The organism is Micromonospora sp. NPDC049004, assembly GCF_040649315.1.
In the GTDB taxonomy this organism is placed as follows: Bacteria; Actinomycetota; Actinomycetes; order Mycobacteriales; family Micromonosporaceae; genus Micromonospora.
Genome location: NZ_JBEZFG010000008.1, coordinates 221,658 through 279,328, shown reverse-complemented (window position 1 = coordinate 279,328; position 57,671 = coordinate 221,658). Strand labels below are relative to the sequence as shown.

The following is a 57,671-nucleotide window of genomic DNA, read 5'->3' as shown; positions in this document are numbered from 1 at the left end:
ACCCACCGCCCGATCCCCGACCGGATCGAGGCCGCCAGCTGGGCCGCGGCCGCGCTGGCCACCCGTGGCCACGTCGAGGTGCTCGGCGCGCAGCAGGCCGACATGATGACCTTCCTGAACATCTTCCGGTCCGTCGGCGGCGAGTACGAGGTCACCGACACCCGGCCGCCGAAGCTGGGCGACCCGGGCCAGGAGGGCGGCATCCGCTTCTGGCACCCCGGCGGCGAGTTGAACGCGGTGGCGCTGGAGACCGACGTCCACCCCGGCTTCATGACCGACTGGCAGCAGCCGCTGGTCGTGGCGCTGACCCAGGCCCGCGGCCTGTCGATCGTGCACGAGACGGTCTACGAGCAGCGGCTGGGCTACACCGAGGCGCTGAACTCGATGGGCGCCAACATCCAGGTCTACCGGGACTGCCTCGGCGGCACCCCGTGCCGCTTCGGCCGGCGCAACTTCAAGCACTCGGCGGTGATCGCCGGGCCGAGCAAGCTGCACGCCGCCGACCTGGTCATCCCGGACCTGCGGGCCGGTTTCAGCCACCTGATCGCCGCGCTCGCCGCCGAGGGCACCTCCCGGGTGTACGGCGTCGACCTGATCAACCGCGGCTACGAGGACTTCGAGGCGAAGCTCGCCGACCTGGGCGCGCACGCCGAGCGTCCGTAACCTCTCGCACCAATCGTTCGGCCCCGACGGCTCCAGGTCGCGCTGCGACCTGGAGCCGTCCGCCGCCGTACCGCGATGTGCACCGGGCGCGGACCGTTGGCTACCCTTGCCGCGTGCCGTCGCTCTTTCGCCGCAAGTCCAACGACCTCGTCGACGAGGCCGTCTCCTCGGTGACCTCCGAGGAGACCGCCGAACGTCCCCGGGGTTACACCCCGGCCAAGGGTCGGGAGACGCCGAAGCGGCCGACCGTCGGCCGTCGCCCGGCCGGCCCCACCCGTCCCCTCACCAAGGAGGAGGAGCGGGAGCGGCGCCGCCAGCTGCGTACCGAGGCCGCGGCCGAGTTCCGCCGCGAGGGTGGCCCCCGCGACCGGGGCCCGGAGCGGCTGCTGGCACGCAACGTGGTCGACTCCCGGCGTACCGTCGGCACCTGGTTCTTCGGCGGCGCGCTGATCGTGCTGATCGGCTCGAACGCGGCGATGCCGCCGGTGGTGCGGCTGATCTCCAACGTGCTCTGGGGCGCGCTGGCCCTGGGTGTGGTCGTCGACTCGCTGCTGATCTGCCGCAAGATCGGCAAGCTGGTCCGGGAGCGCTTCCCGAAGAGCGACCAGCGGATGGGCTCGCTCTATCTCTACGCCGTGATGCGGTCGATCACCTTCCGGCGGATGCGCGCTCCGGCTCCTCAGGTCAACATCGGCGACAAGGTCTGATCCCGGCTCCGGCGGGCCCACGTCGTCCCGGCGGCGGCTCCGGCCGCGTTGGGGGCAAAGCACAGCGGGAAGCATCCGGGCCGCGGCTGTTCGTTGTACCGTGCGCGTAGTTCATCACGGTGAACAGGTCGCCCGTTGTTCGTCACCGCGAACGTTGATCCACTGGAGCGAACACGCATGCCTGGAGAACCGGCTGCCCCGTTGGCCACCATCGCTGCCGCGCTGCGCCGCGAACGGGAACGCGTCGGTGTCTCGCTGGCCGAGCTGGCTCGTCGGGCGGGGGTGGCGGAGTCGACGCTCGCCCACCTGGAGTCGGGGACCGGCAACCCGAGCGTCGAGACGCTCTGGGCGCTCGGCGCGGCGCTGGGCGTCCCGATCAGCCGGCTCGTGGAGCCGGCCCACGTCGACATCCGGGTGATCCGCGCCGGGGAGGGACCCCGGGTCGGTTCCGAACAGGCCGACTTCACCGGGACGCTGCTCAGCGCCGGCACGTCGCACCTGCGCCGGGACGTCTACCTGATCGAGTTGGAGCCGGGCGCGGTCCGGGAGGCGGACGGGCACACCCCGCGCAGCATCGAGCACGTGGTGGTGGCCGCCGGGCGGCTGCGCGTCGGCCCCGAGGCGGGCACCGTGGACCTCGGCCCGGGTGACTACGCGACGTTCCCCGGCGACACACCGCACCGGTACGAGGCGCTGGTCCCCGGCACCTTCGCCGTCCTCGTCATGGAGCATCCCTGACCCGATGCTCCGGTCCACCTGGCTGGCGGGTGGGGTATCGTCGAAGGTCAGATTGGGTTATCGACCTAAATGTCCGGAACCATCGGATAACGTTTGCGCTCGTGGACGGTGCCACAGTGGCGGTGAACGAGCCCACGCCGTTACCCTCCATCCGCAGCCACGCCCTGCCGGAACGGGCGACCCGACCGGCACGCGAGGCCCCAGCGCGACAATGTGCAACGAGGTGACAACGCCGTGAGCGAGCGGACGCGAGCCGGCCACCGGGGCGTGGCAGGCGGCGACCGGACGCCCATGGGTCAGCGGGGCCCGACCTCGGCCACCTCACCGTCGACGGGGAGCGGCCACGCGGCCGGGTGTGGCGACGGGCTCGACGGATGAACGGCCGCTACACCGACCGGTGGCGGGACCCGAACGAGCCGTCCTGGGTGGTCGAGCCGACCACCGAGTGGCACCCTCAGTTCCCCGGCCAGCGCTACCCCGGCGACATCGGCGTCACCCACCAGCCCGCACCGCCGCGCGGACGGGCGACAGTGGTCGGTCGTACCGAGGTGCCGCCGCTCGCGCCCACCCGACCGGACGGCACCTACCTCGGCCGCTCCTGGGCCGACGAGCCTCCGGGCGAGCCGGCCCCCAACGGCCGGTGGGGGCCGGACGACGAGCCGGGTGAGACTTCGTCCTACGGCTGGTCGCGCGGTGACGAGCGCCCCGCCGACACGGCGCACCACGGCCGATCCGAGACACCGCACTACGACCATGAGCCGTACCGTCGGCCGCTCCCCGAGCCGCCCCGACGCGAGGAGCGCCGCTCCCCCGAGTCGGACCGGCGGACCGCCTGGTCCGACCGGCGTCCCGGCGACGACCGGGGACCGGCCCGGGAGGCCGCCTGGCACCGCGAGCAGCCCACTTCCGAGCGGTACGACAGCCGTGCGCCCCGACCCGAGCCGATCGACCGGGACCGGGCGTACCCGACGGCGCCACCCGTCTCCCCCGGGCCCTACTCCCCCGCACCGCGCGGTGACTCCGGCTGGGTGCCCGAGCCGAACGAGGCGCCGCGCCGGCGCGGCACGTCGGAGCGACCGGCCGCGAGTCACGACCGGCACCCCGGCGACGGGTACGGCACCCGACCGGCCAGGGGCCACGACGGCCGCCCGACCGACGGTTGGGCCGCCGAGGGGGCCGGCCAGTGGGCACCCGTGGACAGCCGGTCCCGCTACCGCGCCGACGGCCACCCCGACCGCCTCCCCGATGACGCCCGCCGCTCGGAACGAAGCGTTGCCGACGAGGCCCGCCGCTCGGAACGCCTACCCGACGACGCCCGGCGCTCGGAACGCCGGCCCGACGACGCCCGCCGATCGGAGCGGGGCGCTGCCGACGAGGCCCGCCGCTCGGAACGCCTACCCGACGACGCCCGGCGCTCGGAGCGGGGCGTTGCCGACGGCCGGTCCCGCGTGGACGCTGGCCCCGGTGCCCACACCGACCGGCAGCGCCGGCCCGACGAGGCGTTCGGTCCGCCACAGACGTCCGACGGCGGGAGGCGGCGTCGCCCCGAACCGGAGACGCCGGAGCAGCCCCGCCACGACGGCGAGCGTCGCCGTCCCGATGTCGAGCCGCACCGGCAGCAACCCCGCGAGGCGGCAGCCCGCGCCGAGGCGTACCCAGACCGGCGTCCGCGCGAGAACGCCCGGCCGGAGCGGTACGGCGATGAGCCGTACCGCGAGGAGACCTACCGCGAGCCGCGGTCGCAGCCCGGCCCCCGCTCGGGTGGCGGCCTACCCTGGCCTGCGCCCGGTCCGGTGCACCCGGACCGGACACGGGAGCCGGGCTACCGGCCCGAGCCGCACTACGGCGCCGAGCCGGAGGTGTCGCCACGACCGGCGACGCGACCCGCACGGCCAGCGGCGGAGCCGCCCCGGTACGACGATCGGCCCGCGCGTCCCGCCGCGACGGCGCCACCCACCTCCGGCCGGGCCACCCCCGTCCCGCCCACACCCGTCTCCCCGGCCGCACCGGGCACCGGCCGGGCGACTCCGATCCCGCCCACACCCGTCTCCCCTGCCGCACCGGGCACCGGCCGAGCGACGCCGGTCCCACCCACACCCGTCTCCCCGGCCACGCCCGGCACCGGCCGGTCGACTCCGGTTCGTCCGGTGTCGCCGGCAGCGCCCGCCGCGCCCGGCCGGGACCGGCCGGTATCCGCGGCCCCCGTCTCTCCCGCTGCGGCGGACAACGGGTGGCAACCGTCCACGTCGTCCACGCGCGCCGAGCGCGACCGGCCGGTGTCGGCCACTCCGGTCTCCCCGGCGGACGTCCCCGTCTCCGGTCCACCGGCCGCCCGACTGCGGCTGGAGTTCCTGCCCGCCCCGGTGGATCCGCCGGCGGCGGACGAGCGGCCGGAGCCGCCGCAGCGGCCCGAGCACCGCACACCCACCGAACCGGCGTCGACTGCCGACCCGCGCGCCACCGCTCCACCGCGCTATCCCGGCCCGGACAACCGCGCGCACCCGACACCGCCGGTCCAGCAGGACCAGCAGACGCATCCCAGCCCCGGGCAGCGGCCCTCGCCGCCTGCGGATGACCGCCCGCCGGTCGCGCCCCCACCGGCCTGGCAGCGGCCGGAGCAACCCGCCAGCCCCACGACGCCGACGTCCTCGGAACCCGCGCCGGACGCCGAGCCGGCGCTCCCGATCGCCCCTGGCGTACCGCGTCGCTACGTGCCCCCGGCGCCCTCGGAAGCGCCCGTGCCGACTCCTGCGGAGCCAGCGGAGGCGTTGACCAGGGGACCGGAAGCCTGGTTCAGCCCCGGCACCCAGCCGGTCGAGCCCGACCAGGACGGGACAGCAGCGGACCAGCGACCGGCCGCGGAACCCGAGACAGCCACCGTCGCCGAGACGAGCGAGGACTGGAAGCCCGGCGACGGGTCGGCCGGCTCGCCGCCACACGCCGAGGACGAGCAGGACCCGTCGGCGACGTCCGCCCAACCGCTGGTCGGCGACCCCGCAACCGACCGACGACCCGACTCGACCGTCGAAGCCGCTGCGACACCGATCGCCGAACCGCTCTCCCCACCACCGAGCCGACCGGTGTCCGCACCGCCGGCCGATCCGATCGCCGCACGCCCCGCCCCACCCGACTCGGCACAGCCCGTCTCGGCACCACAGGACGTGGCACGGCCGGTCTCGGCACCGCCCGACTCGGCCTGGCCCGTCTCGGCACCGCCGACACCCGCGTCGCCGGATTCGACCCGGCCTGTCTCGGCACCGCCGGGCGCCGCGACGTCCGACTCGGCCTGGCCGGTCTCGGCACCGCCGGGCGCCGCGACGCCCGACTCCGCCTGGCCCGTCTCGGCACCGCCCGCTCCTGCGCCGGCCGACTCGACCCGGCCCGTCTCGGCACCGCCCGTCTCCACACCGCCGGACTCCGCCTGGCCCGTCTCGGCGCCGCCGGCCTCCGCCACGTCTGTGGAGGTGGCCGAGGGTGAGCGTCGCTCCTGGGTCGACGACCTCGCCACCCACGGGGAGCCCACCACCGAGCCGACGCCGACCGACGGACGGGAGCCGGTCTCCGGACCGCCGGCACACCCGGTCTCCGGTGCTCCACACACCTGGTCGGACGAGCTGGTCGACGATGCGGACGACACGACGGCAACCGTCGAGCCGACATCGGGCGATAGCCACCGTCCGCACAGCGGTGAGTCGTACGCCGAGACGCCGGGACACCACAACGACCTCGCCGCCGACGACGGCCACGACGCCGCCGGCCCGACGAGCACGCCGACCGCCGACGCGTCCACCGATGCGTCGCGGGACGGCCTGGTCGACGCCGAACCGTCGGACTGGCCGGCATCGCCCGCGTCGAGCAGCGCGTACCCGTCGACCGCCAGCCCGGACACGGTTACCGACCCGGCAGGGTCGGGTTCGACGACCGATGGGACGCGCACGCCGCCCGAGCCGGCGGCCGAACCGCCCATCGCGACGGCGCCCGTCTCCGCACCGCCGGCCACCGCACCGCCGGCCGCGCCCGTCTCCGCGCCACCTGCTGCGCAGGCACCCGTCTCCGCACCGCCCGCCTCGGCAGCACCGGCCGCGCAGGCACCCGTCTCCGCGCCACCAGCGACGCCTGTCTCCGCGCCACCCGTCTCCGCCCCGCCCGCCGCGCCCGTGTCTCCCGCTGCCGCCGTACCGCTCGCTGGCATTCCCGGGCCGCGCAGCGGGTCGTCCGACCAGGACGCGCAGGTGTCGGCGCCGCCCGCCACGGCGCCGGAGACGCCCCGCCGTTCGCTGGCCGATCAGGGCGACCCGGAGCAGGTTCTGGCCGCGTACCGCTGGCGGCTGGACCCGGTGACCCTGCGCGAGGAGCTGACCGAGCCGGACGCCATGCGGGCCATCCGACGGCGGTTGACCGAGAAGCTGGGCTCGGCCGTGGACAACAAGGCCCGTGCGCGGCTGCTCAGCCTGCGCGCGGTCGCCTCGCGGATCCTCGGCGACCTCGACGACGCGTTGGCCGACGGCCGGCTCGCCCTCACCTACGCGGAGGCCACCGGCGAGCTGCGCCGGACCGCGCTGGCCCAGGCCCGGCTGGCGCACGTCCTGCGCTGGCGGGGCGACTACGCCGAGGCCGACCAGCTCTTCGCCGAGGCCAACTCGATCGAACTGCCCGACCGGCTGCGAGCCGCCCTGCACGAGCACGCCGGGCGGTGCTCCTATGACCAGGGTCGGCTGATGGAGGCCTGCCACCACTTCGAGCGGGCGCTGGACCTGCGCGGGGCCGGCGACGCCGAGCTGCTGGACCGGATCCGGGTGGCCCTCGACGCGGTCACCGCGCGGGCTTCGGCCGACGGCTTCGGGCCGTACCCCCGGAGTCGCGACGAGGTGCTCGACCGGGACCGGCCCCCGCAGCCGGACCGCGACGGACCGCTGTGGGGTTACACCGACCACGCCGGCGACGTCGTCATCCCCGCCCGGTACGCCGAGGCGCAGCCCTTCCACGACGGGCTGGCCTGGGTCCGGCGACCGGACACCGACCGGTGGTCCCTGATCAACCTGCTGGGTACGACGGTGATCCCGCCCTCGTACCGGGCGGTGCGCCCGTTCAGCGACGGCCTGGCCTGGGTGGTCACCGACGGCGGATGGACGGCGATCGACCCGACCGGCGCGGTGCAGGTTCCGCCGAACTTCGCCGACGTACGGCCGTTCCGCCGAGGGCTGGCCGCGGTGAAGCGCGAGGGGTGGGGCGCGGTCGACCGGACCGGCCGGATCGTGGTGCCGACCCGCTACCACGGCTTCGTCACCGAGCTGACCGACGCGGGTCCGGTCGACGGCTTCACCGACGAGGGTCTCGTCGTCGTCGACGTGGCCGGTCGGCGCGGTGTGGTGGACCGGACCGGCGCGGTGCTGGTGCAGCCGTCGTACCCGATGGTGGTCATCCACCCGGTGGCGTTCCTGGTGGTCAGCGGCAGCGGCCGGTGGGGCGCGCTGGACCGGCGGGGTGGGCCGCTGATCGACCTGGTGCACCCCGATCGCGCGGCCGTGCTGGAGGAGATCGACCGGCTGTTGACCGACGCGAACCCGGTGCTGTGAGTCGCCGCACGGCGATCGTGATCCACCGGAGCTAGGGTCGGAGTATGGAATTCCGACACCTGGGCCGTTCCGGCCTGATGGTCAGCGAGATCTCGTACGGCAACTGGATCACCCACGGTTCCCAGGTCGAGGAGGACGCGGCGAACGCCTGCGTCCGGGCCGCCCTCGACGCGGGGATCACCACCTTCGACACCGCCGACGTGTACGCCGGCACCCGGGCCGAGGACGTGCTCGGCCGGGCGCTGCAGAACGAGCGTCGCGAGGGCCTGGAGATCTTCACCAAGGTCTACTGGCCCACCGGGCCGGGTCGCAACGACCGTGGCCTGTCCCGCAAGCACATCATGGAGTCGATCAACGGCTCCCTGCGCCGGCTGCGCACCGACTACGTGGACCTCTACCAGGCCCACCGGTACGACTACAGCACGCCGCTGGAGGAGACGATGGAGGCGTTCGCCGACGTCGTGCACTCCGGTAAGGCGCACTACATCGGCGTTTCCGAGTGGACCGCCGAGCAGCTGCGGGCGGCCCACTCCCTCGCCCGGGAGCTGCGCATCCCGCTGGTCTCCAACCAGCCGCAGTATTCGATGCTGTGGCGGGTCATCGAGGCCGAGGTCGTGCCGGCCAGCGAGGAGCTGGGCATCGGCCAGATCGTCTGGTCGCCGATGGCCCAGGGCGTGCTCTCCGGCAAGTACCTGCCGGGGCAGCCGCCGCCGGCCGGTTCCCGGGCCACCGACGAGAAGTCGGGCGCGAACTTCATCTCGCGGTTCATGAACGACGACGTCCTGACCCGGGTGCAGCAGCTCAAGCCGCTCGCCGAGCAGGCCGGGCTGAGCATGGCCCAGCTGGCCGTGGCGTGGGTCCTGCAGAACCCGAACGTGTCGTCGGCGATCATCGGCGCGTCCCGCCCCGAGCAGGTGCACGACAACGTGAAGGCGGCCGGGGTGAAGCTCGACGCCGGGCTGCTCAAGGCCATCGACGAGATCGTCGAGCCGGTCACCGAGCGGGACCCGGCGAAGACCGAGTCCCCCGCCGAGCGGCCCTGACGCGGGTCCGGTCCGGTCGGCGCACCCGCGCCGGCCGGACCGGACAGCTCGGCTCAGCCCTGCCAGAACCGGATCAGGTCCAGGCCCGCGGCGTAGAGCCAGGAGGGCAGACCGAGCAGGTCACCGACGGCGAAGACCGCGTCGAAGAACCAGCCGCCGATGCGCGGGTTCCACAACAGCGCGAACAGCAGAATGAAGCCGTACGGGGCGAACAGGTCGTACATCCTGCGCCACTGCGGATTGAGCCACGGCTGGATCATGTTGCCGCCGTCCAGGCCGGGCACCGGCAGCAGGTTGAGCACACTCGCGGTGAGCTGCAGGAACGCCAGCAGCGCCACCCCGGCCCAGAACTCCACCGGGCCACCCGAGGACGTGCCGAGTCGCACGGCCAGCACGAGCAGCAACGTGAACAGCACGTTGGTCGCCGGGCCGGCGAGGCTGACCAGGGTGTGCCGCAGCCGCCCCGGAATGGCGTGCCGGTCCACCCACACCGCACCGCCGGGCAGACCGATGCCGCCGAGCAGCACCACCACCACCGGCAGCACGATCGACAGCAGGGGGTGGGTGTACTTGAACGGGTTGAGCGTCAGGTAACCGCGGTGGGCGATGTCCCGGTCACCGGCGCGGTAGGCCACCACCGCGTGGGCGTACTCGTGCAGGCAGAGCGACACCAGCCAGCCGGACACCACGAACAGGAACACGTCGAGGCGGACGCTGCCGTACCCGTTCCAGGCCAGCACCCCGCTGACCGCGAAGAGCGCGACCAGGCCGAGGAACACCGGGCTGGGCCGGAACGCCGCCTTGGGCACGCCGAGCACCAGCCCGTCGGCCCCCGGCCGGTCGTAGGCCATCACTCGGCCGTGGGCAGCAGGCTCATCCGGTACTCCACCCGGTCGTCCTCGACGAGCGCGACCGAGGTGACGCCGGACGCCGCGAGCTCACGCCAGGTCTGACCGATCCAGGATTCGGCGTCGGCCTGGCTGCCGAACGATTCCGCCGGGCCCTCCACCGTCTGACCGTCCGTGCCCTCGTACCGCCAGCTCCACGCCATGCCGCGTCTCCCCTCGCCGCTGAAGTCCCCGTGGGACGAACCCCCGCAAGCGTAGTCGGCCCGGCGCGCAACGGCCGCTCGCTCGCCCCCGCGGCAGTCCACGGGGTGGATCAATCCGATCGACGCCGGCCGGTACGGTGGCTCGGTGCTGACTCGGGGGGTACTGCTCGGCGACCGCTACCGGCTGGGCGAGCGGGTGGCGACGGGCGGGATGGGCGCGGTCTGGCGCGGCACCGACGTGCTGTTGGAGCGCGAGGTGGCGGTGAAGGTGCTGCTGCCGTCGCTGGTCGCCGACGCCGAGTTCACCGCCCGCTTCCGCGCCGAGGCGCGGATGCTCGCGGCGTTGCGGCACCCCGGCGTGGTCGCGGTGCACGACGTCGGGCAGGCCGCGCTCGCCGACGGCAGCCGGGTCGACTACCTGGTGATGGAGTACGTCGAGGGCGAACCGTTGTCGGCCCGGGTACGCACGGCGGGGCGACTGGACGCGGCCACCACCATGTCGGTGCTGGCGCAGGCGGCCGACGCCCTGCACACCGCCCACCTCGCCGGCATCGTGCACCGGGACGTGAAGCCCGGCAACCTGCTGGTCAAGGCGGACGGTCGGGTGGTGCTCGTCGACTTTGGCATCGCCCGGTCCCGCAGCATGGCCGGGTTGACCGCCGCGAACATGGTGCTCGGCACCGCCGCGTACATGTCTCCCGAGCAGGCCACCGGCCAGCCGGTCGCCGCCGCCACGGACGTCTACGCCCTCGGGGCGGTGGCGTACTTCTGCCTGGCCGGGCGGCCACCGTTCGACGGCGACAACCCGCTCGCGGTGGCGTTGCGGCACGCCCAGGACGAGCCGGCCCCGCTGCCGCCGGACACGCCGCCCGCGGTGGCGGCGGTGATCGCGCGGGCGATGGCCAAGCGGCCGGCGGAACGGTACGCCAGCGCCGCTGAGTTGGCCGCTGCCGCCGCTGACGCCCGCGACGCGACCCTGGCCAGCATCCCGCCGTCCGCCCGCCCTCCGTGGGCGGTGGCCGCCCCGGCGACGCCCGTGGTGGGCGCCACCACCCCACCGGCCCTCGCGCCGCCGGTTCCGGGCACCACCCCGGCCCTGGCGCCGCCGGCCTCGCCCGTTCCGATTTCGACGCCGCCCGTGCCGACCGGCGTGCCGACGCCGCAGCCGGTCCCGCCCACGGACCCGGCCGGGCCACCGGCCTTCCGGGCCGGGCTGGCCCCGATCCGGCAGGCCGAGACCGGGCCGACCCGCGAGGATCCGTTGCCGACGTCGTCGAGCCGGCGACGCGGGCCGCTGCTGGTCGGGGTGGGCGCGATCGTTCTGATCGCGCTGGTCGGCGGGGCCGTGACGGCGCTGCGTCCGGACGCCGGGCCGGGCGCGACGACAGGCTCGGCGGCGCTGGCGGGTGAATCGACGTCGGGCGCCGTTGTCACGCCACCGACCACTGACACCACCACCCCGGCATCCCGGGCCGGTGGCACGCCGAGCGCCGCCCGGACCGCGACCGCCACACCGACCGGTGGCGACCGATCGGGTACGCCCGCCAGCGGCAGCCCGGCCACCCGCAGCGCGGCACCGGGGACCACGCCGACCGGGGCGGCCAGTGGCAGACCGACGTCCAGCGGCAGCCCGGCGGGCCGGCCCAACCCGTACACGGCGGCGCAGGCGTGCGGCAGCGGCTATCAGGTGATCGACTCGGCGACGCTGACCGACGGTGGCGGCCGCCGGCAGGGCCGCGTCTACCTGCTCTACCACTCGGGTAACGGCAACAACTGCGTGGTCACCCTCAAGGACACCGCGGTCGGGGCCAGGACGGCCGCGTCGGCGTACCTGGAGGTGCAGGGACGGGCCCGCAGCACCGACAGCGGGTCGTTCGACTACTACGCGGGGCCGGTGCGGGCCGCCGCCGCTGGCGCGTGCGTGAAGTGGGGCGGCGCCACCGGCGGGGTGAGCTACGGCAGCGGGTTCGAACACTGCGGCTGACCACCGACGAACGCCGGCGATCGCGGGTGCTTCGCACGACGCCGCCCGGTCCGGTCGTCACCTGGCGACAGGGAAGCGGACGCTTGCCTGCAATGGACGCGGAACGGACTGTCGACAGTCGGTAGGGCTGGGGCGACGTGCCCAGACCCGGGGCATGAGAACTAAGGTACGGACATGTCCGTTGACGGGTGGAACACGGTCCTGGTGCTCGGCGGTATCCGGTCCGGCAAGTCCGAGTTCGCCGAGTCCCTGGTCGCCGACGCGCCGGTGGTCCGCTACGTCGCCACCGCGCCGGAGGGCGACCCGGAGGACACCGAGTGGGCGACCCGGCTGGCGACGCATCGCGCCCGACGACCGGGCAGCTGGACCACCGAGGAGACCGCCGGAGAGCCGCGCCGGCTCGCGGACGTGCTCGAATCCGCCGAGCCCAACGAGACGCTCCTCGTGGACGACCTGGGCGGCTGGGTGACGGTGCTGCTCGACCCGGAGCACCAGCCCGCCGACGACGTGGCGACGATCGCCGAACTGGCCGAGGCGATCCGCACCTGCGCGGCGCGGGTGGTGCTGGTGAGCCCCGAGGTCGGGCTGTCGCTGGTGCCGACCACCCCGCTGGGCCGGGCGTTCACCGACGCGCTCGGCGCGGCCAACCGCGCGGTCGCCGACGCCTGCGACGCCGTGGTGCTGGTGGTGGCGGGCCAACCGGCCTGGCTGAAGCCGGCACCCACCACCGCTGCCGCCGCCGCGACCGTGAGCGCGTCGGCGAGCCCCGTCTCACCGGCCGCGAGCCAGACCGGCACGGGCCGGGCCGGCGCACACCAGGCCGGCACGAGCCTGCTCGACGCCGAGCCCACCCCCGAGGTCCAGCTGCCCGACGTGCTGACCCACACCCCGCCGGCCGCCCCCAACCAGGAGCCCGGCAACCCCTGGGCCGCGCCGACCATGGCGCTGCCGATGGTGGCCACCGGGCTGGTCATCCAGCCGGGCATGGAGCTGCCGATGCCCGACGACTACGCCGGCCCGCAGGCGGTGGACCGGCTGGCCACATTGGACGTGCCCGGTGCCGGGCTGGGCGTGCTGGACCGGGTGGTCGGCTTCGCCGCGGCCACCCAGGGCACGTCGACGCCGGCCGCCTGGGGCTCGGTGCGGGTGCTGCTGCTCAACGGCGACCACGCCGGCGGCGCGTCGGCCGGCACCGTCGCGGGCGAGTCGGCGCGTCGCGCCGCCCAGGCGCGCGCCGGACGGGGCGCGCTGGCCCGGCTGGCCGCCGAGAGCGGCGCGAGCCTGCAGGTGGTCGACACCCCCGCCTCCGCGCCGATGGAGACCCAGCCGGCCCTCACCGGCGAGCAGGTCGAGTCGGCGCTGCGCTACGGCTGGCGCCTGGCCGAGCAGGCCGCCGACGCAGGCGTACAACTGCTGGTCCTGGGAGCGTGCGGTGCCGGCACCGAGGCGGCAGCGGCGGCGGTGCTGGCGGCCACGGCCGGCGCGGAACCACCTGCGGTGCTGGGCCGGGTGATCACCGACTCCGGTGAGATCGACGACGCGGCCTGGATGGTCCGCTGCGCGGCGGTGCGCGACGCGCTGCACCGCACCCGTCGCTCGCCGCGCGGCGCGAAGGACGTGCTGTCCGAGCTGGGCGGCGGCGACGTGGCGGTGGCCACCGGCGTGCTGCTGGGCGCCACCGCCCGCCGGGTGCCGGTGCTGCTGGACGGGCCGGTCGGGCTGGCCGCCGGGATGGTCAGCCGGGACCTGGCCGGGCAGGCGCGGCACTGGTGCCTGCTGGCCGACCACGGCCAGCATCCCGCGGTGCGGCTGGCCGCCGACGTGCTCGGCCTCACGCCCCTGCTCGACCTGCGACTGGACCTCGGCGAGGGCGCCAACGCCCTGGTCGCGTTGCCGCTGCTGCGCTCGGTGCTGGCACTGGCCGCCGCGCTGCCGGTGCACCCGTCGCTGACCGGCGACACGGACCCGACCGACGAGCCGGAAGCCGACCCGGAGACCGACGACGCCGAGCCGGACTACGCCGAGCCGGCGTACACCGGGCCTGACTACACCGACCCGGAGTTCACCGAGCCTGAGCCGGCCGGGCCGGGGCCGACCCGCACGGCCACCGACGAGCAGCCGGCGTCGGGCTGGCGTGCCGGCTGAGCCGCGGCTCGTCGCGGGCGCCCGGCTGGCGATCACCACCTTCAGCACGTTGCCGGTACGCGCCGGGCGGATCGACCGCCCGGTGGCGGGTATCGCGATGGCGCTCGCCCCGGCCGTCGGCGCGCTGCTCGGCGTGCTGCTCGGCGGCGTCCTGCTGCTGATCGGCATGCTCGCTCCCCCGCTGGTGGCCGCCGGCGTGACGGTGGGCGCCGCCGCCCTGCTGACCCGCGGACTGCACCTGGACGGGCTGGCCGACACCGTGGACGCGCTCGGGTCGTACCGGCGGGGTGCCGCCGCGCTGGAGATCATGAAGAAGCCGGACGTCGGGCCGTTCGGCGTCGTCGCCCTGGTGGTCGTACTCCTGGTGCAGGCCGCTGCGCTCGCCGACCTGGCCGGCCGGTCCTGGCCGGCGTGTCTCGCGGCGGTGGTGGCGGCCACCGCGGCCGGGCGGCTGGGTGTGACGGTGGCGTGCCGGCGGGGCGTGCCCGCGGCCCGGCCGGACGGGCTGGGGGCCCTGGTGGCGGGAACCGTCGGCCCGGTGGCGCTCGCCGTCGGCGCGGTCGCCGTCGTGCTGCTGGCGGTGCCCGCGGTGCCGGGCCGCCCGTGGCAGGGGCCGGTCGCCGTCGTCGCCGCGCTCGCCGTCGCGGTGCCGCTGCTGGCCCACGTGGTACGCCGGCTCGGCGGCATCACCGGCGACGTGCTCGGCGCGACAGTCGAGGTGGTCACCACGCTGGTCTACCTGGGTGTGGTGCTGTCCGCCTGAAGCGGGCGCGGCCGGCCGGGTAGCGTTCGGCTCGACAGCACCGGCACGGCCACCGGGGGAACCCACATGCTCATCACTGACGACTTCCTGCCCGTACCGGTGCCGGAGTCGCTCAGCGCGACCTACCTGGTGCCGATGGCGGGGCTGCCGAAGGTCAGCGCGAAGACTGCGGTGGCGGCGCTGACCGGCCGGCTGGCCGAGCCGGTGCACGGGCTCGCCCGGCAGATGCTGGACAGCCCGCTGATGAGCGTCGACACCCGGCCGATCGCCGAGTTCCCCGCGCTCCCGCCGGATCTGCTCACCGCGTTCGGCGCCACCGAGGCGCAGTTGGCCCGGCTGGCCGCGGCGACACACCTGGTCGTGGTCCAGGCGGAGTACCGGCCGGGGTGGCCACCCGCGCACGAGTGGGCGGCCCGGGCGGTCGCGGCCGCCGTGGCGGAGTCCGTCGACGGCGACGTCGTGGACGTCTTCGGCCTCCAGTTCCTCGACCCGGCGACCGCGCTGCGCTCACTCCCCGACGAGAACGGCCGGATCCGGCTTGTCGACTGGGTGCTGGTGCCGTACTCCTCGGACACCGAGGGGCTGTGGTTCACCACGAAGGGGCTGCGGCGCTTCGGACTGCTGGAGTTGCAGACCCAGGGGGTGCCCGACCATCTGACCCGCGCCTGGGGCGCGGTGATGACCGGGGCGGCCCGACGGTTGCTGCGGGACTGGACCGACGGGCTCACCGGCGAGGAGGTGCCGGCGTTCGTGCAGCTGCCGGTGCTGGCCACGGTGACCGGGCACGACATCGCGGTGGCGTACGGCAACCCGGAGCAGCACGGCGCGACGGCCCCGGTGCTGCTGCGCCTGGAACTGGACCCGGCGACCGACCCGGAGGCCGACTCGTTCCTGAGCCTGCGGCCGCCGGCCGGGCATCCCGGCCCGGACGGGCGCTACTACGCCGCCGCCTGCGCGACGTTGTTCTCCGGCATCCAGCCGGACGTGCGCTACGCGCGTTCCGGTGACGCGATGAGCCGCGCGGTCGCCACCGCCCGCGCCGCGCTGGGCGACGCCCGGGCCCGCTTCGTCGCCGGCCAGCTACCGGCGGAGTCGCAGCTGGTCGTCAAGTACGGCCTGCCGGGCGACGACGGGCCCGAGTACGTCTGGGCGGGCGTCACCTCGTGGGAGACCCCGGAGCGGATCGTCGGCGTCAGCGCCAGCGACGCCAACACCGACGAGAGCGTACGCATCGGCGCCCCCGTGGTGGTGGAGGCGACAGACGTCGTCGACTGGGCGGTCCTGAACGCGACCGGAGTCATCGAGGGCGGCTGGACCCAGGCGGTCCTGGACTCCGGCGAACCCCCCACCACCCCAACCCCCTAACCCACCCCACCCCACCGCCCGCCGCCCCCACCCTCCCTCGCCCGGTGATCAAGAGATTTGGGTCAGAATCTCGCCCGGGAATGACGCAAAGCTCTTGATCACCAGGGCGAGGGCGGGCGGCGGACCCGTGGGAGTCGGGGGTGGGTGGGGTTAGTGGGTTGAGGGGGTTACGAAGGGGGGTTTCTGCAGGCGCAGGGGGGCTTGGCGGCCTCGGATGTTGACCTGCACCTCGTCGCCTTCGGCCAGGCTGGCGTCCGTGTCCAGCAGGGCCAGGGCGATGCCCTGCTTGCGGGTCGGGCTGAAGGTGCCGCTGGTCACCGTGCCGACCTGCTTGTCACCCACGTGCAGCGTCATACCGGGGCGCGGGATGGCGCGGTCGACCGCCACCAGGCCGCGCAGCGTACGTCGAGGGCCGGCGGCCTTCTCGGCGAGCAGCGCGTCGCGGCCCCAGAAGGCCGGCTTGTCCCACCCGACCGCCCAGCCCGAGCGGGCCTGCACCGGGGTGATGTCCAGCGAGAGGTCCTGCCCGTGCAGCGGGTAGCCCATCTCGGTGCGCAGCGTGTCCCGGGCGGCCAGCCCGCAGGCGCGCAGCTCGAACGCCTCGCCGGCGGCGAAGAGGGCGTCCCACACGGTCACCGCGTGCTCCGCCGGCACCACCAGCTCGTAGCCCAGCTCGCCGGTGTAGCCGGTGCGGCAGACGGTCAGCTCCACGGCGGCGAGGTTGGCGGCGTCGAAGCTCATGTAGCCGTGCTCGGTGGGCAGATCGAGGGCGGCGAGCAGGTCGCCCGAGCGGGGGCCCTGCACGGCCAGCACCGCGTACGCCTCGTGCTCGTCGGTGACGGTGATCCGCTCCGGGGCGGCGGCGCGCAGCCGGCGCACCACCTCGGCGGTGTTCGCGGCGTTCGGGATGAGGAAGACGTGGTCGTCGGCGTACAGGTAGGCGATGATGTCGTCCACCACGCCGCCGGTGGCGTCGTCGCAGCACAGCGTGTACTGCGCGCGGCCGGGCCCGATGCGGCGCAGGTCGTTGCTGAGGCAGGAGTTGACGAACTCGGCCGCGCCGGGGCCGGTCACCCGGGCCTTGCCCAGGTGCGACACGTCGAAGACCCCCACCGCCGTACGCACCGCGGCGTGCTCCTTGAGCACCCCGCCGCCGGCGTACTCCAGCGGCATCTCCCAGCCCCCGAAGGGGGCGAACTTGGCGCCGGCGGCGGTGTGCCGCTCGTGCAGCGGGGAACGACGCAGCCGGGTCGCGGCGGCGTCGGAGGTCACGTCGGTCATGGGTGGCAACTTACCGGGGGCAACGCCGCTGGTTAGCATCGGCGGGACCCCGTTGGCGTGATCGACGGGACAGCCCTGACGTCCGGCGGGTAGGTTCCGCCGGAGACCTTCACCGCTGGTACGCGACGTCGCGACCGGCCCGGCCCGCCCGGAGTAGCTTCAGTGACATCACCCCGCACCACCAACCTGAGCCTGGTCGACACCGACCCGGCCGAGCTCGCCGTCGACGCGATCGTGATCGGCGTGCACAGCCAGACCGGAGAGCAGGGCGCCACCAGCGGCCTCGCCGGCACCCTGCTGCTCGCCAGCGGCGCGGAGAGCATCGCCGTCGCCTTCGACGGCAAGCTGACCGAGACCCTCGCGCTGCTCGGTGCGACAGGTGGGCCGGGTGAGGTCATCAAGCTGGCCACGCTGGGCACCGTCACCGCTCCGCTGGTCGTCGCGGTCGGGCTCGGCCCGGAGCCGACGGGCGCCGCCCCGGCGCCGGAGACGCTGCGCCGGGCCGCCGGCGCGGCGGTCCGGGCCCTGGCGGGGGCGCCGAAGGTGGCGCTGAGCATGCCGCTGCCCGACGACTCGGACGCGCCGGCCGCGCTGCGCGCGGTCGCGGAGGGCGCGCTGCTCGGCGGGTACCGGTTCGCCGGCTACAAGACCCGTCCGCAGCCGACCCGGCGCGAGCCGGTGGCCGAGGTGCTGATCTCCGTTCCGGACGCCGCCGAGCCGGCCGCCCAGGCGGAGATCACCCGCGCGCAGGCGGTCGCCGGCGCGGTGCGGCTCAGCCGGGACTGGGTGAACACCGCCCCGAACGAGCTGCGGCCCCCGTCGTTCGCCGACGCCGTGGCCGCCGCCGCCCGTGACGCGGGCCTCGGCGTCGAGGTGCTGGACGAGGCGGCGCTGGCCGCGGGCGGGTACGGCGGCATCATCGCGGTCGGGCAGGGCTCGGAGGCCCCGCCGCGACTGGTGAAGCTCACCTACACCCCGCAGGACGGCGGCAACGGCAAGCGGGTCGCGCTGGTCGGCAAGGGGATCACCTTCGACACCGGTGGCATCTCGATCAAGCCGGCGCAGGGCATGTGGGAGATGAAGTCCGACATGGCGGGCGCCGCCGCGGTGGGCGCTGCCATGCTGGCGATCGCCGCGCTGAAGCCGGCCGTGGCGGTCAGCGCGTACCTGCCGATGGCCGAGAACATGCCGTCGGGCACCAGCTACCGGCCGGGCGACGTGATCAGCATGTTCAGCGGCAAGAAGGTGGAGGTGCTCAACACCGACGCCGAGGGCCGCATGGTCCTGGCCGACGCCATCGCCCGCGCGTGCGCCGACGGCACCGACTACCTGTTCGAGACCTCCACCCTCACCGGCGGTCAGGTGATCGCGCTGGGCAAGCGGGTGGCCGGCGTGATGGGCACGCCCGAGCTGTGCGAGCGGGTCCGGACGGTCGGCGACGCGGTCGGCGAGCCGGCCTGGCCGATGCCGCTGCCGGACGACGTGCGCAAGGGCATGGACTCCGACGTTGCGGACATCTCGCAGGTCAACGCCGGGATGGACCGGGCCGGGCACATGCTGCAGGGCGGCGTGTTCCTGCGCGAGTTCGTGGCCGACGACGTGGCGTGGGCGCACATCGACATCGCCGGGCCGGGCTACCACTCGGGCGAGCCGACCGGCTACTGGACCAAGGGCGGCACCGGCGTGCCGGTCCGCACGCTGGTGCAGCTGGTCGAGGACGTCGCCGCCAACGGCTGACGTGGTGCCGAGGGGCCCCGGGTGGGGCCCCTCGGCAGGTCAGTACTGCTCCGGGCGGCGCTTGCGGCGTTCGTTGAAGTCGCGCATCCGCTGCGGGTAGCCCATCAGCCGGACGTCGTACACCGGGATGCCCATCCGGTACGCGAAGCGCCGCGCGCCGTCCGGGCCGTCGATGCGGCGGCGTGTCCACTCCCCGTCGTCGGCGATCAGGATGACTGTGGTCTGGGTGACAGTCGTCCGGGGCTCGATGAACGCCTCGACGCCGCGCCGACTGCGGATGAAGTGCGCGAGATGGTCCAGATCCCCACTGTCGGCCGCGCGGTCGTGGCTCAGCACACGCGCCTGCTTCCGGCGCCGGAACAACCCCACCGAACCTCTCCCCCATGTCACGTCATCGACAACGGTGCCAAGGGTACGTGTCGATGACGTGTCGTTGGGCACCTCACTACGCACCCTGTGCCCGGTGGTGACAAGATGACCGAGGTGGGGTGTGTCCGTGTTACCCCTCCGTGACCCCCGATGCAGTGACGCGACCTGGGAGTTGGACGTGAGCGAGCCGAACGAAGCGACCTTCGACATTGTCATCCTCGGAGGTGGCAGCGGCGGCTACGCGGCGGCGCTGCGCGCCGCCCAGCTGGACCTGTCCGTCGCGCTTATCGAAAAGGGCAAGCTCGGCGGGACCTGCCTGCACAACGGCTGCATCCCGACCAAGGCGCTGCTGCACGCGGCGGAGATCGCCGACCAGACCCGCGAGTCGGAGCAGTTCGGTGTGAAGGCCGAGCTGGTCGGCGTCGACATGGCCGGCGTCAACTCGTACAAGGACGGCGTGATCTCCCGCCTGTACAAGGGTCTGCAGGGCCTGGTGGGTGGCTCGAAGAAGATCACCTTCGTGGCCGGCGCCGGCAAGCTGGTCGGCAAGAACGTGGTCGAGGTGGACGGCAAGCGCTACACCGGCCGCAACGTCGTGCTGGCCTCCGGCTCGTACGCCAAGAGCCTGCCCGGCCTGGAGGTCGACGGCGAGCGGATCATCACGAGCGACCACGCGCTGACCCTGGACCGGGTCCCCTCGTCGGTGATCGTCCTCGGCGGCGGTGTGATCGGCGTCGAGTTCGCCAGCGTGTGGAAGTCCTTCGGCGCTGACGTGACGATCGTCGAGGCGCTGCCCCGACTGGTCGCGGCCGAGGACGAGGAGTCGTCCAAGGCGCTGGAGCGGGCGTTCCGCAAGCGGAAGATCAACTTCAAGGTCGGCAAGCCGTTCGAGAAGGTCGAGAAGACCGAGAACGGCGTCAAGCTGACCATTCAGGGCGGCGAGACCGTCGAGGCCGAGCTGCTGCTGGTCGCCGTCGGTCGCGGCCCGAACACCGCCAACCTCGGGTACGAGGAGCAGGGCGTCAAGATGGACCGCGGCTACGTGCTGACCGACGAGCGGCTGCGCACCAGCGTGCCGAACGTCTACGCCGTCGGCGACATCGTGCCCGGCCTCCAGCTCGCGCACCGGGGCTTCCAGCAGGGCATCTTCGTCGCCGAGGAGATCGCCGGGCAGACCCCGGCCGTCATCGACGAGGTGGGCATCCCGCGGGTCACCTACTGCGACCCGGAGCTGGCGTCGGTGGGTCTGACCGAGACGAAGGCCAAGGAGCAGTACGGGGCCGACAAGGTCCAGACGTACAACTACCCGCTGGGCGGTAACGGCAAGAGCCAGATCCTCAAGACCACCGGCTTCGTGAAGCTGGTCCGGGTCGAGGACGGCCCCGTCGTCGGCGTCCACATGGTCGGCGCGCGGGTGGGTGAGCTGATCGGTGAGGCGCAGCTCATCTACAACTGGGAGGCCTACCCGGCCGAGGTCGCCCAGCTCGTGCACGCCCACCCCACCCAGAACGAGGCCCTGGGCGAGGCGCACCTGGCCCTCGCCGGCAAGCCGCTGCACGCGCACGCCTGATCACCCAAACCGCGGCGTCCGGCGACGGGCGAAGATCCCCCAAGGGGAATGAAGGAGTCTGGAGAACATGCCGGTATCGGTCACCATGCCCCGGCTCGGCGAGAGCGTCACCGAGGGCACCGTCACGCGCTGGCTCAAGCAGGAGGGCGACACGGTCGAGGTCGACGAGCCCCTGCTCGAGGTCTCGACCGACAAGGTCGACACCGAGATCCCGTCGCCCGCGGCGGGCGTGCTGAGCCGGATCGTGGTCGGCGAGGACGAGACCGCCGAGGTCGGCAGCGAGCTGGCCGTCATCGCCGGTGAGGGCGAGTCGACCGGTGGCGGCGAGGCCGCGCCGCAGGAGCAGGCCCCGGCCGAGGAGGTCGAGCCGGCCGCCGAGCCGACGGCCGCCGCCGAGGGCACCGCCGACGAGGTGGCCCAGGACGAGGCCCCGGCCGAGACGCCGGCTCCGGCCGCCGCGTCGTCGGGCGAGGGCACCGCGGTGAAGATGCCGGCCCTGGGTGAGAGCGTCACCGAGGGTACGGTCACGCGCTGGCTCAAGCAGGTCGGCGACACCATCGAGGTGGACGAGCCGCTGCTGGAGGTCTCCACCGACAAGGTGGACACGGAGATCCCGTCGCCGGTCGCCGGCACGGTGCTGGAGATCAAGGTCGCCGAGGACGAGACCGCCGACGTCGGCGCCGACCTGGCGATCATCGGCGTCGCCGGTGGTGCCCCCGCTCAGGCCAAGCCCGAGCCGAAGCCCGAGCCGAAGGCGGAGGCCGCGCCGGCGCCGAAGGCCGAGCCGAAGCCGGAGCCGAAGGTCGAGGAGCCCACGTCGGGCGTGTCGTACAACGAGCCGGCCGCTGAGGCGGAGACCTCGGCGCAGCCGGCGCAGGCCGAGCAGGCGGCTCAGCCGTCCGCGCCGACCGCCGCGCCGCAGCGCCCGTCCGCTCCGGCGCCGGGTGGCGGCGAGGAGGCCGCCGGGTACGTCACCCCGCTGGTCCGCAAGCTGGCCAGCGAGCACGGCGTCGACCTGGCCTCGCTCAACGGCACCGGTGTGGGTGGCCGCATCCGCAAGCAGGACGTCCTCGACGCGGCCGAGAAGGCCAAGGCCGCCAAGGCCGCGCCGGCTCCGGCCGCGCAGCCGGCCGCCGCGCCGTCGGCCCCTGCGGCCAAGCCGGCCGCCAAGGCGCAGCCGAGCGCCAAGCGGGGCACCACGGAGAAGCTGCCGAGGATCCGGGCGACAATCGCCAAGCGGATGCAGCAGTCGCTGCACGAGACGGCGCAGCTGACCACTGTCGTCGAGGTCGACGTCACCAAGGTCGCCAAGCTGCGGGCCCAGGCCAAGGACTCGTTCCTGGCCAAGCACGGCGTGAAGCTGTCCTTCCTGCCGTTCTTCGCCCTCGCCGCCATCGAGGCCCTGCAGACCCACCCGATCATCCAGGCGAGCATGGACCTGGACGGTGGCACGATCACCTACCCGGCCGCCGAGCACCTCGGTATCGCCGTGGACACCGAGCGCGGCCTGCTCGTGCCGGTCATCCACAACGCCGGTGACCTCAACATGGGCGGCATCGCCAAGCGGATCGCCGACCTGGCCGAGCGCACCCGGAACAACAAGATCACCCCGGACGAGATGGCCGGCGCGACCTTCACGCTCACCAACACGGGCAGCCGGGGCGCTCTCTTCGACACTCCGATCGTGCCGTCGCCGCAGTCGGCGATGCTCGGTACGGGTGCCGTGGTGAAGCGTCCGGTCGTGGTCAACGACCCGGAGCTGGGCGAGGTCATCGCGGTCCGGTCGATGGTCTACCTGGCCATGTCCTACGACCACCGCCTGATCGACGGTGCCGACGCGGCCCGCTTCCTGACCGCGGTCAAGGAGCGGCTGGAGGGCGGCAACTTCGAGTCGGAGCTGGGCCTGGCCTGATCCGCAGTAACGCCGAAAGGGGCGCCCCGGTCGTCGACCGGGGCGCCCCTTCGTCTCCGCCGCTCAGCCCTTGAGCAGATCAGTCGAGACCTTCCAGAGCCGTTCGGCGGCCTCCGGGTCCAGCGCGTAGTCGGCGACGCCGGTGCGGCCGCCGGGCCGGGCCGGGGCGGCCTGCTGACAGTCCTCGAAGTAGCGCCCGCCCACGCCGTCGAGCAGTGGCGAGGCGGCGACCAGCACCGAGGTGGCGGCGCCCTGTTCGACGGTCTTCCAGGCCGCCGCGTTACCGGCGCGCATCCGATTCAGCTCCTCCTCGCTCACGTAACGCTGGAGGTTGGTCTGGATCGCGCCGGGCATCAGCGAGTTGGCGAAGATGCCGTCGTCGGCCCAGCGGCGGGTCGCCTCCACGGCGAAGAGCACGTTTGCCGTCTTGGACTGCCCGTACGCCTGCCACGGCTCGTACTCGCGGCGGTCGTACTGGATGTCGTCGAAGACCACCGGCGAGCGCAGGTGGGCGGCGGAGCTGACCGAGGCGATCCGGGCCCCGTCGGCGGCGGCGAGCGCCGGACGCAGCCCGGTGGCGAGCGCGAAGTGCCCGAGGTGGTTGGTGGCGAACTGCATCTCCCAACCCTGTGGGGTGCGGCTCAGGGGGGCGGCCATGATGCCGGCGTTGTTGACCAGGATGTGCAGCGGGCCGTCCCAGTTGGCCACGAAGTCGGCGACCGAATCCTGGTCGGCGAGGTCGAGCGGGGCGATCAGCACACGGTCGTTGCCTGTGGTGCCGGTGATGTCGTCGGCGGCCTTCTGGCCGGCGTCGGGGTTGCGCACGGCCAGGGTGACCTCCGCGCCTGCGCTGGCCAGGGCACGGGCGGTCTCCACGCCGATGCCGGACGAGCCGCCGGTGACTATCGCCCGCCGGCCGACGAGGTCCACGCCCCGGATCACGTCCATGGCCGTGGAGTCATGGGCGAACGAAGTGGTGATCGGATTGCTCGTCGTCATGATCCATCCTTGTCCAGGGTGGGGCGGGCCGGTCGGTCCGCGCCCGTTGCGGGCGGACGCGCTGCACAACCGCGAACGGCTGCTTCCGGCCGCGGTCCAGGCGGTTTCCCGCCCCGGACCGGAGGTAACGTCCGGCACCCACCCGTACGCCCGGAGCCTGCACCGGCTGCTCGACCTGCTGGTGGGCGGCCTGCGGTCGCGCGACGCGGGCTGACCCGTTCCGTCCTCCGGGCAGGCCGGACGCTGCCAGAGTGGGACCGTGGGCGGCTTCCGGCGGGGTGGACAACTGGGACCAGCCGTCCCGATCGCCCCCGGCGCACGGGTGGACAAGTTCGAGGTCTTCTTCGACCTGGTCTTCGTCTTCTCGTTCTTCATCATCACTCGCGCCACGGCCGCGAACATCTCCGGTCGACAGCTGCTGCACGCCGCCCTGGTGCTGGCCGTGCTCTGGTGGTGCTGGGTGGTGCACAGCCTGGTCGCCACCCGGGTACGGCTCGGCGAGGGTTACGTCCCGGTGCTCATGGTGGTGGCGATGGCCGCCCTGTTCGCGTTCGCGCTGGCGCTGCCACAGGCGTTCAGCGACCCGAAGGGCAGCGCCGGTGGTCCGATGCTGGTGGCCGTCAGCTACGTGGTGGTCCGTGGCATCCACTGGATCCTCTACCAGCATGTGGTGCGGGACAGCCCGCAGGAGCGCCGGCAACTGCGCCGGTTCGCCCCCGAACTGGCCGCCAGCATCGTCCTGCTGCTGGCCGCCGCGCTGATCCCGCCGCAGATCGCCGACCCGAACCAGGCCGCGATGGTCCGGGACGGCCTGTGGATCGCCGTGGTGGTGGTCCAGTTCGCCACCGGCTTCATCGTCGGCACCTGGGGCTGGGGGGTGACCAGCGCCGAGCACTGGACCGAACGCTACGACCTCATCCTGATCATCGCGCTGGGCGAGTCCGTCATCTCCACCGGCGTGGGCGGCAACCTGCTCGGCAAGCCGGTGACCTGGCCGGCGGTGGCGGCCGCCACGCTCAGCATCGTGGTCACCGCCGCCCTCTGGTGGGCGCACTTCGACTTCATCGGCCCGGCCGCCCGGATCGCCCTGCACGCGGCGGAGGGCGCTCCCCGGGTGGCGATGGCCCGTGACGCGTACGCGTACCTCTACCTGCCGATGATCGCCGGGATCATCCTCTTCTCCATCGGCAACGAGGAGATCCTGCACAAGATCACCGACCCGGCCGGCGGCCTTGCCGAGAAGGCCGACGGGCCGGCCGTACCGATGCTCTTCGGCGGGCTGATCTGCTACTACGCCGTCAACATCCTGTTCCAGCTCCGGACCCTGCGTACGCTCAGCTGGAGCCGGGTGGGCGTCATCGTGGTGCTGACCGCGGCCCTGCCGGTCGGCCAGCATCTGCCCGCCTTGGGCGCGCTCACCCTCGCGACGGTGATCTGCGTGGCGCTGGTGGCCGTGGAGGTGATGGTGATGTCGACGTCCCGGCACGCGCTGCGCGCCGTCGTCTTCGAGGAGCGGACCAGCCACGAGGCGCACGAGGCCGCGTGGCGGGCCCGCTGGCACGACCTCCGGGAGCCGGACGAGCCCACCACGCCGTGACCGCCGGAGGGTAAGCTCCGGCACAGCGTCGCGGTGCACCCGGCACGAAGGCCGCCGTGGGCATGGAGGCGCGGGGACAGCATGGGACGAACGTGCACCCGAACAATTCACCCGCCGAGCGGCTCGCCGCCGTCGGCAACCAGATGATCGAGATCCACCTCTGGCTCGGCGCGGAGCTGGCCCGCCTGCGGGCCGACCTCGGTGACACCCCCAGCGGCGACGCCCGCCCGTCGCGCGACCTGCGGGCCCACTGTCTGACCTTCTGCGCCGCGCTCGGCCGCCACCACACAGGTGAGGACGCGGGCGCGTTCCGGGTCCTGGCCGACGAGGTGCCCGAGCTGCGCCCGGTCCTGGCCAACCTGCTCGTCGACCACGAGGTCGTGGCGGGGATTCTGGGCCGGGTCGAGGAGCTGCTGGGCGACGACCGCCCGCTGCCGACCACCCAGGTACGCGCTGAGCTGGACGGGTTGGCCGCCCTGCTGGAGTCGCACTTCCGCTACGAGGAGAAGCGGCTGGTCAGCGCCCTGAACGCGCTGACCGGTCGACCCGGGACCGCCGAGCAACTGCTCGGCCTGACGGCGCCGACCGGCTGAGCCGAGATCGACTCCCGGTCGCCGACGTGGCGGTGCCGCCAGCCACCTCGGCGTGCCGCGGCGCGTGGCCCCCGCCGGCCCCGCCCGGTTGCGCCGGCCGTCACCGGTCGTCGTCCGGCGGGGTCGGGCCGGGCAGGCGCTCGTAGAAGCGGATCTTCTCCCGGAGGTGGTCGTACTGGCGCTGGAGCAGGCGCATCTGCTCCTCGACCTGGGCCGCGTGTCGTTGCAGCAGCTCGCGCCGTTCGTCGACGGTGTGCTCGCCCTCGCGGGCGAGGGCCGCGTACCGGCACATCTGGGCGATCGGCATCCCGGTGTCGCGCAGGCAGCGGAACAGCACCAGCCAGCTCAGGTCGTCGTCGGTGAAGACGCGCTGGCCGCCCGCCGTGCGATTCACGTCGGCCAGCAGGCCGATCTTCTCGTAGTACCGCAGCGTGTCCAGGCTGAAGCCGCTGCGCCGGGCGGCCTCCGCGGGCGCGTAACCGGTCATGTCTCGGCATGGTAGCCACCCCTTGACCTGGAGCGCACTCCAGGTTGGAGGCTGGTCCGCATGACGACGACACGAACGCTGGGACGCAGCGGCATCGAGGTGAGCGCGATCGGGATGGGGTGCTGGGCGATCGGCGGCCCGCTCTGGGGTGACGACGGCCAGCCGTTCGGTTGGGGAGAGGTGGACGACGACGAGTCGATCCGGACCATCCACCGGGCCCTCGATCTCGGGGTGACCCTGTTCGACACGGCCAGCAACTACGGCGCCGGGCACAGCGAGCGCATCCTCGGTCGGGCCCTGGCGGGTCGCCGGGACGAGGCGGTGATCGCCACCAAGTTCGGCAACGTCAGCGACGAGGCCACCCGGCGGGCGCTCGGCACCGACGCCAGCCCGGCGTTCGCCGTGCGCAGCCTGGAGGATTCACTGCGGCGGCTCGGCACCGACCACGTGGACCTCTACCAGCTGCACATCAACGAACTGCCGACGCCCGCCGCGCTCGACCTGGTCGGCACCCTGGAGGAGCTGGTCGACCAGGGCAAGATCCGGGCGTACGGCTGGAGCACCGACAACCCGGCCTCGGCGGACGCGTTCGCGGCGGCTGGCAAGAACTGTGCCGCCATCCAGCACGACGAGTCGGTGCTGAGCGACAACGCGGCGGTGCTCGCCGTCTGCGACCGCCACGACCTGGCCAGCCTCAACCGGGGACCGCTGGCGATGGGCCTGCTCACCGGGTCGAGCCGCACGCTCGGCGCGGACGACGTGCGCGGTCGGGCGCCCGAGTGGTTGCAGTGGTTCACCGACGGCCGGCCCACGCCGCAGTGGGCGGCACGGGTCGAGCAGGTCCGCGCGGCGCTCACCGCGGACGGTCGGACCCTCGCGCAGGGCGCGCTGGGCTGGCTGCTGGCCCGCAGCCCGCGCACGGTGCCGATTCCCGGCCTCCGTACGGTGGCCCAGGCCGACGAGAACCTGGCGACCCTGACCCTGGGCCCGCTCCCGCAGGAGCAATACGCCGAGGTGGAAAACCTCCTGGCCGACCTACGCCAAGCCTGACCCCCACCCCGTTCTTCGCCGATCTTGCACTTGCTGTCCCGGCAGAACGGACCTTGCCGGGCAGAACGACGACACAAAGTGCAAGATCGGCGGGGAGTGGGGCCGGGGCGCGTCCGAGGGTGACGTTTTCGACGAAGATAAGGGCATGCGGATCCTTCTGGCCGGCGCGTCCGGCTTTCTCGGCAGCCGGCTGGGCGACCGGCTCGCCGCCGACGGGCACGAGGTCACCCGGTTGGTGCGCCGACCGGCGCGCGACCCGCGAGAGCGGCAGTGGGACCCGGCGGCCGGCCATCTCGACCCGGCGGCGGTCGCCGGCGCGGACGCCGTCATCAATTTGGCCGGCGCAGGCGTCGGCGACAAGCGCTGGAACGACGACTACCGGCGGCTGATCCGCACCAGCCGGGTGGACAGCAGCACGACGCTGGCGACGACGATCGCCGGGTTGCCGGCCGCCGACCGACCGAAGGCGCTGCTCAACTCGTCGGCAGTCGGTTGGTACGGCAACACGGGCGACCGGGTCGTGGAGGAGGACGCGCCCGCCGGCGAGGGTTTCCTGGCCGACGTCTGCCGGGTGTGGGAGGCCGCGACCCGTCCGGCCGAGGACGCCGGCGTACGCGTGGTGCGACTGCGCACCGGCCTGCCCCTGCACCGCGACGGTGGGCTGCTCAAGCCGCAGTTGCTGCCGTTCCGGCTGGGCATCGCCGGACGGCTGGGCAGTGGCCGGCAGTGGCTGCCGTGGATCTCGATGGCCGACTGGCTGGACGCGACCCTCTTCCTGCTGGCCCACGACGAGATCGCCGGCCCGGTCAACGTGGTGGGGCCGCATCCGGTGACCAATGCCGAGTTCACCCGGGAGCTGGCCCGCCAGCTGCACCGGCCGGCGATCATCCCGATTCCCGCCCTGGCCCTGAAGGTGGCGCTGGGCGGCTTCGCCCACGAGGCCCTGACCAGCACGAGAGTCCACCCCGGAGTCCTGACCAAGGCCAACTACCCCTACCACCACCGAACCCTCCCCCAGGCCCTCCAGGCGGCCCTGACCGCCTGACCCTCATCCAGTTGATCAAGAGGTTTGCGTCATCCGGGGGGCGGATCCTGACGCAAACCTCTTGATCACCGGGGGTGGGGGTGGGGTTGGGGGTCAGCAGCCGATCACCCAGTAGTTGGGGGCGGTCTGCTTGAGGGTGCTCGTGTAGAAGGTGTTGTAGAGGCCCATGCGCTGGTTGGAGCCGTTCGCGTAGGCGTAGCCGCCGGACTGGTACGCCCGACCGGCCGTGACGTGGGCGTAGTTGCTCGCCGTCACGCAGGTCGCCGGCGTGGTCGGGGTCGGGCTCGGCGTCGGGCTGGCCGTGGGGCTCGGCGTGCTGGTGGGGGTGGCCGTGGGGGTCGGGGTGGGGGTGCTGCCGCCGCCGTTGAGGCCGAAGAAGAGCGCGTCGCGGTACGTCGAGCAGATGGTGTCCAGGAAGTACGCGCCGGCGGTGCCACACTGGTCAGCGGCGGAGCCCGGGTCGACCGGGGTGCCGTGGCCCATGCCGGAGACCCGGTAGAGGCGTACCTCGTCGTTGCCGTACACCTCCAGGCTGGTGTTGGCGGGCAGCGACGACGTGCTGGTCGGCGTCTGCGAGATCCCCCGCACGTTGGTCCACTGGTCGCGGGACTCGGTGCCGTTGAGCGGGGTGACAGTGGTGTCCGACGTGCCGTGCCAGATGGCCACCCGGGGGCGCGGGCCGGTGTAGCCGGAGTAGGCGCCACGGACCAGGTCGCCCCAGGCGGCCGGGCTCTTGTCGGTGCCCGGGTTCATGCAGCTGAACGCGTTGACCATGCTGGTGGCGCAGCGGTACGGGATGCCGGCGATGATCGAGCCGGCGGCGAAGACGTCCGGGTACGTCGCGAGCATGACCGCGCTCATCGCCCCGCCCGCCGAGAGGCCGCTGACGAAGACCCGGGAGCCGTCGACCGCGTAGTTCGCCTTGGCGTGGTCGACCATCTGCTTGATCGACAGCGCCTCGCCCTGCCCCCGGGTGGTGTCGCCGCTCTCGAAGAAGTTGAAGCAGGAGTTGGCGTTGTTGCCGGACGGCTGCTGGGCGACGATGAGCGTGAACTTCCACAGGTCGGCGTACTTCTGCCAGCCGGAACCGCTGAAGTAGCCGGAGGCGTTCTGCGTGCACCCGTGCAGCAGCACCACGGCCGGGGAGTTGGCCGGCAGGTTGTCCGGCCGGTAGGCGTACATGGCGAGGTTGCCCGGGTTGGAGCCGAACCCGGTGACCTGGGTGAGGCTGGCGGCCTGGGCGGGCGTGGCGAGGGTGATCGCCCCCGCCACGGCGAGGACGAGCCCGGTGGCCGCACCGAGCAGCCGGTTGAGGGTGGATGTGGAGCGGCGCACGGCGGCCTCCTGAGAGGGGCAGACTGTGAACTGGGTCACGGTCGAGTTGCCGAGACGTTACGACGATGTGTCGCCGCTATGACATGGCGCACACTCACACATTCACGGCAGCCGTTGTGTACGACGAACCATGGCCACCGCGCAGGCAGCGGAGTCGACAACAACCGCCGGTCTGACCGGCTCGTCCAGGTCCGGTTGGTAACGTCCGCTGCGTGCCGTCCTCCCCGTCGCTGGCCACCGGGCCCGCACCCGCGTCGCCGCCGCGCGCCCTCCGGGACCGCCGGGCCGACCTGATCGTCGTGCTGGTGGCGCTCGCGCTCGCCGTCTGGGTGACCAGCGGCCTGTGGCGGGACCCGAACGTTCGCGCGATCACCGTCAACTCCAGCGACCAGGCGCTGTTCGAGTGGCTGCTGGCCTTCGGCGGGCACGCGGTCACCCACGGGGAGAACCCCTTCTTCACGTACCTGATCAATGTCCCGGACGGCGTGAACCTCGCGGTCAACACCTCGATCACGGTGTACGCGGTGGTCTTCGCCCCGCTCACGTACCTCATCGGGCCACCGGCGACGTTCCTGGTGATCCTCACGCTGAACCTGCTCGCCACCGCGCTGGCCTGGTACTGGCTGCTCTCACGGCACGTGGTGCGCAGCCGCCTCGCCGCCGGGGTCGGCGGCCTGTTCATCGCGTACTCCCCCGGCATGGTCTCGCACGCCAACGCCCACCTGAACTGGACCGCCGGCTGGCTGGTGCCGCTGCTGATCTGGCGGCTGTTCGCGCTGCGCCGCCCCGGGCACTGGCTGCGCGACGGGGTGATCCTCGGCGCTCTGGTCGCGGTGGCCTTCTCGATCGCCGCCGAGGGCCTGTTCTTCGCAGCCCTCGCGCTCGGCGTGTTCGTGGCCGTCTGGGCGCTGCACCCGGCCCACCGGGCCGAGGCCCGCGCCGCGCTGCCCAATTTCCTGCGCGGGCTCGGCGTGACCGCTGTGGTCGCCGGGGTGCTGCTGTCGTACCCGCTGTGGCTGCACTTCGCCGGGCCGCAGCGGTTCCACGGCACCGGCTTCGACCCGGTGATCCACTCCGAGGACATCGCCGCGTTCGTCGCCTTCCCGCGCCGGTCCCTGGCCGGGGAGGTCGGGCTGGGCACCTCGCTGGCGCCGAACCCCACCGAGGAGAACTCGTTCTTCGGTATCCCGCTGCTGGTGCTCACCGTGGTCTGCTTCGTCGTGCTCTGGCGACGCGCCGACCCCGGCCGTCGGGCCGTCCTCTGGGCGCTGGGCGTCGTCGCGGTGATCTTCACGGTGCTGTCCTTCGGGCCGGTGGCGAAAATCGACGGACGCCGTACCGACCTGCCCATGCCGTTCGACGTGCTCGGGCAGCTGCCGGTCGTGAACGCCGCGCTGCCCGCCCGGCTGGCCCTGGTGGTGGCACCGGTGATCGGGGTGCTGCTGGCGTACACCCTCGACCAGCTGCGAGCCGCGCCGCCCCGGCACCGGTCGACGGAGCTGGCCTGGTCGCTGGGGTTCGCGGTGGCCCTGCTGCCGCTGCTGCCCACCCCGCTGCTGACCCGGGAGCGCGAGCCCATCCCGCACTTCATCACGTCCGGCGCCTGGCGACAGTACGTCTCCGACGGCAACACGTTGACCCCGGTGCCGCTGGCCGTGGACATCTACCCCGACGGGCAACGCTGGCAGGCGTACGCCCTGTCGCACCGGCAGGGCGAGTTCGCGATCCCCGGCGGCTTCTTCCTCGGCCCCGGCGGCCCGGACGGGCGGGGCCGGATCGGGCCGGTGCCGCGCACCCTGAGCGCACTCATGGACCAGGCCGGCCGCACCGGGCTGGTGCCGATCATCACCGACGGCACGAAGCGGGAGGTCACCTCCGACCTGCGGCACTGGCGGATCGAGACGGTGGTCCTCGCCGACGAGGTGCACGGCGCGAAGTTCGAGGTCGACGAGGCCGCGGTCCGGCGGACGGCCACCGCGCTGTTCGGCGAGCCGCAGCGGGTCGACGACGTGTGGATCTGGCGCATCCCGCCGGCCGACCGGTAGACCCGCCCCTTGTTCCGACCCTGGTGAGGCGGCTCACGACGGATCCGAGCCCGCGGCGGGACTAGGCTGGACGCCGTGACGACGACGACCTCCGGCCTGACGGCCGTCCGCGCCGGCCTGCTCGACTACCAGGCCGCCTGGGACGAGCAGCGGCGCCTGCACGAGTCGGTGGTGGCAGGCGAGCGCGGCGACACCGTGTTGCTGCTGGAGCACCCGAGCGTCTACACCGCGGGCAAGCGCACCGAGCCGTGGGACCGGCCCATGGACGGCACCCCGGTCGTCGACGTGGACCGGGGCGGCAAGATCACCTGGCACGGCCCGGGTCAGCTCGTCGGCTACCCGATCCTGCGACTGCCCGACCCGGTGGACGTGGTCGCCTACGTCCGCCGCACCGAGGAGCTGCTCATCGACGTGTGCGCCGAGTTCGGCCTGGCCGCCGGCCGGGTCGAGGGCCGCAGCGGCGTCTGGGTGCCCGAGGACGACCGGGGGCCGGCCCGCAAGGTGGCCGCCATCGGCATCCGGGTGGCCCGGGGCGTCACCCTGCACGGCTTCTCGATCAACTGCGACTGCGACCTGACGTACTTCGACAGGATCGTCCCGTGCGGCATCCGCGACGCCGGCGTCACCTCGCTCACCGCCGAACTGGGCCGCCCGATCAGCGTCGCGGACGTGCTCCCGGTGGTCGAACGCCGGCTGTCCACCCTGACCGAGGTCTGAGCGCACAGCCGGCACCCGGCCCTACGGCGTCAGCCGGTGCAGGTCACGCGGGAACGCGGTGACCTCCCGGACGTTGGCGGCCCCGACCAGGCGGGCCACGAACCGTTCCAGCCCGATGGCGAACCCGCCGTGCGGCGGCATGCCGTGCCGGAACGCGTCCAGATAACCGGTGTACGGCTCGACCGGCTCACTCCGGGCCGCCAACGCCGCCAGGTAGTCGGCGTGCCGGTGCAGCCGCTGCCCGCCGGTGACCAGCTCCAGGCCACGAAAGAGCAGGTCAAACCCGTTCGAGTACGCGGGCCGCACCGGGTCCGGGTGGGTGTAGAACGGTCGCTTCGCCATCGGGTAGCCGGTGACGAAGAGAAAGTCGGACCCGTGTTCGCGGCGGGCCCACTCGCCCAGCGCCCGTTCGTGGGCCGGCGCGAGGTCCGGCTCGTCGGCGGGAGCCCCGGCGATCGCCAACGCCTCGGTGAAGTGCACCGCCGGGATCTGCACCGGCACGGCCGGCACCTCGACGCCCAGCGTCGCCAGGGCGCCACCGGCCCGCTCAGCCACCGCGCCCAGCATGCCGGCGACGACCTCGCGCAGCACCCGCATCACGTCGGTATGGTCGGCGACGAAGCCCAGCTCCGCGTCGAGCGACGTGTACTGCGCGAGGTGCCGGACGGTGTCGTGCGGTTCGGCCCGGAAGACCGGCCCCACCTCGTAGACACGTTCGAAGACGCCGACCATCAACTGCTTGTAGAACTGCGGCGACTGGGCCAGGTACGCGGGCCGGCCGAACCAGTCCAGCGCGAAGACGTTCGCCCCGCTCTCGGTGGACGAGCTGACCACCTTCGGCGTGTGGATCTCTACGAAGTCGCGGGCATCCAGGGCAGCCCGGAAGCCGGCCACGGCCGCCGCCGAGACGCGCAGCGCCGCAGAGCGGGTCGGATGACGCAGCGCGGTCGGGGCGTTGTCGAGCTGGGTGGGCAGGCTCGCGCTGAGCGCCGGCCGGTACAGGTCGAACGGTGGCGGCTCGGCAGGTGGGCCGAGCGGTCGTACCGTCGGGTCGGTCAGCTCGACCCCGGCGGGCGCGGTGCCGTTCGACGTGACCGTGGCGGTGACCTCGACGACTGTCTCCTCGGTGATTTTCTCCAGCTCGGCGCGGACGGCCGGGTCGGTGACGACGACCTGGGCGAGGCCGGCGGCGTCCCGCACGATCAGGAAGGCCACCGACTTCAGCAGGCGGCGGCGGTGCACCCAGCCGGCGATCCGGACGGTCTCGCCGACGTGGGCGGGCAGGTGGTGCGACAGGGTTCGGCGCATGACGGGCTGCTCCTCGGTCGATCGCGACGCCGCCACCGGGGCGACGGTGTCGCATCAGCCCCAGGGAGGTGTGGGCGAGCGGGAACCTCGCGGTGCCACCACACCTTCGCCCCCACCGGAGCGGGGGCCTCGTTCGTCGCCTGGTGACCGGGGCCAGCCGGGCGGGCTCTAGTAGGCGTCGCCGCCGTTCTGCCCGCAGCTCGGGAGGGTCTTCGCGCACCCGTCGCCAGACCGCCTCTCAGCACCGGCGGCTCTCTGTACTGGCGGGTCGGGGCGCTACTCGGCTCCGTCGTCGCTGTTGGCGGCGACGCTAACACCCGAACCCGGCGCGTGTGACGCCATTTTTGGGCTTGCCGGTGTCCGGCGTCACAACATCAGCGGCGTGACGCCGGTCGCCTGACGCACATAGACGGCTGCCATCCGGCGTAGGCTCGTTTTCGTGACGATCGAGCACTCCGCGCCGACGACCGGCCAGGCAGCGCGTACCGCAACGGCGGCCCCCGAGGGGCGTCGCCTGCTGCGGATCGAGGCGCGCAACGCCGAGACGCCGATCGAGCGCAAACCGCCATGGATCAAGGTCAAGGCCAAGATGGGCCCGGAGTACACCCAGCTGCGCGGGCTCGTGTCGCGCGAAGGGCTGCACACCGTCTGCCAGGAGGCCGGCTGCCCCAACATCTACGAGTGCTGGGAAGACCGGGAGGCCACGTTCCTCATCGGTGGTGACCAGTGCACCCGGCGCTGCGACTTCTGCCAGATCGACACCGGAAAGCCCGCCGAGTTCGACGCCGACGAGCCGCGTCGCGTCGCCGAGTCGGTCGTCTCGATGGGCCTGCGCTACGCCACCATCACCGGTGTCGCCCGTGACGACCTGCCCGACGGCGGCGCCTGGCTGTACGCCGAGACGGTCCGGCAGATCCACGCGCTGCAGCCCGGCTGCGGCGTCGAGCTGCTCATCCCCGACTTCAACGCCGTCCCCGAGCAGCTGGCCGAGGTCTTCGGCTCGCGGCCCGAGGTGCTGGCCCACAACGTGGAGACCGTGCCGCGCATCTTCAAGCGCATCCGGCCGGCGTTCCGCTACGACCGCTCGCTGGACGTCATCCGGCAGGCCCGCGCCGACGGCCTGGTCACCAAGAGCAACCTGATCCTGGGCATGGGCGAGGAGCGCGCCGAGATCTCCCAGGCGCTGCGCGACCTGCACGAGGCGGGCTGCGAGCTGATCACCATCACGCAGTACCTGCGCCCCTCCCCCCGGCACCACCCGGTGACCCGGTGGGTCAAGCCGGAGGAGTTCGTGGAGCTGCGCGAGGAGGCCGAGGAGATCGGCTTCGCCGGGGTGATGAGCGGGCCGCTGGTGCGCTCGTCGTACCGGGCCGGCCGGCTCTACAAGCAGGCGCTCGACGCCCGCGCCGCCACCCCGGTCGTCACCGCCGGCTGACCCGCCGACAGCGCCGCACGGGCGTGCGGCGTCCGGGTGCCATGATCGAGCGATGACCGCCGGCGTACGCGAACAGCCGCGCGGCGCGGGTCGACCGCGTCCGCGGCCCGGTTCGCACCTCGGCCTGGTCGGCTGGCTCACCGGTCTTGCGGTGCTCGCCGGGGTCAGCTACCGGCTCTGGCTGCTGAATCACGCCACTCCCCCGACGAACAGCGACGAGGCCACCATGGGGCTGGCCGCGCTGCACATCGCCCGGGGCGAGGACTTTCCGGTCTGGTTCTACGGCCAGCAGTACATGGGCCCGCTGGAGGCGTACCTGGCCGCGCCGGTGTTCGCGCTGTTCGGTCCGTCCCTGTTCGGTCTGCGGCTGCCCACGCTGGCGCTGTACGCGCTGTTCCTGCTGCTGACCTGGCGGCTCACGCTGCGGCTGACCGGGGACCGCTGGTTCGCCCTGCTGGTGGTGGCGCTGCTCGCCCTCGGCGCCGACCGGGTGGTCAAGAACCAGTTGATCGCCGGCGGCGGCTACCCCGAGATGAACGCGGCCGGGGTGGCGCTCGCCCTGCTCGCCGTCGACCTGGCCGCCGGCCGGCCGGGGTGGCGACCCGTCCGCTGGGCGGTCTGGGGGTTCCTGGCCGGGCTGCTGCTCTGGGTCGACCCGCTGGTGCTGCCGTACGTCGTGGCGACCGGGGCGGTGCTGGTCGGGTTCCGCCACCGGGAGCTGCGCGGGCGGGCCGGAGCGCTGCTCGGGGCGGCAGCCGTGCTGGGGGCCGCCCCGCTGCTGGGGCACAGCCTGCTGACCGGCCGCAACCCCCTGCACCCGGTGCTCGCCGCCGGCGGGGCGGACGCCACCGCGAGCTGGGCGGACCGGCTGCACGGCGGGCTGCTGCTCGGGCCGCCGCTGGGCATGGGTTTCTGCGGCCCCGGCTCCTGCGCCACCTGGCAACTGTGGTGGGCGTACGCGCTGCCGGTGCTGCTGGTCGCCGCCGCCGCCACGGCCTGGCTAACGCTCCGCCACCCACCCGCGTTGGGCGGCGCGGACGGCTCGACGCCCCGGGTCGCGGCGGCCATGCGGCTGGCTCTCGCGCTGGCCGCGGCGGCGACCCTCGCCGCGTACACGCTGAGCAGTTCTTCCGGTCTGACCCCGGTGGAGAGTTCGCGCTATCTGTCCACGCTGCTCATCTCCGTATCGGCGCTGCTCTGGCCGGTCTGGACGCTGGCCCGGCGCGGTCCCGGGTGGCCGGTGACCCGGCTGGGCGCGTTCGTCGTCCTCGCCGCCACGCTTGTCACCGCCGCGTACGCCACCGGGCAGGCGGCCCGGACGGCCCCGGCGACCCGGACGGCCGAGGCCCGGCACGCCGAGCTGGTGGCCACGCTGCGCCACCTCGGCGTACGACACGTCCGCGCCGACTACTGGACCTGCAACCGCCTCACCTTCGCGAGCGGCGAGGAGGTGGTCTGCGCGGTGGTCGACGACACCCTGCGTCCCGGCTTCGACCGCTACCCCGCGTACCGCCGCGAGGTGGAGCGTGCGGCGGCGCCGGCCTGGGTCGCGCCGACCGGCTCACCGCTGGCGGCCCGGCTCGACGAGCGGCTCGGCACCGACCCGGCCGACCTGGACCTGGTCACAGTCGACGGCTGGCGGATCTACCTGCCGCGCGGCTGAAAAGACCACCCGTCAGCGGGGCGCGGCGGGCTCGGCGAGCAGACCGAGACGACGGGCCAGCGCGGCCGCCTCCCCGCGGTTGGTCACGTCCAGCTTGGCGATGATCCGGGAGACGTGCACGCTTGCCGTCTTCGGGGAGATGAACAGGCGCTCGGCGATCCGGCTGTTGCTGTGCCCCTCGGCGACCAGCCGCAGCACCTCGCGCTCCCGGGCCGTCAGCAGATCGGCACCGCCCCCACCGTTGCCCGCCCCCCGCAGGCCGACCCGCCGCGCCAGGGTGGCGGCCGTCTCGGCCAGCGGCGTCGCGCCCAGCCGCCGGGCGATCTGGGCCGCCTCGGTGACCGCCGCCGACACCTCGTCGCGCTCGCCCGCCGCCGCGGCGGCCTCGGCCAGCGCCAGCAACGCCCGACCGAGCGGGTACGGCTGACCGTCGACGCGCCACGCCTGCACCGCCGCCCGCCACGCCGGCACCGCCTCGTCGTCCGCCGCCAGCAGAGCGCTGACCTGGGCGGCGTGCGCCCGCGCGGCCGGGTGTCGCGCCGGCAGGTCGGCGGCGAGCGCGGCGACGGCGGCAGCCAGCTCCCCGTCACCCACCCGGGCTGCGGTACGCGCGGCGGCGCTCAGCACCGGCCAACCCTCGCGGGGGAGGTGCGGCAGGCTGTCGTCGGCCACCGCGACGCGGGCCGCGCGGACCGCCTCGATCTTGTCGTCGGCGGCCAGCGCCGCCTCGATGCCCAGCTCGTGCAGGGGCAGGCGGTGGTTCGGCCACAGGTAGGGCCGGGCGAGGAAGGCCAACGCGCGGTCGACCATCTCGTCGGCCCCCGGGTGCGCCCGCGCCAACCGCAGACCGGCGCCCAGCTGCAACCAGTGCAGCCCGGTGACACCGGACAGGTCGATCCGGGCCGCCTCCGCACAGACCGTCTCGGCCTCGTCCCACCGGCCCAGCGCGATGAGCGCCTCGGCCCGGTTGGACAGCAGGTACGCCCCGGCCGAGCGGCTGATCCCCACCCGCCGCGCCTCGGCCAGGCCGGCCTCGGCCGCCTGCGCGGACTCGGCGTAGCGGCCCAGCTCGCAGAGCACGTCCGACTGGAACACCTTGACCAGCACGAGAGCCGCCGGGTCCCCGGCCGCCCGGGCCACGGCCTCGGCACTGCCCAGCTCCGCCAACCGGTTGTCCAGCTGCTGGTGGCAGAGCAGGGCGATCCGCGTCGGCAGCAGGACCAGCTCCTCGCCGAGCGCCTCGGCGTCCGTGCTCGCCTCGGCGGCGACCAGGGCCGCCTGCTCAGGATCGATCTTGACCAGGTGGGCGGCGATGTCGGCGAGCAGCCGGACGCGCTCCACCCCGTAGGGCCCGCCGGCCGCCAGTCGGTACGCCTCGTCCAGCTCCCGCCTGCCGTCGCTCTTGCCGAGCAGGGCCATCAGCCGGCCCCGCTGGTCCAGCAGGCGGGCGGCGCGCAGCGGCGTGGCGTCGGCGTCCACCTCGGCCAGTCCGGCGCGGGTCAACGTGATGGCGCGACTGAAGTCGCCGGCCGTCACCGCCGCGTCCAGGGTCTGCTCCAGCAACGCCAGGTGGTCCATGCCGAGCAGGTCGGCCGCGTCGGGCACCAACTCCCACAGCTCCAACGCCCGTTCCAGCAGTCGACGCTGCTCGGCGTAGGCGTACCTGTCGGCGGCGGCGCAGGCCGCGACCCGGGCGGCGACAAGGGCGCGGGGGTGGTCGTGCGCCGCGTACCAGTGGTGGGCGATCTCGGCCGGGGCGCGGCCGGCGACCACCAGGTGCGGCTGGGCCTCGATCGCGGCGGCGAACCGCGCGTGCAGCCGGGCGTGCTCGCCGGGCAGCAACTCGTCGTGCACGGCCTCGCGGACCAGGGCGTGCCGGAACTCGTAGTCGCCGTCCGGGTCGGCCACCACCAGTTGGGCGGCGACCGCGGCGCGCAGCGCGTCCTCCAGCTCGGCCTCGGGCAGGCCGGCGACCTCGGCGAGCAGACCGTGGGCGAAGCGGGTGCCGCCGGCCGCCGCGATCCGCAGCACCCGCTGGGCCGGCTCGGGCAACCGGTCCACCCGGGCCAGCAGCAGGTCGCGCAGCGTCTCGGGCAGCGCCGCGCAGCCGAGCGGGGAGCCGGCGACGGCCAACTCCTCGATGAAGAAGGGGTTGCCCTGCGTACGGTCGTGGATGTCGTCGACGGCACGCGGCGCCGGCTCGCCGCCGAGCAGGTCGGCGAGGATCGCGCCGGTGCCGTCGCGGTCCAGCCGGCCCAGCTCGACCCGCTCGACACCGCGGGCCCGGTCCAGCTCGGCGAGGAACGGGCGCAGCGGATGGCCACGCTGCAACTCGTCGGTGCGGTAGGTGCAGACCAGCAGCAGCCGGCCCGGTCGCGCGGCCCGGACCAGGAAACCGATCAGGTCCCGGGTGGAACGGTCCGCCCAGTGCAGGTCCTCGATGATCAGCAGCAGTGGCCGGACGTCGGCGAGCCGCTGGAACAGTTCGGCGACCAGGTCGAACAGGTATCCGCGTGGGGCGTCGGTAAGTGGTCGCGTGCTCGGGGCGGTCAACCCCGCCGGCACCCGGCCCAGCTCCGGCAGCAGGCGGGCGAACTCCGCCTCGTAGCCGGCGAAGACCTCCGCCCCGTCGGCGCGCAACACCGCGCGCAGCGCGGCGGCGAACGGCGCGAACGGCAGGCCCGCCTCACCCAGCTCCAGGCACTGACCGATCAGCACCCGGGCGCCCCCGGCGGTGGCCCCGACCGCGAACTCCTCCAGCAGCCGGGTCTTGCCCACGCCCGCCTCGCCACCGACCAGCACGGTGGCCGGCTCGCCCTTCCCGGCCCGGCCCAGCGCGTCCCGCAGCGCCGCGATCTCACGGTGGCGGCCGACGAGGACGGAACTGGCGGCACGTACGGTCACGGGACCGAGCATGCCATGACCGGGCGACGCACCGTCCCCGCCGATCGGCCGGCGACGCGGCGACGGGACTGCCCCGCCTCCTGGCCCGCCGGTCGGCGGCTCGGACCGGAGCCCGCCGGTCGACGGTCCGGACCCGGGCCCGCCGGTCGACGGTCCGGACCCGGGCCCGCCGGTCGACGGTCCGGACCCGGGCCCGCCGGCTGACGGCTCGGACCCGGGTGCCGGGTCGTCGTGCCGGCCGGCCGGTGGGACGGGCCCGGGCGCGGTGGGTGCGGTGGGTGCGGTGGGTGCGGCGGTCGGGGTCACCGGCGGTCGTCACCCGTGCGGCGGGTCGGCTGGCGGCGGCCCAACCAGGCACGACCCGAGCGGCGCGGCACCGACCGGGCGAGCCGTTCCGCCGCAGCCTCGGCCCGCAGCTCAGCGGCGTGGGTACGGTGCACGGAGAGCAGGAAATCTACGTCGTTGCCGAACATGTCGGGCTCCTTCGTCGCGTCGTCGTTGTCTGCTGACGACTCTTCGCGCGAAGGCCCCGGCCCGGCATGGGCACACCGCCTCATCTTGCCCGGCCGTACCCTCCTTACCCGCCCGGTCGGGGCGGGTAAGGCGACGTAAGGTACTCAGCCGGCCGGCACCCGGACGCGGATCAACGCGGCCGGCGGGGACCACTAGACTCTGCGACATGGCAAAGCCCCAGGAGAAGGTCTCGTTCGGCCAGCGGCTGAAGCAGATCGGGATGGTGTTCCAGTTCACCGCCAAGCAGGACCGGTGGTTCGCGCCGCTGGTCGCCGCAGCGGTGCTCATCCCGCTCGCGCTCACCGTGGTCGCGGTGATCCTCTGGAGCTGGATCTGGCTGCCGATCGGCATCCTCTTCGTCCTGCTCGCGGTGCTGATCGTGCTGAACCTGCGGTCCAACAAGGCGATGATGAACGCCGCCGAGGGGCAGCCCGGCGCAGCGGCGCAGATCATGGACAACATGCGCGGCGACTGGCGGGTCACCCCTGCCGTCAGCTCGACCACCCAGATGGACATGGTCCACCTGGTGATCGGCCGGCCCGGCGTGATCCTGCTGGCCGAGGGCAACCCGCAGCGGGTGCGCGGCCTGCTCGGGCAGGAGAAGCGACGGCTGGCCAAGGTCATCGGCTCCGCCCCGCTGCACGACTACGTGATCGGCCAGCAGGAGGGCGAGCTGCCGATCCGCAAGCTGCGCACGACGCTGCTGCGGCTTCCCCGCGCGCTCAGCGGCAAGGACGTCAACGCGCTGGACAAGCGACTCAAGGCGCTCACCGCCCGTCCGCAGATGCCCAAGGGCGCGATCCCGAAGAACATGCGTCCGCCGGGCGGTGCCCGCCAGCCGCGACGCTGACCCGTACACTGCGAAAGAGCCGGACCCAGACGGGTCCGGCTCTTTTCGCGCCTCGCGCCTCGCGCCTCGCGCCTCGCGCCTCGCGCCTCGCGCCTCGCGCCCCGCGCCCCGCGCCCCGCGCCCCGCGCCCATGATCCGCGCAACATCCCCGATGTTGCTGTCTCCGACGCGCGGGAGGCAGCAACATCCCCGATGTTGCGCGGATCTTGCCAGGTCTTCCCGTTCGGAGGGCGGGATCTCGTCGGCGTCGGCCTGCGGGAGGCGGGCCTCCGACAGGCACGCCGCGGAGGTGACAGCCGATCCGGCCGGCGAGGGCCCGAGCGGTGCGGAGGCGGGCGGGGCGGGATCGCGGGAGTCCGGGTGCCGGGCGTGTCAGCCGCGCGGGGCGTCGACGATGACCGAGTCGACGAGGCGGTCGTGCACGCCCCGACGGTGCTCGTCCATGATCAGCGCGGGGACGACGAGCGCCAGCAGCACGCCCCGGGCCAGCGCGCGGGGTACGCCGATCCGGCCCCCGTCGTGCCAGTTCACGCAGCGGACCTTGGTGACGTACATGCCCGGCGTCTGGGCGAAGAGGCCGAGGAAGATGCCGTACTCCAGGATCAGCACCAACACGGGCGCCCAGCCGTCGCGTACCGGATCGGCGAAGATGTTGGCCACCAGCAGGCAGAGCACCCAGTCGATGATCAACGCTCCGAAGCGCCGACCCAGGCTCGGCGGGGTGAAGGTGGGGTCGGTGGCCGGCGCTGCCGGGACGTACGGATTGGTCACAGCGATCAAGGGTATCCGCGTCCGGATCGGGGCCTCGGATCGCCGTCACCACTGCGTGCCGATTCGGGCCAATGGCATGAAGTGTCATTACACTGGCACAGCCGGTACGGCGTTCGCGCAGGCTGAGTGCGTGGACAGGAGCGTCGCTGACGCTCCGCGAGGGACGTAACACGGCAGAAACACTCAAGACACGGCCGGGCAACCCCCCGGCCATAGCGTCGCCAGGAGCCTAGCCACCCCGTGGACGTGCCAGGAGGATGTGTGTTCGCCAATCCCGAGGAACTGCTGCGATACCTCAAGAACGAGGACGTGAAGTTCGTCGACGTTCGTTTCTGTGACCTGCCCGGCGTGATGCAGCACTTCAACCTGCCGGTCGAGTCCGTCAACGACGACCTCTTCACCGACGGCCTCGCGTTCGACGGTTCGTCGATCCGCGGTTTCCAGGCGATCCACGAGTCGGACATGCTCCTGCTCCCGGACGTCGCCACCGCGTTCATCGACCCGTTCCGGGCGCAGAAGACTCTCGCGCTCAACTTCTTCATCCACGACCCGTTCACCCGCGAGGCCTACACCCGCGACCCGCGCAACGTCGCGAAGAAGGCCGAGGCGTACCTCGCCGCGAGCGGCATCGCCGACACCGCCTACTTCGGCGCCGAGGCGGAGTTCTACATCTTCGACTCGATCCGCCACGAGACCTCGGCGCACCAGTCGTTCTACTACATCGACTCGGTCGAGGGCGCGTGGAACACCGGTCGCGAGGAGGAGGGCGGCAACCGCGGTTACAAGACCGCGTACAAGGGCGGCTACTTCCCGGTGCCCCCGGTCGACCACTACGCCGACCTGCGCGACTCGATCGTGCGTCGGCTCGTCGACAGCGGCTTCACCGTGGAGCGTTCGCACCACGAGGTGGGCACCGCCGGCCAGTCCGAGATCAACTACAAGTTCTCGACGCTGCTGCACGCCGCCGACCAGCTCCAGCTCTTCAAGTACATCGTGAAGAACGAGGCCTGGGCCAACGGCAAGACCGCGACGTTCATGCCCAAGCCGCTGTTCGGCGACAACGGCTCCGGCATGCACACCCACCAGAGCCTCTGGCTCAACGGTGAGCCGCTGTTCTACGACGAGACCGGCTACGCCGGCCTGTCCGACACCGCCCGCTGGTACATCGGCGGTCTGCTGCACCACGCGCCGTCGCTGCTGGCCTTCACCAACCCGACGGTCAACTCGTACCGCCGCCTGGTGCCCGGCTACGAGGCGCCGGTCAACCTGGTCTACTCGCAGCGCAACCGCTCCGCCTGCACCCGCATCCCGGTGACCGGCAGCAACGCGAAGGCCAAGCGCGTCGAGTTCCGCGTGCCGGACCCGTCGGCAAACGTCTACCTGGCCTTCTCGGCCATGATGATGGCCGGCCTGGACGGCATCAAGAGCAAGATCGAGCCGCCGACGCCGATCGACAAGGACCTCTACGACCTCCCGCCGGAGGAGTGGGGCGACGTCAAGCAGGTCCCGGGCTCGCTGCCGGCCGTGCTCGACTCGCTGGAGGCCGACCACGACTACCTGCTCGACGGCGGCGTCTTCACCCCCGACCTGATCTCCACCTGGGTCGACTGGAAGCGCGCCAACGAGGTCGACCCGGTGCGTCTGCGCCCGACCCCGCACGAGTTCGCCATGTACTACGACTGCTGAGCCTGATCAAGGGCTCTGACCTGGAGCAACAGGATCGCTACTGATCTTGGGTACAGGTTGGGTACAACTTCACGAAACGGCGGTCATGCCCGGCTCACAGCCGGCGTGGCCGCCGTTTCGTGTTGGCCGAGCGCGCCGTCGATGAGCAGCCGGGTCCGGTCGAGCACGTAGTAGTGCCCACCGCGCCGGCAGGCCGACCGCTTCCCGGGCGCTCGCCCAGGTATGGGAGGCCGCCGCGTTGACGGGCTCGCCGCCAACACCCTTGAACAGCAGGCGTGCGGCCCGGCGGACCGGCCGGCGACGGTCCGTGTCGTCGTCGACTTCGACCGCGTCGCAGCTGTCGGTCAGGTGCTGACGCAGCGCCACCACCACGACATCAGGCAGCTCGACGGTGCGGGCGCTGGTGTTGGTCTTGACGACCAGGTGGTCGATAAGTCCACAAGGGAGGACCGTAGGCGTGATTGCGGTCGGCCTTGACTCACCGTCCAGTCCGGCACCGGGTGGCCGGTTGACGGGGTGAACGGTCGGCGTGGTCATTGGCGGTTATCTGACTGTCCGGGTGATCAGCGGGTGTGGGGATTGTTGCGGTGGCGTGGGTGTACCAGGGTGGAACGGTGCGGTCACAGTCCGGGGTGGTGGGTGGATGTTGCGGCTTGAGGTGTTGGACTTCGCGGGGCCGATGCGGTGGCGGTGGCGGCTGACCGACGCCGACGGCGGCCGGTTTCTGGCTGATCATGTTGTGGAGTTGGATGCCGGGGAGTGGCAGTACGAGGCGTTCACCGCGCTGGACGAGTACCTGTTCTGGCATGCAGCGCCGGATCGGCGGTTGGCCAGTGAGGCGCAACTGGTTGCGCAGGTGGGGGCGTGGATCGGGGAGCGGGTGCTGGGCCCGGTAGCGGTGGCGCTTGCCGAGTGGCAGGAGCCGGTGCGGCTGGAGGTGCCGGCCGAGGCGCAGGTGTTGGCGTACCGGCCGTGGGAGCTGGCCCACGTCGGGGGTCAAGCGTTGGCGGTGCAGTGGGTGAATTTCGTCGTCGACCCGGTGGGCCGGACGCCGCGGGTCAAGAGGCCGGTGGGGGATCGGCTGCGGATGCTGGCGGTCTTCAGCCTGCCGGAGGACGCGTCGGCGTTGAACCTGCGCCGGGAACGCTACGCGTTGGCGCAGCTGGTGCAGGAGATTGCCGCGGCCAATGAGAAGGCGGTGGAGTTGCGGGTGTTGCAGTACGGCGCCACCCGCAAACGGCTGGAGGACGCCCTGCTCGAAGAGGCCGGCTGGGACGTGCTGCACATTTCCGGGCATGGCCTGCCGGCCGGGCTGCTGCTGGAGAAGGACACGGGACAACGGGATCTGATTTCCAGCCGCGAGTTGGTGAACCTGTTGAATGTGGTCGGTCGGCAGATCAAGTTGGTCACCCTGTCCACCTGCGAGTCGGCGGCGGTGACCGCGGCCGAACATCTGCGCCTGCTCGGTCTGCGCCCCGCAGACCCCGCACACGGTGCGGCCGGCCCGGACGGGTACGGCACTGACGGCGCCACCCCGGGCGGCGGCTCGGACCAGGCGGAGGGGGCGTTGCCGGCGGTGGCCACCGAGTTGGTGCGCCGGCTGGACTGCGCGGTGCTGGCGATGCGGTATCCGGTGGTGGACGATTTCGCGATCGCCCTCGCCGGCTCGTTTTACCAGCTGGTGTTGGGTAAGGGGCAGCCGGTGGCGCGGGCGCTGGGGCTGACGTTGCCGCGGGTGGTGCAGGATCCCCCGACCGCGGGGGCGCCGGCGTTGTCGGTGACCACCCCGGCGTTGTTCGGCGCCCGAGCCGGCGAGCTGAGGCTGGACGCGCCGCCCGGGCAGCCGGTGGTGTTCCAGGCCGAGCAACAGAAACTCGCCCGGTTCGACCCGCAGCCGCAGCGTTTCGTGGGCCGGGTGGGGCCGATGACCCGGGCCACCGCCGCGCTGGCCCCGCGCAGCGGCCGCAGCGGGGTGCTGTTTCACGGGATGGCCGGGGCCGGGAAGACCGCCTGCGCGCTGGAGTTGGCGTACACCCACGAGGACGGGTTCGCCCGGCTGGTGTGGCATCAGGCCCCGCCGGAGGGCCACGACATCACCGCCGCGCTCACCGCGTTCGCCCTGGATCTGGAGGCGCAGCTGCCCGGAATTCGGCTGGCGCACCTGGTCGACGACACTGCCGCGTTGCAGGCCTTTCTGCCGACCCTGACCGAGTTCCTCGAACGTCAGCGGGTGCTGCTGGTTCTGGACAACCTGGAATCGTTGCTCACCGACACCGGCGGGTGGCGCGACCAGCGGTGGCAGCTGCTGATCGACGCGCTCACCGGCCACGGCGGCTTGTCCCGGGTGGTGTTGACCTCCCGCCGCCCGATCGCTGGGCTGCCGCCCGGGGTGCTGGTGGAGCCGGTGCACGCGCTGTCGCTGACCGAGGCGGTGCTGCTGGCTCGGGAATGGCCGCACCTGCGCGCCCTGCTCGACGGCGCCAGCCGCGGCCTCGACGCACGCCAGGCCCGAGCGCTGGCCGCCCGCACCCTCGCCGTGGTGCAGGGCCACCCGAAGCTGATCGAGCTGGCCGACGGGCAAGCTCAGGATCCGGCCGCGCTGCAGTCCCGGCTGGACGAGGCGGACCAGACCTGGCTGGACACCGGCACCCGCCTGGATGCCTTCCTGCAGCACGGGGAGGCGTCTGCCACTGGCGAGGACTATCTGCGGGTGCTCGACGGCTGGACCCGCGGCACCACCGGCACCCTGCCCGCCGCCTCGGCCACCCTGTTCGGGTTGCTGTGCTGCCTGGAACAAGACGACCGCCTCGGCCTCGTGGTCGAGGGCAGCTGGGCCGAGTTGTGGCAGCGGCTGGACAAACCCGGCCCGCCCCCCGACCTGGACGCTGCCCTGGCGCCGCTGCTGGAGCAGGCTTTGGTCGCGGTGGACCGGAACCCGGACACCGGCCGGCCGGCGCGGTTCCACCTGCATCCCGGCGTCGCCGAGGCCGGCCGCACCATGATCGGCCCCGATCTGGGCAACGCCGTGGACACCGAACTCGCCGCCTACTGGCTAGCCCTCTTGGACGCTGCTGCGCAGCGGGAGCGGGAGGAGCTGGGCTGGCTGGTCCGCCGGGCGGCGCTGGCCGCCGCCCCCTACCTGATCCGGCAACACCAGTGGCAGCAGGTGCTGTATCCGATAGAGGCGGTCCTCAACCGCAGCGCCTCGCCGGGGACTGCGGCGGCGGTGCTGCCGCTGCTGGCCAGGGCCCGCGAGGGCGGCCGCGGCAGCGATGTGGAACTGCGCGCCGGGCGGCTGCACGCACGAGCCCTGAGGTCCATCCGACCCCACCACGCCGCCACAGAACTACGTGACCTGCTCGACACCGCCGTCGCCCAGCAGAACTTCCCACTGGCCTCGGCGATCGCGACGGACCTCGTCAACCTCCACCGTAGGCTGGGTCGGTTCGACGACGCCCTCAGCCTGGCCGAGGATCAGAAGGAGTACACCCGCCAGGCCGGATGGGGTCCCTGGACCCAGCTGCTCGATGAGGCGCAGCGGCTGCAGATCCTCGTCCGTCAGGGGCATGCCGACCAGGTGCTCGCCGCCGTGCAACAGCTCCGTCCGGCGATGGCCGCCCTCCCCGAGTCCTCCGATACACCCGAGGCCTCAGACCCCTTCAACGTCCGGGAGGTGATCTTCGACCTCGGCCGTACGGCGGCCCAGGATCTCGGCCGGTGGCAGCAGGCGCTGGACTTCAGCGCCGAGATACTCGCCTCCCAGCGGGGGCGGGGGGCCAGCGACGCCGAGCAGGCCTTCTCGGCGCTCAACGAATACGGGCCGCTGTTGCGGCTGGGCCGGGTCGGTGAGGCCCGGACCCTGCTGCAGTGGTGCCGGACGGTCTTCGAAGCCGACCACAACATCACCATGCTGGGCAAGGTGCTGTCCGCTCTGGCCGACGTGGAGGATCAGCTGGGTCACGGCGGCCCGGCGATCGAGCTGGGCAAGGATGCCCTGCGGCTGGGCTACGCGGCCGGGGAGCCGGACGGCATCGGGGTCAGCCACACCAACCTCGCCCTTTACCTGAACCGGTACGGCGGCGAGCGGCAGCAGGTGTGGGCCCATCGCCTGGCCGCCGCCGTGATCGGATACCAGACCGGTGCCGGGGAGCTGACCGGACGTGTCCGCGCCCTCGCCCGACTGCTTGCCCGGGACGAGGCGCCGCCCCCGGCAGCGTTCGCCGACGTGTGCCGCATCGTCGACCAGGTCGACGGAGTGCACCTGGCCGATCTGGTGGCCCGGCTACCCGCCCGCGCCCCGGACGGGCAGGCGGCGCTGGATGAGGTGCTCCGCCTGGCCCGCTCCCTGCCCCCCGAGGAGGAAGCCGACCTGCAGCGGCACCTGACCTGGTGGGAACCGGTGATCGCCGCCCTGATCGCCGCCGAGGGCGGTGACCCGGACGCCGCTGCCGCCCTCGACCAGGCCCTCACCGCCCGCGGGGAGCAGAGTGACTGGCGGCAGCTGGCCGAGGTGCTGCGCCGCATCCACGCCGGCGACCACACCCCAGCACTGGACGGGCTCGACCCGATCGACACCGCGATCGTCCGCCGCCTCCTGGATGCCCTCGCCGGCGAGGTCACCGTCGATCTCGACGCCTGGCACACCCTCACCAACAACGAGGAGAAGTGGCTGGATGCGCTGATGGACGTCACGGTCGCGGCGGCCAGCGGCGACCCCGACGCCACCGCGCAGCTCACCCCGGTCCTCGACGATCTCGCCGCCGACCCAGAGGGCGCGGCGTTCGCGGCAGTGCTCCACCGCATCCTCGCCGGCGACCGCGACCCCACCCTGCTCGACGGGCTCGACCCGGATACCGCCGCGGTGGTCACCGCGATCCTGGACCGGCTCACCCCGGCCGCCACAGCGCCCACCGATCAGGCCGCCCCGCCCACCACCCGGGACGACTCGTGAACCGACCTCACCTCACCGACCAGATCGGCGCCCTGCCCGACGAGCAGGACGTCACCGTGCTCGCCCCGGTCCTCAAACGCCGAGGTAGCTCTTGTCGGCCTACTCGGTGAATGCGGGGAAGGAGCGCATCTGGTCGAAGCGGCCGGCGGCCAGGTCGTCGAATCTGATCAAGAAGCGACCGAAGTGACAAAGAACTCGGTGGGGAACTGGGCGAGCGGCACCCATTCCCGAATCAGTCGGGATTCCTCTTCGCGGCGCCAGCGGATCCTCTCGGGCCGCGCAAGGTCAGGTCCGGTCGCCAGTCGGGCCCGCAGGCTGGCACGCGCCATCTGCTCCTCCGGAGAGTACGAGCCTCCGATTCGTTTCGTGTATCCACCGATGCGCAGGGATGCCAGGCCGTTCTCCGTGGGCCAGAGATCCTGGACCAGCTCGATGAGTTCGTCGGTGTACGTCAGCTCCCTGACCAGCTGCTGCACGGTGTCCGAGGCGAACATGAGGTTCTCGTCCACCGGCAGGGGAAGCCGCTCCACCTTCGGAAGGGCCGCGCAGTCGAGGGACGCGACGAACGGCAACGGAATCCCGCGCTCGGACGGCCACTCGGCGTCGACAGGTAGCCGGGGCAGTCCGCCGCTCTGCCCGACCACGTCCTCGCCGCCGTCACCGCCACCTACCCAGATCGCGAATCGCAGCTGCTCGGCGAACCGGTCAACCTGATCCGCCGGAATGCCCCGCTCCATCGCCTCGCGGCGAAACGGTCCGTATAGCTCCACAGCGGAGCATGATCGCAGATGGGTGCTCCGGGGCCGTCGCAGGCCGGTGGGCCACTTCGACCCCTGGTATCCGATCAGATGCGTGCGAAGCGGCGCCGCCCCCCGGCATACCTTCGTATCCGATATATTACGGCGATGGATACACCACTGCGTGAACCCACGTTCCTGATCCTCACCGCGCTCGCCGCCGAGCCGATGCACGGCTACGGGCTGATCCGCGAGGTCGCCGTCCTCTCCGACAACCGTGTGTCGCTCCGCCCCGGGACGCTCTACGGGGCACTCGACCGGCTGGTCGACGCCGGTCTCGTCGAGGTCGACCGGGAGGAGGTGGTGGACAGCCGTCTGCGCCGCTACTACCGGCTCTCCCCCGCCGGTGACGCCACCCTGAGCGCCGAGACCGAGCGGCTCCGGCGCAACGTCGAGGCCGCCACCAGGCGGCTGGCGGAGCGGGCCCGCACCGCCCGGCCGGCCGCCCCGCGTATCGCCGGAGGGTTGGCATGACCGATCTTGAGCGACGTTACCTGCGGCTGCTGCTCGCCTACCCCGCCGAGTACCGGCGCTCCCGTGGCGCCGAGATCGTCGGCACGTACCTGGACCTGGCCACGCCGGGCCGCCGCTGGCCGGCGCCCGCGGACGCCGCGGACCTCCTGCGCGGCGGGCTGCGTCAGCGGGTACGCGCCGCCGGCGTGATCCACCTCGTCCCGGGCGTACGCCTCGCGGCCGCCGTGGCCCTGTTCACCGCCACCATGCTCGCCGGCGTGTGGACGGTGCTCGAACTGCGCCCCGCACCGCCGGGCTTCGGTGAGCCGTCGGTCGGGCCGTTCGTCTCGCTCGGCATCGTGGCGTGGGTCGGCTGGCTGCTCGCCGCCGCGGCGCAGGCGCTGACACCCGGCAGGTGGCACCGACACGCGGTCGCGCTCGCGGTGCTCCTCACTGTCGCGCTCGTCCCCGCCGCCGCGCTCACCGACCTGCCCCGTCCGCCGCTGTTCGTGCTGCTCCCCCAGGTCGGGTTGGGGCTGGTGGCGCTCGGCGCGTCCGGCGAGCGGCAGGTGTCGCTGCGGGTGACGCCGCTGGTCGCGGCCGTCGCCGGCCTGGTGGCGGCAGCGAGCCTGACGGCGGAAAGCCTCGCCTGGACCTACCGCGCGGGGACCGCGGGTCAGGCCCTGCTCAACGCCGCCGTGGCGGTGCTCGCGGTGGCCGTGCTGCTCGCCGTGGGACTGGCGCTGCGCGGCGACCACCGGGGCGGCTGGGCCCTGTTGACCCTGTTCACCCCGGTGGGCCTGCTGGCCCTGCAACCACTGGCCGGGGCCGCCGACGGCGTGCCGGCCGAGTTCAACCCGAGCTGGACGGCACTCGCCGCGACGGCGGCCGTGGTCGGCCTGGTCGGCCCCGCCCTGCTACCGGTGGCACTCGCCGTACGCGCCCGGCTGGCCCGGCCCTTGACCCCCGGCGCCACCTGGAACACGCACCGCTGACCGCGCCCACCCCGCACGTCCCTGCTGCCGCTGCCGCTGCCGCAAGATCGTGCTCGATTCAGGAAGTAGTGGCCTCGCAGGTCCGGCGATGCCACTACTTCCCTGTTCGAGCGCGATCGTGAGCAGCGGACCGCGATCATCGACGTGGCGGACGCTTCAGCCCGTTCTGACCGACCCGAAGGAGCAGGAACAGGAGCAGAGCGGTCATCGCCACCGCGCCGGGGGCCTTCGTGAAGCGGGCCAGGTTGGTGCCGTCGGGCAGGACCAGGAACGTCGCCACCCCGGCCGGCAGCACGAACCAGGTGGTCCGGGTGGCGGTGAGCGCGAGCAGCGCCAGCGGCCAGGTCGCGTACCAGGGGTAGAAGACCGGGGACAGGACCACAGTGGCGGCCAGGGCCAGGCCGGCGCCGTGCAGCGTGACCCGGGCGCGGTCCAGGGTCGGATCATCCGAGGCCCGCCAGGCCCTCAGCCACAGGACCACCACCACGATCGCGAGCAGCAGCAGCGCCACCGCCCGGACCACCGGCACCGCCTGCGGGTCGCGCCCGACCAGCGCGCCGGCGTAGTCCACCAGCAGGCCGACGGCGGTGGGCGGCGACGTCCACTGTTCGGAGTCTCCGCTGCGGGTCAGCCCGCCCACCCAGCCGAAGCCGAGACCGGACAGCACCGAGGTGACCAGCAGCGCGGCCAGCATCCCACCGGCCAGAGCGCCGCCGTCGCGCAGCAGCGCCCGTACGGTGTGCCGGCCGTGCACCGCGGCCAGCGCGGCGAACGGGGTTACCACCACGGCGGTGGCCTTCACCGTGACCGCCAGGCCGAACAGGGCCCCGGCGGCGAGCAGCGCCCCCGGTCGACCCGGCCGTCGGATCACCAGCAGCAACGCGCACAGCAGCAGCCCGAGCATCACGGCGTCGTTGTGCGCCCCGGCCACCAGGTGCACGCCTACCACCGGCGCGGCCAGCGCCAACCAGGCCGCCCGCCGGGTCGGCACGCCGGCCGCCCGCGCCAGGGCGGGCAGGCAGTACGCCGCCAGGAGCAGGCCCGCCACGGCGAGGACCCGCAGCAGTACGACCGTGCCGGTGAGCCCGCCGCCCAGCGTGACCGCGAGCGCCGCGAGCAGCACGAAGACCGGCCCGTACGGGGCAGGTGTGTCCCGCCAGATCGGCGCCACCGTCTCCACCCACGGGCAGCCGGCCGCCGCCACCGGAACCGCGTACGGGTCGACGCCGTGCGCGTACGTCCAGCCCTGGCAGGCGTACGAGTAGACGTCCCGGCTGCCCAGCGGCGGCGCGACCAGCAGCGGTAGGACCCACAGCACGGCGGTGACGTACGCCCACCGGCCCGACGGCGCACCGGCGCGCAGTGACCACCAGCCGCCGACCAGCAGCGCCGTGCCGACGAGCCAGCAGGTCAGCGTCGCGGGCCCGTGCGGGGCCTGCCAGATCGACACCGGTGTCGCGCCCAGCGGGGCGTCGGGCAGCGCCCCGCCGAGGTACCCGGCAACGGTGAGCAGGACCGCGCCGACCAGGCCGGCGTACCTGGCGAACCGGGCCACCGAAGGGCCGGCAAGCGGCGGCGACGCGCCGGGAGCGGTCACCGGCGCACCTTCCCTCAGTCGGCGGCGACCGGCTGACGGGCCGCCCGAGCCGACCGTACCAACCGGATGACCAGCACGATCACCAACAGCGTCATCAGCGGCGCCCCGACCGACTTGGTGAACCGGGCCAGCCCGGTGCCGTCCGGCAGCACCAGGAACGACGCGACAAGCGCGACCACCATGAACCATCCGGTACGCCGGGCGGTGGCCGCGAGCACCGCGAGGGGCCAGATCCAGTACCAGGGGTGGAACAGCGGCGCGAGGGCGACAGTTGCGGCCAGCGCCAGGGCGGCGTGCCACAGCGGCTCGCGGGTGCGGGCCCGCCACCACAACCACACCAGCAGCAGCGCCAGCATTGCCATGCCGATCCCCCGGGTGACCGGCAGGGCGTCGATGTGCCCGCCGAACGGCACCGCCAGGTAACCGACGGTCTGGCCGACCGCCGTGGACGGCGACGTCCAGGCGATCACGTCGCCGCCTCGGGCCAGGCCGCCGACCCAGCCGAAGTCCAGTCCGGCGGCGAAGGTCACCCCGACCACGACGGCGACCGCGCCGCCGACGACCCAGCCGCCGTGGCGGATCAGCGCGCGGATCGAGTACCCGCCGACGATCGCGGCCAGCGCCGCGAACGGCACCACGACCAACGCCGTCACCTTGATCGCGGCGGCCAGCCCGAGCAGCGCGCCCCCGGCGAGCAGCGGGCCGGGGCGGCCGGGCCGCGAGGCGATCACCGCCAGCCCGGCGACCAGCAGGCCGACCATCAGGGCGTCGTTGTGCGCGCCGCCGACCAGGTGCACGGCGACCAACGGGCAGGCGAGCGTCAGCCAGACCGCCCGGGCGGCCGGTACGCCGGCTCGCCGGGCCAGCACCGGCAGGCTGACCGCGGTCAGCGCCACCCCCGCCACGGCGATCAGCCGGAACAGCACTATCGCGCCGGTCAGCGAGCCGGTGGCCTTGACCACCGCGCCGGAGAGCACCACGAACAGCGGCCCGTACGGCGCCGGCGTGTCGCGCCAGATGTAGGAGATGGTGTCCAGCCAGGGACAGGGCAGCGCGGAGACACCCTGCTCGTACGGGTTGATCCCGGCGGCGTAGCTGGCGCCCTGGCAGGCGTACGCGTAGACGTCGCGGCTGGCCAGCGGCGGCGCGATCAGCACCGGCAGCAGCCAGAGCCCGACGGTGACAAGCGCCCACCGGGTCGACGGCACGCTGTCGCGCAGCGACCACCAGGCGTACGCCAGCAGCGCGGTGCCGACCAGCCAGGCGGCGAGGACCAGCGGCCCGTTCGGGCCCTGCCAGATGCTGACCGGGGTGGCGCGCAGGGGTGAGCCGGGCAGAGCGCCGCCGAGGAACGCGGCGACGGCGAGCAACACCGAGCCGACCAGTCCGGTCCAGCGCGCGAGGTGGTGAGGCACGCCGGACATGCTGCCAGTACGGTTGTCGCGGTACGGAGGTGGGCATGCGGCGCAGTCGGGTGGTGGCGGTGGCCACCGGTTCCGCGGTCGTGCTCGGCGCGCTCTGGCTGGCCCTGCCGCTGATGGGATCGGACCTCGCCGCCCAGGTCGCCCGGGCGGACTTCTTCGCCGCCCACGGTCTGACACCTGTCGATCTGCGCTGGTACGGCGGGGTGCAGCAGTTCGGCTACAGCCTCGTGTCCCAGCCGGTGATGGCAGTGCTCGGCGTGCGGGTCACCGGTGCGCTGGCGCTCGTGGCGTCGGCCGCCGCGCTGGCCGCGCTGCTGGTCCGCAGCCCGGTGCCCCGACCGCTGCTGGGCAGCGTGGTCGGCGTGGTCACGCTGGCCGGCAACCTGGTCTCCGGCCGGGTGACGTACGCCCTGGGTGTCGCGTTCGGGCTGGCCGCGCTGCTGGCGTTGACTCGGGGCGTACCCCGGAATCGGCGTCTCGCGCTCGCCGCGGTCGGCGCGCTGCTGGCGTCGGCGACGAGCCCGGTGGCGGGCCTGTTCGTCGGCCTGGCGGGCGTGGCGCTGCTGCTCACCCGCCGCTACGCCGACGGTCTGACGCTGGGTGTCGCGGCGGCCGTGCCGCTGGCCGCGACCGCGCTGCTCTTCGGCGACGGCGGCTGGATGAACATCAGCCGCACCGACACCCTGCGGGCGGTGGTGACCGGCCTGGTGGTGGCGGCGCTGGTGGCGTACCGGCCGGTCCGCTACGGCGCGCTCCTCTCCGCCGCCGGGGTGCTCGTCGCCGCGCTGGTCCACACCCCGGTGGGGTTGAACGCGACCCGGCTGGCGACGATGTTCGCCCTGCCGGTGCTGGCCGCCGCCGCCCGGCCGCCGGCCTGGCTCACCGCCCGCCTCACCCGCCGGCACGCCGCCCGCCCCGCGCCGCCCAAAGCCGTGCCATCCAACGCCGGGCCGCCCGGCACCGCCCCGACCGGCACCGCTCTGGCCGGCACCGGGACGCCGCAGCGGTCGTGGCGGGTCCGCCTGCTGGGCGGTGTGGGCCTGACCGCGCTGCTGGTGGCGGTCTGCGGGTGGCAGCCGCCGGTGGTCCCCGCCGACCTGCGCGGCATCGGCGACCCGACCAGCGCGCCCGGCTACCACGCGCCGCTGCGGGCGTTCCTGGCCGGGCAGCGGCTCACCGGCCGGGTGGAGGTGCCGCCGACGCGCAACTACTGGGAGGCGGCCCGCCTCGGCGAGGTGCCACTGGCCCGCGGCTGGCTGCGGCAGGCCGACATCGACCGCAACCCGCTGTTCTTCACCACAGTGCCCGGCGCGGCGGGCACCGGCGTGCCGCTGACCCGGGAGAGCTACCGGGCTTGGCTGGCGGAGAACGCCGTGCAGTACGTGGCGGTGCCGGACGCTCCGCTGTCCTGGGTGGGACGGGCCGAGGCGGAACTGGTCGGGAGCGGCCTGCCGTACCTGACGCCGGTCTGGTCCGGCGCGCACTGGCGGGTCTGGGCGGTGGCCGACCCGACGCCGCTGGTCGCCGCGCCCGCCGAACTGGTCCGCGCCGACGGCGCGGCGCTGACCTTCCGGGCCCCGACCGCCGGCCCGGTGGCCGTCCGGGTCCGGCACAGCCGGTGGCTGGTCGCCTCCGGCGGCGCCACCGTCACCGCCGACGGGGACTGGAGCACCGTCACCGTTCCCCACGCCGGCGAGTACACCGTCGGCAGTTGACCCGGCGCTACGCCTCCAGCACCCGCTGGGCGGCGGCGCGGGAGCGCCGGCCGGTGCGCAGGTACTCGTCGAGGAACTCCCCCGGATCGTCGCGGCCGAGCAGCCGGACCACCCCGGCCAGCTCCACCCCGTGCCGGGGCAGCTGGTCACCGGCGCGGCCCCGGACCAGCATCAACGCGTTGCGCACCTGCGCGGCCAGGGACCAGCCGGCGGCCATCTCCGCGGCGTCCGCCGGGTCGACCAGGCCGGCCCGCTCGGCCGCCGCGAGGGCGTCGAGGGTACGCGTGCCGCGCAGCTCCGGGACTCTGCCCGCGTGCCGGAGCTGGACGAGCTGGACGGCCCACTCCACGTCGGCCAGCCCGCCCCGGCCCAGCTTGGTGTGGGTGGCCGGGTCGGCGCCGCGCGGCAGCCGTTCGTTCTCCACCCGGGCCTTGATCCGGCGGATCTCCACGACCTGCTCGCGGGTCAGCCCGTCGGCCGGGTAGCGCACCGGCTCGATCATCGCCTCGAACTCGGCGCCCAGGTCGGCGTCACCGCAGACGAACCGTGCCCGCAGCAGCGCCTGCGCCTCCCACACCCGGGACCAGCGGGCGTAGTACTGCGCGTACGCGGCGAGGCTGCGCACCAGCGGACCCTGCCGGCCCTCGGGACGCAGGTCGGCGTCGACACCGAGCGGCGGGTCGGGCGCGGGCACCCCGAGCAGTCGCCGCAGCTCCTCCGCGATGGCGTGCGCGGCGGCGCTGGCGGCGCTCTCGCTGCTGCCGGCGGGCGGGTCGTAGACGAAGAGCACGTCGGCGTCGGAGAGGTAGTTCGACTCGTACCCGCCGAGCCGGCCCATCCCGATCACCGCGAACCGCAGCCCGTCCGGTGCCTTCTGGCTGGCCCGGGCGGCGCGCAGCGCGGCGGCGAGCGTGGCGTCGGTGACGTCGGAGAGCGCCGTGCCGACCTCGGTGATGTCGGCCAGGCCGACGGCCGGCCGCGTCGTGCCGTCCGGCCGCGTCGGGGTGGGGGCGAGCGCGCCGGCGCGGCAGAGCACGTCCGCGCACGCCACCCGGACCAGTTCCCGGCGGCGCAGCGCCCGCACCGCGCGGGTCGCCTCGACCGGGTCGGTGTGTCGGGCCGCCGCCGCCAGGAAACCCTCCCGCAGCACCGCCCGTGGGCGCGGCGCCAACTCGTTCTCCTCGGCGAGCAGCCGCAGCGCCTCCGGATCGCGGGCGAGCAGGTCGGCGACGTACCGGGAGAGGGCCAGGACCCGGGCCAGCCGCCGGGCGACGGGACCGCCGTCGCGCAGCAGTCGCAGGTACCAGGGGGTGCTGCCCAGCTTGTCGGAGACCTTGCGGTAGTTGAGCAGCCCCCGGTCCGGCTCCGGCGCGTCGGCGAACTCGCTCAGCAGCACCGGCAGCAGGGTCCGCTGGATGGCCGCGGTGCGGCTCACCCCGCCGGTGAGCGCCTGGAGGTGCCGCAACGCCCCGGCCGGATCGGCGAAACCGAGGATCTCCAACCGGTGCCGCGCGGCCTCCGGGGTGAGCCGCAGCCCGTCGGCGGGCACCCGGGCCACCGACTCCAGCAGCGGCCGGTAGAGCAGCTTGGCGTGCAGCCGGCGTACCTCGGTGGCGTGGGTGACCCACTCGGCCCGGAAGCTCTCCACGGCGCTGCGTCCCGGCGTGGCGGTGAAACCCAGTGCGGCGGCCAGCCAGCGAAGCGCGGACGGTTCGGTGGGCACGGTGTGCGTACGGCGCAGGGCCTGCAACTGGAGCCGGTGCTCGACGCTGCGCAGGAAGCGGTAGCCGCGCAGCAGTGACTCGCCGTCGGCGCGGCCGACGTAGCCGCCGGCGAC

42 protein-coding genes and 1 pseudogene (2 of these 43 cut by a window edge) are annotated in these 57,671 nt (G+C 73.6%); 27 read left to right on the top strand and 16 right to left on the bottom strand.

What is annotated here, in order from left to right; all coding sequences use genetic code 11:
* From murA to AB0B97_RS24365, 5 genes are all read left to right on the top strand, one after another.
* Nucleotides 1-663 carry the final stretch of a UDP-N-acetylglucosamine 1-carboxyvinyltransferase gene (gene murA, locus AB0B97_RS24385; protein ID WP_308195384.1) on the top strand. Its footprint begins 693 nt before the window's first position, so only the last 663 of its 1,356 coding nucleotides appear in the window; the start codon falls outside the window, past its left edge; its stop codon occupies nucleotides 661-663.
* Between the two features lie 113 nt (nucleotides 664-776).
* On the top strand, nucleotides 777-1,370 hold the full coding sequence (locus tag AB0B97_RS24380) for a DUF3043 domain-containing protein (protein ID WP_357496694.1): 594 nt from the start codon (nucleotides 777-779) through the stop codon (nucleotides 1,368-1,370).
* 177 nt (nucleotides 1,371-1,547) lie between these two features.
* The gene (locus tag AB0B97_RS24375) at nucleotides 1,548-2,108 is read left to right on the top strand and encodes an XRE family transcriptional regulator (protein ID WP_357496692.1); all 561 of its coding nucleotides are present in this window, start codon (nucleotides 1,548-1,550) and stop codon (nucleotides 2,106-2,108) included.
* Between the two features lie 374 nt (nucleotides 2,109-2,482).
* Nucleotides 2,483-7,684 (top strand): WG repeat-containing protein, encoded by a 5,202-nt coding sequence (locus AB0B97_RS24370; RefSeq protein WP_357496690.1) that lies wholly within the window; start codon nucleotides 2,483-2,485, stop codon nucleotides 7,682-7,684.
* Between the two features lie 44 nt (nucleotides 7,685-7,728).
* Nucleotides 7,729-8,727, top strand: coding sequence for an aldo/keto reductase family protein (locus AB0B97_RS24365; protein ID WP_357496688.1), 999 nt, complete (start codon nucleotides 7,729-7,731; stop codon nucleotides 8,725-8,727).
* 53 nt (nucleotides 8,728-8,780) lie between these two features.
* Here AB0B97_RS24365 and AB0B97_RS24360 read toward each other — a convergent pair whose 3' ends face one another.
* Both AB0B97_RS24360 and AB0B97_RS24355 read right to left on the bottom strand, forming a co-directional pair.
* On the bottom strand, nucleotides 8,781-9,578 hold the full coding sequence (locus AB0B97_RS24360) for a site-2 protease family protein (RefSeq protein ID WP_357496686.1): 798 nt from the start codon (nucleotides 9,576-9,578) through the stop codon (nucleotides 8,781-8,783).
* Complete coding sequence (locus AB0B97_RS24355) at nucleotides 9,578-9,778, bottom strand: hypothetical protein (protein ID WP_030337978.1); 201 nt, start codon at nucleotides 9,776-9,778, stop codon at nucleotides 9,578-9,580. The genes AB0B97_RS24360 and AB0B97_RS24355 overlap by 1 nt, the downstream gene beginning before the upstream one ends.
* A gap of 145 nt (nucleotides 9,779-9,923) precedes the next feature.
* Between AB0B97_RS24355 and AB0B97_RS24350 the strand changes: the two are divergent.
* The 4 genes and pseudogenes from AB0B97_RS24350 to AB0B97_RS24335 form a co-directional block, all read left to right on the top strand.
* Nucleotides 9,924-10,730, top strand: a pseudogene (locus AB0B97_RS24350) (serine/threonine-protein kinase); the annotation flags it as partial.
* 1,206 nt (nucleotides 10,731-11,936) lie between these two features.
* On the top strand, nucleotides 11,937-13,907 hold the full coding sequence (locus AB0B97_RS24345) for a bifunctional adenosylcobinamide kinase/adenosylcobinamide-phosphate guanylyltransferase (protein ID WP_357496684.1): 1,971 nt from the start codon (nucleotides 11,937-11,939) through the stop codon (nucleotides 13,905-13,907).
* The gene (locus AB0B97_RS24340; protein ID WP_357496682.1) at nucleotides 13,897-14,670 is read left to right on the top strand and encodes an adenosylcobinamide-GDP ribazoletransferase; all 774 of its coding nucleotides are present in this window, start codon (nucleotides 13,897-13,899) and stop codon (nucleotides 14,668-14,670) included. The genes AB0B97_RS24345 and AB0B97_RS24340 overlap by 11 nt, the downstream gene beginning before the upstream one ends.
* A 66-nt stretch (nucleotides 14,671-14,736) precedes the next feature.
* Nucleotides 14,737-16,035, top strand: a complete 1,299-nt coding sequence (locus AB0B97_RS24335) for a DUF2314 domain-containing protein (RefSeq protein ID WP_357496680.1) — start codon at nucleotides 14,737-14,739, stop codon at nucleotides 16,033-16,035.
* Between the two features lie 150 nt (nucleotides 16,036-16,185).
* Here the strand turns inward: AB0B97_RS24335 and gcvT are convergent, their stop codons facing one another.
* A complete protein-coding gene (gcvT, locus tag AB0B97_RS24330; protein ID WP_357496678.1) occupies nucleotides 16,186-17,316 on the bottom strand; it encodes a glycine cleavage system aminomethyltransferase GcvT in 1,131 nt (376 codons plus the stop codon).
* Nucleotides 17,317-17,478: 162 nt separating this feature from the next.
* Here gcvT and AB0B97_RS24325 point away from each other — a divergent pair, with 162 nt between their 5' ends.
* Entirely contained in the window at nucleotides 17,479-19,053 is a 1,575-nt protein-coding gene (locus AB0B97_RS24325) for a leucyl aminopeptidase (protein WP_357496676.1), read from the top strand.
* A gap of 39 nt (nucleotides 19,054-19,092) precedes the next feature.
* Here the strand turns inward: AB0B97_RS24325 and AB0B97_RS24320 are convergent, their stop codons facing one another.
* Entirely contained in the window at nucleotides 19,093-19,422 is a 330-nt protein-coding gene (locus AB0B97_RS24320; protein WP_357496674.1) for a hypothetical protein, read from the bottom strand.
* Nucleotides 19,423-19,600: 178 nt separating this feature from the next.
* On the opposite strand from AB0B97_RS24320, the gene lpdA reads away from it, so the two are divergent.
* Together lpdA and sucB are read left to right on the top strand one after the other, a co-directional pair.
* Nucleotides 19,601-20,992, top strand: a complete 1,392-nt coding sequence (gene lpdA / locus AB0B97_RS24315; protein ID WP_357496672.1) for a dihydrolipoyl dehydrogenase — start codon at nucleotides 19,601-19,603, stop codon at nucleotides 20,990-20,992.
* 67 nt (nucleotides 20,993-21,059) lie between these two features.
* Complete coding sequence (gene sucB / locus AB0B97_RS24310; RefSeq protein ID WP_357496670.1) at nucleotides 21,060-22,904, top strand: 2-oxoglutarate dehydrogenase, E2 component, dihydrolipoamide succinyltransferase; 1,845 nt, start codon at nucleotides 21,060-21,062, stop codon at nucleotides 22,902-22,904.
* Between the two features lie 63 nt (nucleotides 22,905-22,967).
* Here the strand turns inward: sucB and AB0B97_RS24305 are convergent, their stop codons facing one another.
* A complete protein-coding gene (locus AB0B97_RS24305) occupies nucleotides 22,968-23,903 on the bottom strand; it encodes an SDR family NAD(P)-dependent oxidoreductase (RefSeq protein ID WP_357496668.1) in 936 nt (311 codons plus the stop codon).
* A gap of 46 nt (nucleotides 23,904-23,949) precedes the next feature.
* Here AB0B97_RS24305 and AB0B97_RS24300 point away from each other — a divergent pair, with 46 nt between their 5' ends.
* The 3 genes from AB0B97_RS24300 (at nucleotide 23,950) to AB0B97_RS24290 (ending at nucleotide 26,093) form a co-directional block, all read left to right on the top strand.
* Nucleotides 23,950-24,117 (top strand): hypothetical protein, encoded by a 168-nt coding sequence (locus AB0B97_RS24300; protein WP_357496666.1) that lies wholly within the window; start codon nucleotides 23,950-23,952, stop codon nucleotides 24,115-24,117.
* Between the two features lie 45 nt (nucleotides 24,118-24,162).
* A complete protein-coding gene (locus tag AB0B97_RS24295) occupies nucleotides 24,163-25,500 on the top strand; it encodes a low temperature requirement protein A (RefSeq protein WP_357496664.1) in 1,338 nt (445 codons plus the stop codon).
* A 92-nt stretch (nucleotides 25,501-25,592) separates the two neighbouring features.
* Complete coding sequence (locus AB0B97_RS24290) at nucleotides 25,593-26,093, top strand: hemerythrin domain-containing protein (RefSeq protein WP_357496662.1); 501 nt, start codon at nucleotides 25,593-25,595, stop codon at nucleotides 26,091-26,093.
* Nucleotides 26,094-26,193: 100 nt separating this feature from the next.
* On the opposite strand, the gene AB0B97_RS24285 is transcribed toward AB0B97_RS24290, so the two are convergent.
* Nucleotides 26,194-26,580 (bottom strand): MerR family transcriptional regulator, encoded by a 387-nt coding sequence (locus AB0B97_RS24285; protein ID WP_234590299.1) that lies wholly within the window; start codon nucleotides 26,578-26,580, stop codon nucleotides 26,194-26,196.
* A gap of 60 nt (nucleotides 26,581-26,640) precedes the next feature.
* On the opposite strand from AB0B97_RS24285, the gene AB0B97_RS24280 reads away from it, so the two are divergent.
* A complete protein-coding gene (locus AB0B97_RS24280; RefSeq protein ID WP_357496659.1) occupies nucleotides 26,641-27,630 on the top strand; it encodes an aldo/keto reductase in 990 nt (329 codons plus the stop codon).
* A 145-nt stretch (nucleotides 27,631-27,775) separates the two neighbouring features.
* Complete coding sequence (locus tag AB0B97_RS24275; protein WP_357496657.1) at nucleotides 27,776-28,675, top strand: TIGR01777 family oxidoreductase; 900 nt, start codon at nucleotides 27,776-27,778, stop codon at nucleotides 28,673-28,675.
* A 93-nt stretch (nucleotides 28,676-28,768) separates the two neighbouring features.
* On the opposite strand, the gene AB0B97_RS24270 is transcribed toward AB0B97_RS24275, so the two are convergent.
* Complete coding sequence (locus AB0B97_RS24270) at nucleotides 28,769-30,010, bottom strand: PHB depolymerase family esterase (RefSeq protein ID WP_357496655.1); 1,242 nt, start codon at nucleotides 30,008-30,010, stop codon at nucleotides 28,769-28,771.
* Between the two features lie 212 nt (nucleotides 30,011-30,222).
* On the opposite strand from AB0B97_RS24270, the gene AB0B97_RS24265 reads away from it, so the two are divergent.
* Together AB0B97_RS24265 and lipB are read left to right on the top strand one after the other, a co-directional pair.
* Entirely contained in the window at nucleotides 30,223-32,055 is a 1,833-nt protein-coding gene (locus tag AB0B97_RS24265; RefSeq protein WP_357496653.1) for a DUF2079 domain-containing protein, read from the top strand.
* Between the two features lie 75 nt (nucleotides 32,056-32,130).
* Entirely contained in the window at nucleotides 32,131-32,772 is a 642-nt protein-coding gene (gene lipB, locus AB0B97_RS24260) for a lipoyl(octanoyl) transferase LipB (protein ID WP_234590279.1), read from the top strand.
* Nucleotides 32,773-32,793: 21 nt separating this feature from the next.
* On the opposite strand, the gene aspS is transcribed toward lipB, so the two are convergent.
* Complete coding sequence (gene aspS / locus AB0B97_RS24255; protein WP_357496651.1) at nucleotides 32,794-34,080, bottom strand: aspartate--tRNA(Asn) ligase; 1,287 nt, start codon at nucleotides 34,078-34,080, stop codon at nucleotides 32,794-32,796.
* Between the two features lie 439 nt (nucleotides 34,081-34,519).
* On the opposite strand from aspS, the gene lipA reads away from it, so the two are divergent.
* Nucleotides 34,520-35,515: a lipoyl synthase gene (gene lipA, locus AB0B97_RS24250; protein ID WP_357496649.1), complete on the top strand. Its 996-nt coding sequence runs from the start codon at nucleotides 34,520-34,522 to the stop codon at nucleotides 35,513-35,515.
* Nucleotides 35,516-35,567: 52 nt separating this feature from the next.
* The gene (locus AB0B97_RS24245; RefSeq protein WP_357496647.1) at nucleotides 35,568-37,178 is read left to right on the top strand and encodes a hypothetical protein; all 1,611 of its coding nucleotides are present in this window, start codon (nucleotides 35,568-35,570) and stop codon (nucleotides 37,176-37,178) included.
* 12 nt (nucleotides 37,179-37,190) lie between these two features.
* On the opposite strand, the gene AB0B97_RS24240 is transcribed toward AB0B97_RS24245, so the two are convergent.
* Both AB0B97_RS24240 and AB0B97_RS24235 read right to left on the bottom strand, forming a co-directional pair.
* A complete protein-coding gene (locus AB0B97_RS24240) occupies nucleotides 37,191-40,082 on the bottom strand; it encodes an AAA family ATPase (RefSeq protein ID WP_357496645.1) in 2,892 nt (963 codons plus the stop codon).
* Nucleotides 40,083-40,384: 302 nt separating this feature from the next.
* On the bottom strand, nucleotides 40,385-40,555 hold the full coding sequence (locus tag AB0B97_RS24235; RefSeq protein WP_234590919.1) for a hypothetical protein: 171 nt from the start codon (nucleotides 40,553-40,555) through the stop codon (nucleotides 40,385-40,387).
* A 206-nt stretch (nucleotides 40,556-40,761) separates the two neighbouring features.
* On the opposite strand from AB0B97_RS24235, the gene AB0B97_RS24230 reads away from it, so the two are divergent.
* Complete coding sequence (locus tag AB0B97_RS24230) at nucleotides 40,762-41,445, top strand: DUF4191 domain-containing protein (RefSeq protein WP_234590917.1); 684 nt, start codon at nucleotides 40,762-40,764, stop codon at nucleotides 41,443-41,445.
* Between the two features lie 372 nt (nucleotides 41,446-41,817).
* Here AB0B97_RS24230 and AB0B97_RS24225 read toward each other — a convergent pair whose 3' ends face one another.
* The gene (locus AB0B97_RS24225) at nucleotides 41,818-42,216 is read right to left on the bottom strand and encodes an RDD family protein (RefSeq protein ID WP_357496642.1); all 399 of its coding nucleotides are present in this window, start codon (nucleotides 42,214-42,216) and stop codon (nucleotides 41,818-41,820) included.
* A gap of 261 nt (nucleotides 42,217-42,477) precedes the next feature.
* On the opposite strand from AB0B97_RS24225, the gene glnA reads away from it, so the two are divergent.
* Complete coding sequence (glnA, locus tag AB0B97_RS24220) at nucleotides 42,478-43,902, top strand: type I glutamate--ammonia ligase (protein ID WP_234590915.1); 1,425 nt, start codon at nucleotides 42,478-42,480, stop codon at nucleotides 43,900-43,902.
* A 69-nt stretch (nucleotides 43,903-43,971) separates the two neighbouring features.
* Here glnA and AB0B97_RS24215 read toward each other — a convergent pair whose 3' ends face one another.
* Entirely contained in the window at nucleotides 43,972-44,439 is a 468-nt protein-coding gene (locus AB0B97_RS24215; RefSeq protein ID WP_357496640.1) for a hypothetical protein, read from the bottom strand.
* A gap of 106 nt (nucleotides 44,440-44,545) precedes the next feature.
* On the opposite strand from AB0B97_RS24215, the gene AB0B97_RS24210 reads away from it, so the two are divergent.
* Nucleotides 44,546-48,853, top strand: coding sequence for a hypothetical protein (locus tag AB0B97_RS24210; RefSeq protein WP_357496638.1), 4,308 nt, complete (start codon nucleotides 44,546-44,548; stop codon nucleotides 48,851-48,853).
* A gap of 167 nt (nucleotides 48,854-49,020) precedes the next feature.
* Here the strand turns inward: AB0B97_RS24210 and AB0B97_RS24205 are convergent, their stop codons facing one another.
* Complete coding sequence (locus AB0B97_RS24205; RefSeq protein ID WP_357496636.1) at nucleotides 49,021-49,623, bottom strand: DUF1963 domain-containing protein; 603 nt, start codon at nucleotides 49,621-49,623, stop codon at nucleotides 49,021-49,023.
* 135 nt (nucleotides 49,624-49,758) lie between these two features.
* Between AB0B97_RS24205 and AB0B97_RS24200 the strand changes: the two genes are divergently transcribed.
* Together AB0B97_RS24200 and AB0B97_RS24195 are read left to right on the top strand one after the other, a co-directional pair.
* The gene (locus AB0B97_RS24200) at nucleotides 49,759-50,124 is read left to right on the top strand and encodes a helix-turn-helix transcriptional regulator (protein WP_357496634.1); all 366 of its coding nucleotides are present in this window, start codon (nucleotides 49,759-49,761) and stop codon (nucleotides 50,122-50,124) included.
* On the top strand, nucleotides 50,121-51,098 hold the full coding sequence (locus tag AB0B97_RS24195) for a hypothetical protein (protein ID WP_357496632.1): 978 nt from the start codon (nucleotides 50,121-50,123) through the stop codon (nucleotides 51,096-51,098). Before AB0B97_RS24200 ends, AB0B97_RS24195 begins: the two co-directional genes overlap by 4 nt.
* 136 nt (nucleotides 51,099-51,234) lie before the next feature.
* Here AB0B97_RS24195 and mptB (AB0B97_RS24190) read toward each other — a convergent pair whose 3' ends face one another.
* Both mptB (AB0B97_RS24190) and mptB (AB0B97_RS24185) read right to left on the bottom strand, forming a co-directional pair.
* Nucleotides 51,235-52,695, bottom strand: coding sequence for a polyprenol phosphomannose-dependent alpha 1,6 mannosyltransferase MptB (mptB, locus tag AB0B97_RS24190; protein ID WP_357496630.1), 1,461 nt, complete (start codon nucleotides 52,693-52,695; stop codon nucleotides 51,235-51,237).
* A 14-nt stretch (nucleotides 52,696-52,709) separates the two neighbouring features.
* On the bottom strand, nucleotides 52,710-54,110 hold the full coding sequence (mptB, locus tag AB0B97_RS24185) for a polyprenol phosphomannose-dependent alpha 1,6 mannosyltransferase MptB (protein ID WP_357496628.1): 1,401 nt from the start codon (nucleotides 54,108-54,110) through the stop codon (nucleotides 52,710-52,712).
* A gap of 44 nt (nucleotides 54,111-54,154) precedes the next feature.
* Between mptB (AB0B97_RS24185) and AB0B97_RS24180 the strand changes: the two genes are divergently transcribed.
* Nucleotides 54,155-55,834, top strand: coding sequence for a hypothetical protein (locus AB0B97_RS24180; RefSeq protein WP_357496626.1), 1,680 nt, complete (start codon nucleotides 54,155-54,157; stop codon nucleotides 55,832-55,834).
* 7 nt (nucleotides 55,835-55,841) lie between these two features.
* Here the strand turns inward: AB0B97_RS24180 and AB0B97_RS24175 are convergent, their stop codons facing one another.
* On the bottom strand, nucleotides 55,842-57,671 hold the 3' portion of the coding sequence (locus AB0B97_RS24175) for a bifunctional [glutamine synthetase] adenylyltransferase/[glutamine synthetase]-adenylyl-L-tyrosine phosphorylase (RefSeq protein WP_357496624.1). The gene runs 1,293 nt beyond the window's last position; 1,830 of the gene's 3,123 nt are visible here — the last part of the coding sequence; its start codon lies beyond the right edge, outside the window — the gene reads right to left on this strand; it ends in the stop codon at nucleotides 55,842-55,844.

Bases quoted from the DNA above. Each gene is read 5' to 3' on its own strand.
- AB0B97_RS24375 (WP_357496692.1), top strand. From the start codon at position 1,548: ATGCCTGGAGAACCGGCTGCCCCGTTGGCCACCATCGCTGCCGCGCTG.
- AB0B97_RS24200 (WP_357496634.1), top strand. From the start codon at position 49,759: ATGGATACACCACTGCGTGAACCCACGTTCCTGATCCTCACCGCGCTC.
- AB0B97_RS24305 (WP_357496668.1), bottom strand. From the start codon at position 23,903: ATGACGACGAGCAATCCGATCACCACTTCGTTCGCCCATGACTCCACG.
- AB0B97_RS24355 (WP_030337978.1), bottom strand. From the start codon at position 9,778: ATGGCGTGGAGCTGGCGGTACGAGGGCACGGACGGTCAGACGGTGGAG.
- AB0B97_RS24245 (WP_357496647.1), top strand. From the start codon at position 35,568: ATGACCGCCGGCGTACGCGAACAGCCGCGCGGCGCGGGTCGACCGCGT.
- aspS (WP_357496651.1), bottom strand. From the start codon at position 34,080: ATGCGCCGAACCCTGTCGCACCACCTGCCCGCCCACGTCGGCGAGACC.
- AB0B97_RS24370 (WP_357496690.1), top strand. From the start codon at position 2,483: ATGAACGGCCGCTACACCGACCGGTGGCGGGACCCGAACGAGCCGTCC.
- AB0B97_RS24215 (WP_357496640.1), bottom strand. From the start codon at position 44,439: ATGACCACGCCGACCGTTCACCCCGTCAACCGGCCACCCGGTGCCGGA.
- AB0B97_RS24180 (WP_357496626.1), top strand. From the start codon at position 54,155: ATGCGGCGCAGTCGGGTGGTGGCGGTGGCCACCGGTTCCGCGGTCGTG.
- AB0B97_RS24210 (WP_357496638.1), top strand. From the start codon at position 44,546: ATGTTGCGGCTTGAGGTGTTGGACTTCGCGGGGCCGATGCGGTGGCGG.
- AB0B97_RS24275 (WP_357496657.1), top strand. From the start codon at position 27,776: ATGCGGATCCTTCTGGCCGGCGCGTCCGGCTTTCTCGGCAGCCGGCTG.
- AB0B97_RS24360 (WP_357496686.1), bottom strand. From the start codon at position 9,578: ATGGCCTACGACCGGCCGGGGGCCGACGGGCTGGTGCTCGGCGTGCCC.
- AB0B97_RS24235 (WP_234590919.1), bottom strand. From the start codon at position 40,555: ATGTTCGGCAACGACGTAGATTTCCTGCTCTCCGTGCACCGTACCCAC.
- gcvT (WP_357496678.1), bottom strand. From the start codon at position 17,316: ATGACCGACGTGACCTCCGACGCCGCCGCGACCCGGCTGCGTCGTTCC.
- AB0B97_RS24195 (WP_357496632.1), top strand. From the start codon at position 50,121: ATGACCGATCTTGAGCGACGTTACCTGCGGCTGCTGCTCGCCTACCCC.
- sucB (WP_357496670.1), top strand. From the start codon at position 21,060: ATGCCGGTATCGGTCACCATGCCCCGGCTCGGCGAGAGCGTCACCGAG.
- AB0B97_RS24345 (WP_357496684.1), top strand. From the start codon at position 11,937: ATGTCCGTTGACGGGTGGAACACGGTCCTGGTGCTCGGCGGTATCCGG.
- AB0B97_RS24280 (WP_357496659.1), top strand. From the start codon at position 26,641: ATGACGACGACACGAACGCTGGGACGCAGCGGCATCGAGGTGAGCGCG.
- AB0B97_RS24335 (WP_357496680.1), top strand. From the start codon at position 14,737: ATGCTCATCACTGACGACTTCCTGCCCGTACCGGTGCCGGAGTCGCTC.
- AB0B97_RS24285 (WP_234590299.1), bottom strand. From the start codon at position 26,580: ATGACCGGTTACGCGCCCGCGGAGGCCGCCCGGCGCAGCGGCTTCAGC.
- AB0B97_RS24365 (WP_357496688.1), top strand. From the start codon at position 7,729: ATGGAATTCCGACACCTGGGCCGTTCCGGCCTGATGGTCAGCGAGATC.
- AB0B97_RS24230 (WP_234590917.1), top strand. From the start codon at position 40,762: ATGGCAAAGCCCCAGGAGAAGGTCTCGTTCGGCCAGCGGCTGAAGCAG.